Consider the following 57,671-nt stretch of genomic DNA (forward strand, 5'->3'; position numbering starts at 1 on the left):
AATTAAGCCGTATTTGCCGTCTTTCCGTCTATAGACAATATTTGTGCTGTTTGTTTCGGCATCTGTGTAAATATAGAAGTCATGTCCGAGCAAGTTCATTTGGAGGATGGCCTCGTCTTCGTCCATAGGTTTCAAATCGAATTGTTTTGTACGGACAATTTCGAATTCTTCTTCCTTGCCGTTTTCATTGTTGTTTGGCACTGTATTTGCAAAGTACACACCGACACCTTCACGTTCACGAAGTTTGCGGTTGACTTTTGTTTTATGTTTACGGATTTGGCGTTCCAATTTATCGACAATCAAGTCAATCGCTGCATACATATCATCATGACGTTCTTCAGCACGGAGAGTCAAGTTTTTCAATGGAATCGTTACTTCCACTTTTGTCTTTTTGTCATTGTACACTTTCAAGTTTACGTTTGCTGTTGCGTTAACTCCTTGGTTGAAATATTTTTCAATTTTTTGAACTTTGTTTTCCACATAGTCCCGAAGAGCCGGAGTTACCTCAATGTTTTCACCGCGAATGTTAAAGTTTAGCATAGTGAACTCCTCCTTTACTTACCCTATGGTAACTATATTCTACATAAGTTTGTAAAATCCTTCTACAATCTATGTAATGATTTAATGAATTCGACAAATTTTCAAAATTGTCAAAATTATATATATTTTTCTGCAAAAACTTCTTTTCTCCGCCGGCTTTTCATTTCACGGATAATCAATTCTTCTATCCCCGGCTGATTTGCAAAATGCAGCCCAAAATGGATGCCGGGTTCCAAATTTTTGATCCAGCGGACTTGCCCGATGGCCCGGATTTTCGTAATATCGAGCACAAAATGCATTTCCAGCTGCAGCATGCCGATGGAATGTTTAAACACATCGTATACATCCAAATCGGTGAACACTTTCATGCCGCGGGGGCTGATATCGACAATTTTGCAGGAATGCAGCCCATGATCAATCCGCCGGCCATTCATCAGCACGGAAAATTGGGCATCCAGCGGCGGATTGAAAACAAACCGAAACCCCTCTTTGCGTTTATATTTCTTTTTCATAGATCCAATTCCTCCAAAACGCCCATACACTAGCTCGTCTTATTCTTTATATCGATTATACAAGGCAAATGTCCACAAAAAAAACATTTTTTCACAACTTCTTCATAATTAAAAACACCTTGCATCCAAAATCAAGGATGCAAGGTGAATGAAGAGGGTAGACATGTATAGCAGGAGAGAAAACAAGGGAAATACACAAATAAATATCAATTATTACACTTGTTGCACGTTTTGGTATTGCTGGCTGCGGTTGATCCGGATGACTTCTTTCCAAGTATCGCGGAACTCCGTCACAAGCCCGATCACTTCATCCACAATGCCAGCATCATTTTTCATGTTCGCCTCAATCAGACGGCGGTTCATGTATTCATATAATGAATACATCTGCTTGGAAATCTCATAATCCATATTGAGGGTGACCATGAGCTCGGTAATGATATTTTGCGCTTTTTGGAGGTTTTTATTTTTTTCTTCGTAATCTTTTTCGTCGATGGCTTTCTTCGCCACGTTTAAAAATTTGATGCAGCCGTTGTACAGCATCAGGGTGAGCTCGCCGGGCGAAGCGGTGTTGATGCTGTTCTGTTTGTAGGCGTTGTACGCTGTGTTGGCTAAAGTCATAAGGGACACTCCTTTTTTCATAGTAGAGGCAAGCAATCAATTCGTCCATTGAACATCAGCTTTTTCTGTCGTAATACTTGCCGTCCATCACTTGAACGCTTGCGTAAGGGTTGATGTACCGCTTTTCATGTTTTTTTGTTTTTTGAAGATTTTTCATGTCCAGCTTGATCGCTTCCATAACCTGTTCCAACCGCTGTTTGATGCCTTCATCCAACTTTTTGAGCAAGACGTGGTCCTTATTATGGGAATCCAATTGGATGTTGTTTTGGACAAGCGATTCGATAAGCCGTCCACGTTCATTCAACAATCGGTCAACATCTTGTAGGAATGCGTCCCGCTGTTCCCCATGCGGAACCGATTCAAGCACTTGATAGAGCTTCGCGGAAACTTGAAGCAATTGTTGCTGTGTGTCCATTTGTTATGAACCCCAATCAATAATTAAAATATTGCCCCAACAACATGCTGGATTGGCTGTTGGCTTCGTTGATCATCTTTTCCATTCGGGTGAATTGATTCCAATATCGTGTTTCAATGGTGATCAATTTATTTTTCCATTCTTCAATACGCTTATTGATATCGCGCAAATAACTTCCCAACGTGTATTGGGTTTCGTTCATCGAAGCTCTGCCGGCACGTTTTTCGATCTTCAGCTCAATTTTGTTAATCTCATCGCGGATTTTCCGCAAATAGCCCCGGGTATCGGCCGCTTTCGTTTCACCATTGACCGTGACAGTGGCGTTCTTATCTCCGGTCATTGTTAATAATTGCGCTACCGCCTCCGGATCTTCTTCCAATGCCTTGCGCAATTTGTCTTCGTCGATTTCCAATGTACCGCCGGAGAGATAATTTTTCGATGTCATAATGCCAATGCTGAATAAAGTATTGTATTTCGGATTGGACACGGCAGGATTCGATTCGTAAATCAATGAACGGAGGGAAGCCAATCCTTCCCGGATAATGTCATCGTTACGCAATAAACCGCTTTTCGCCTTTTGTTCCCATAATTCAATTTCTTTGTCTTCCATCTCTTCTCTTTGCAAGGAAGTCAAAGGCGGATAACCGCGATATTTTTGCTCGGTGATTTTGGAGTTCAAATCTTTGATCAATTCATTGTAGGTTTTAACAAAGTCTTTAATCCGGTTGATGATTTCATCGACATTCGTTGAAGAAGAAATGGAGACTTCCGTATTGAATGTTTCTTTTAAAGTGAGGGTATAACCGGCAATACTGAATGTATTCGTTGAACGTTCCGTTTCAATGCCGTTGACCGTAAATATGGCATTCGTTCCTCTTTGGGTCACAATATCATTTGGATTATCAAAATTGAAAGCTGCGAACAAATCCGATCCGGAATCAATGACGATTTCGCTATCTCCATCTGTCACCCTGCCGGTATGGTTAGCTGTAATGGACAGCTTCCCGTTTTCAAAGATGGCAGTAACACCCGCGTTGCTGCTGTTGAGCTTTTTCACGAAATCATTGATGGTCATGTCGCTCGAATATTCAATTTTGACAGCTTCCGCCGCCAAAGTGCCGTCTTTTTGAATCGCCCGAATTTCAATATATTGCTGGCCGCCTGGAGGCAGCGCCACGCCGGAAGCGGCGAAAAGCTCTGCGATTGTGCTCGTTCCCGTAACGCCATCGACTTTGTTGCTGATGGCGCGGGCAGCTTTTGCCAATTGGGATACATTTTCAATCGTCAATGTCCCGCTGGCGGCATTCGTGGCAACAGCAGACACATATTGCTCATTGGAGGAAGTTGCCGTTTTGGTATTTAAACTTTTCAGAAAAAAATTATCTGCCAAATATGTATCAAAAGTCGTCAGTTTTGTATTGATTTCCCGGTAGGCGTCCCGCTGCCATTCATAAATTTGCTTTTTCTGCTCCAATTTATCCAACGGCGCCCGTTCAGCTACCATCAATTTTTCGACGATGCTGTCAATATCCATGCCGGAAGCCAGTCCGCCGATTCTCATTGTAGACATGATCCAACCACTCCAATGCAATTAAATTTTTTCATCGACAAGGATACCCATCAATTTTTGCATTTCATAGTAAGCATCCAGAAATTTTTTCGGAGGGATTTCCCTCACGACCTCCTGCGTGTCCACATCGATCAACTGGACATAATACTCCCCAAGTTCTTCGTGGTATACAAATTTTAATTGTCTATAATCGATTTTTATAAACTCATTGATGGAATCAATGGCGTTCCGGATTTGCTCCTCTGAAATTTTGATTGGTGCATTCGCATCGAACGCCTCGTTTTCCACGTTGTTTTTAGACGCTTGTGAATCAGTTGAATTGAATGAAAACATTTTGTCGATTGCACCTTTAAAATCAACGCGCATATGTATTCCTCCAAAATATGATTCCTAATAGTTTTATCGGACGGAGACGGAAATAGTTTAGAGGAATGAAGCGCTGGATGAATTATTTTTCCGAAAAAACGGATTCGGATTTCAATAAAAGACGGTATAACAGGAATATATGTTCTGTTTTTTGAGGAAACATTCAACATCGAATTTAGCATTGGGAAGAGAAAAGACGGGCACGGCGCGATTCTGAGGTTCACCAGAGTGGAGAGGACGTTTCAGTTTCTCGATCTGATTTCTCCTTGTGTACAGGATTGCGGCAGCATGAAATATAAAGGGGATTGGAATTGGCGCTTCGAAAGAGAAAAAGAAATATATCGGCAGCAGTTTCCCGATTATGAATTGCTGACGTCCAGTTCAGATAGACACAAAAACTATTCGCCTCAGGAAACCGAAATCCTTATGGCATTATATAAAGAAGGAAAAACGTATCGGGAAATTGCGGAAGAGTTGGGAAGGTCATACTGGTCGGTGGCATATAAGCTCGCCGAAATGAGAAAGGAAAAGAGACTCCGGCAAGGCCAGAGTCTCTTGTTTTAGAAATATTAGCGCAACAATTGAAGAACGCCCTGAGGCATTTGGTTGGATTGGGCCAACATTGCCTGAGCCGCCTGAGCCAAGATGGAAGCTTTTGTTTGTTCCATCATTTCTTTCGCCATATCTACATCACGGATACGGGATTCTGCAGCTGTTAAGTTTTCAGCGGCGTTGTCCAAGTTAGCGATTGTATGCTCTAAACGGTTTTGAGTAGCACCTAACAGGGAACGTCCTGCAGAAACTGATTTGATTTGATCGTTGATTGTTTCAATCAGAGCAGTTGCAGTTGCGCTATCAGCTACATCAGTAGCACCTAATCCACCAACTGCTGTTTCAATATCAGTAAGATTGATTCCGGCAGTTGTAAAATCAACAGTCATAATTTGGCCATTATTTGCGCCAACTTGGAATGTAACTGTACCAGCGCCATCTCCAGCTGTTCCATCTAAAAGGTTTTGTTCGTTGAACTGAGTTGTATCTTTAATTCTTGTAATTTCTTTTCCTAATTCTGTCAATTCTTGTGCGATTGCTTGGCGGTCAACTTCAACGTTTGTATCGTTTGCAGCTTGCACTGCTAATTCACGCATACGTTGAAGAATAGAATGTACTTCGTTTAAAGCACCTTCAGCAGTTTGAATCATAGAAATGCCATCTTGCGCATTCTTAGACGCCATTTGTAAACCGCGGATTTGGCCGCGCATTTTTTCGGAAATGGAAAGACCTGCAGCATCGTCTCCGGCACGGTTGATGCGAAGGCCGGAAGATAATTTTTCCATTGATTTGGATTGGGCATTCACTGCCGCGCTTAATTGACGATGTGTGTTAAGAGCTGCGATATTGTGGTTGATTCTCATTTGAAATTCCTCCTTGAATATTGTTTTTGTCCACTTCCTTGTGAACGTTTTTGATTATGTATTCCTAAATTCCTATGCAGAAGAGAAACAAGCCGGCCGGAACTTGTTTCCCTTGCTTACACCATTAATATCGGTGAACATTCAAAATGTTTAAGCCCTTTTTTAAAAAATTTCTCATTTCTCATTTAAAAATTAAAACCGCTCAGCAACTTTTGTCGCCGAGCGGGGTGGTTCATTTCAAATTCTTTTTTAACACATCCAAACTTTTCACGACGGCTTCCGTATTGGATTCCAGGACTGCCTGCCTCAATTCCCCGCGAACGATGTCCACATGTTTCGGGGCCCGGATGCCGATCTTTACTTGATCACCTTTCACTTCCGTAATGACAATTTCGATATCGTCTCCAATCCAAATCGTTTCGCCCGGTTTTCTTGTCAGTACCAGCATATGCTCACCCCTTCTCACTTTGCAGATCCAGTTTGTGGCGGATGGCATATGCCTCATCATTCAAGATGACTTGCTTCGCTTTTTTGTTCCGCGTATTCACGACAAGCGGCGCCCTCAAATTGGCCGTTGATTCGGCCAATGTGTCTTTCAATGTCACAATCACAAATACGGCCACTTCCTCTTCGCTCCGGATGTCCAGCGCATGAACCGTTGCCTCGTCGATTTCAAAGTCATAGTTTTCCTTAATGATATACGGGCTCGTGATGATAAAGGCCAAGTCTTTTGTTTTCACTGATTGAAGGATTTGAAAGGCGCCGTTTTCCCCGAGGGGAAGCTGAATGAATTGCTTTTCCCCTTCAAATCCCGGAATGCCGTGTTCAAAATTCAAAATCATCGTCGGATCGATGGTCATTTCACCCATATACGCTGTTTGAATGTTCATCATTTAACGACTCCTTACTGGTTTATACAAGCCAATCAATTCTTACTGATGGATAGTATACCATGCCGATGTTGACTTTTCCCGGTATATACTCATGAACCGGTTTATTGATTTTGGTATTGTTGATCACTTTTTGCGGTTCGATACGGATATCCACTTTGGCAGGCTCATAATGGATTTTCAAACTGCCGGGCTGCGGAATAAATTTGATATTTAAACTTGTATATGGCTGCCAATCTCTTAATTTTGCCTGTTCCGCAATAGGATTCCCGCCGTCTTCGATACGCATTAATTGCTGTCCTTCCTGCGCCCTTCTTGCAATGCCTTCCAAAACATCTTGCCTTCCCTGCCAGGCCATTTCCGCAATTCGTGACCGTGCGTTTTGATAACCCATACTTTCCCTTGCTTCATAAGCATCGATGAATAATTCGGACGGCGTTGTTTCAATGGTCATCTTTGCTTTCGGTTGTTGGAGATCGAGTTCGGCTTTTGGCTGCACGATTGTTTGGACCGGTTTCGTCGTGGTAATGCCAATCAGCGCATCGGTTGTCTCGATTCGGATTTTTGGGATATTCATCAAATTCCCCCTTGAAAGAAAGCGTTTGGATGGTCTCCAAACGCTTCGTAATGTTCATTGATAAATTATCTCATGAAATCCACCAAAGTCGGCTGGATGATGCGGGAGCCCACCGAAAGTGCGGCGCGGTGAATGGATTCCTGGGTAATTAAATCCGTAATGGATTTTTCATAATCAATATCTTCATTTTCGGACATTTGTTTTGTAGCAATGATTTCCTGGGATTGCAATCGATCATCCATCAGTTCAATGCGGTTTTGGCGTGCGCCGACATCCGCCCGGGTTGACAATAGTTCATCCATTACGCTGTCGATATCATTCAAATATGAAGATAATTCATCCGCGCTCTTAAAATCGATTGTCGCATCAATATCCGCAAACATGGAATCGATTTTTTTGAACAACTCAATCGGAGTTGTATTGATTTGGATGCTGATACCGTTGAAAACTTCGATTTCAATCGGTTTAGTGAATGCCGCTTTTTCGTCATCAGCCGCTGTATCAATGGAAAATTGGCCGTTCTCAAAAGGCGGAGTCGTTGTTTTGGTTCCGCTGAATATGTATCGATTTCCGATTTTCGTATTGGCCAAATTCTGAATATGTTCCCGCAATTGTTGCAGCTCGCTGTTGATTTGCAGACGTTCTTCCGGTGTCACCGTGTCAGTAGATGCCTGGACCATCAATTCCCTCGCGCGCTGCAGAGCCGAACCGATCTTGTCCAGCGCATCATCGGTTGTATTCAGCCAGTTGTAAGCTTCACCGATGTTGCGGGAATATTGTTGGACTTTGTTTAATTCGGCGCGATACCCGATCCCTTTCATGACAATGACCGGGTCATCGGAAGGACGGTTCACTTTTTTTCCCGTTGTGATCTGGTCCTGATATTTCCCCAATTTCGAGTAACTTGCAGAAAGATTTTTCAACAAATTATTAGAAAGCATTGACTGTGTCACGCGCATGGCGGTCACCTCCTACCTATAGTCCAACACGGCCCATTCCGTTAATGATTTTGTCCAATGTTTCATCAATTACCGTAATCATTCGGGCGTTTGCATTGTAAGCTTGTTGGAATGCAATCATATTCGTCATTTCTTCGTCGAGGGAAACGGAACTGATGGATGCCCTTCTTTCGGAAACGGATTGCTGCAATGTCAAGGCGTTATAAGTCAAACGCTGGGCTTGTTGACCATCGACGCCCAATTGGCCGACAATTCCTTCAAAGCAGCTTTGAACGCTTATGTTTCCAAGGCCCGCAATGGGATTGAACTTCAAATTGGCAAGGGCCAATGCATTTTTTCCGTTTCCCGGCTCGGCCTGATGTTCCGGTGAGTTTGATGCCGCAATCTTATTTGGATCATTGACGATTTCATTCGAAACATAAATATTTCCTGCAGTGATGTTTACAACATCAGCGGTCTCTTTATTAACAAAAAAGTTGACGCCTTTAGCCCCATCCAAATCGGTTCCGGATGTGTGAATGTTGTTGAATGCCTCCGCGAATTCCTTTGCCAATGTATTGATCTTCTCAAGCATTTCAGGGAAAAGGCCTTTTTCGGTACCATCTGCCGCCACATAGCCAAATGAATCCACCAGGGATTTTAATTTACCTAAATTGCTGAAGCTGTCGATACTGAATGGCCCTCCATCCCAGTCATTTCCTGATGGGATATCGTTTCCTTGGCTGTCTACCAATTTGAACCCTTGTACACTGTTTTCTGGCGTCAGGCCATCGCTTGTGTCTCCATCTATTCGGAACTGAACGAAGTCTTTGCCATCAATCAATTTCACTTTTGTTCCATCTTTCAGCTTCAAATACACTTTGACAGGGCCTTCCGCAATTGGAAGGGCATTACCGCCGGATTTGCCATACTCCAATTCAATCGGAAAATAGGTGGACAATTGGTCAAGCAACTTATCCCTTTCATCATACAAATCATTTGGCATGTAGCCGTTCGGTTCCACCGTTTGAATCTGATGGTTGAGCTGTGCAATTTGCTGCAACACGGAGTTGGCATCTCTCAACAGAATGCCGATTTCATTGCCGGCATTTTCTTTCAACTGCTGAATTGAATTATGTATGTAATGAAAAGAATCAGCAACCGCAATCGCCCGCTGTACGACTACCGCCCGGGCGCCTCCGTCTTCCGGCTGTACGTGCAAGTCCTGCAAGGCATTCCAAAACTCATCCAATGCTTTTGCCAAACCGTAATCGGATGGTTCATTCAAAACGTCTTCCAATTGGCTGATGGCCTTGGATCTTGCCTCCCAATACCCCAATTTGTTCGTTTCTTGACGATATTGCTGGTCAACAAAGGCATCCCATATCCGCTGTACCGATCCTGCTTCTACACCCGTCCCGATATGTCCCGCCGTTTTGGGAGCGTTCAAGCCGGAGCCGGGATAGCCGAGGGTCGGCTGCATGTTGACCCGCTGCCGGGAGTAGCCTTCCGTATTGGCGTTGGCGATGTTGTGTCCCGTTGTATATAAAGCGCTTTGCTGCGTGAACAGGCCGCGCTTGCTTGTTTCCAGTCCCATGAATGTGGAGCGCATAAGGTCTCCTCCTTGCAAAAAATTTCTTTCGCGGAAAGGTCGTCTTCCGCTGCCTATATTAATATGGAAGGAAATCGCAAATCCTTCCGAAGTTAGAAAGAAGAAGGGGGCTTCAAATCAAGCCGAATTCTATAGGCAAAGCCAGAGAGGGGTTCAGGTTCCGAATCGGCCAGAGATTCCGCTTTTGCTTCAAATGTATTTCCGAATCCTGCAATATGTATCGAAAGGGTCCATGAAAGTCCCTTCCGGCGTGAAAAATATGTATGGTTGCTTGCGAAAGGATCGGAATTTAAGATTCCCCTTTCGCGAAGATTTCCCGATTCCCGCGGAATGAGGAATGCTCCTCCTGATGGTCCCAAGGAATCTTCCAAAACCCCCTCCTTAAAGGGGCGCCAACCATTCTGCCATCTGTACATTGGGATTCAAAGAGCCGCTCCAACCTGAATGCCAATGTTTGCGAATTGCCCATCCGCGAAATTCTGCCGTCTGCCGTAAATCTGGAATCGCGGATTACCCCAAATCAGTCCCTAAACCTACACCTGCGAATCGAACAGCGACTGCCGGGAAGCGCCGCCTCCTTGCGACATCCTGCCGGAATAATTGATCGGCTCAGCCTGCGGACGCAACATGTTCAATGTGACATTCACAAACTGCAATGAGTTCAAAATCAACTGTTGGTTCAACTCATTTTGCCGTTTCAACGCTTCAATCACATTCATCAACCGGCTTCGCACGTCAGCCAGCCGTCTCCGTTCCTCCTCATCTTCCACCGCTTCCATCAGCTCCGCAACGGTCGGCGGGCCGGACACTTTCAATCCTTTCGCCCGGAAATATTCCTTCACCTTCTCCTGCCGCTGCGCCTCCAGCTGCTCGATGGCCGCCACGTGGGATTGCTCGATTTTCAGTATGTTGTTCAATTCATCCACGTCGTTGTGTTTCACAAGTTCTGTTTTTTGATGGGCGTAATCAAGCAGGCTCTTATGCATTTTCTCAAGTTTTTCCAAAATTGAAAGAATCGGTTGAATGGACATGGTTCGGTACTCCTTTATATCCTTTTAAGAAACCTTTTCATCGGGCTTTCGCCATTGGCAAGCTCCTTGAAAAAATTTTTCCGCAATGGACAGAAGCTTTTTCAAAGTTGCGTCATTTCCGGTAAAATCTCAGCAGATCCTCCGCCAATTTGTGCGCATCCACCTGATATTGGCCGGATTGGATTTGCTGTTTAATGCGCTGGATTTTCTCCGCGCGCTCTTTCTTATAATCGGACGCAATGTGCAATTCTTTCGCCGCATCCGAAATTTCGATTTTATCTACATAATGGGCAGATTTTTCTTTCGGCGCAGCCACATTGCGGATCTGTTTGCTATACGGATTCACTGAATTTGTTTGAACTGGATGAATTTCCACAAGTTAGCCCCCTTCCTTTAACCTGTCTAATTCTTATTTCGGTTTGTTCACGAAAATGTTAAATAAAAAATAAAAAAACTCACATTCCCGTTATAATGATTAAGTATATCAACAATGGGGATGTGAGCAAGGTTATGTATGATTTAATCCTTGTTAATTTTTTCGCGGTCTGCCAAGTATGTATTTCTTTCATGTTTTTTTATGTTTTCCCGGAATTCCTTTGCCGCTTCAAAAGCGCGCAAATCCGATTTCAATTCTTCCGTGCAGCGTTCGCATAATCTCCCTTTTTTTGTCAACCGTCCGCAATTGTCGCAGGGGTAGCCCAGGTTCGGGAATACAGCCGGATGCAGGCGTCCTTTCCGCACCCATTTAAATAACAATTCCCTGTCGACGCCGGTCGCTTCAACGATCCGATCCACCGTCGCCGCGCGGTTCTCCCGTTTTCTCAAGAAACGATAGACGATTTGATACAGTTCTTCTTCTTCTTTGGCACACTTATAACAGACATCATTGAAGCCGGTATAGTTGAAAAACTCCCCGCATCTGGGACAATTCCGGATTTCTGCCACGACAATCCCTCCTATCCAAAAAATCTGTATTTGCCATTTATTATACATCAATGAATGCGGTTGCATAAGGAGATTTTCCATTCGTGCAAGTTCTTATGTGATCAAGGGGAGTATCCTTATGGCCAAGGGGATTCCTATGTGCCCAAGGGGTGTTTTCATGCTACCAAGATGAATGCCCTTCTGCCCAAGGTCATTCTCTATCTGCCCAAGATAGCTCTCCATCTATCCGAGGGGATTCCCTATGTGCCCAAGATGAAATCCCATATGCCCAAGGTGTTTTTCCATGTGCCCAAGATGAAATCCCATATGCCCAAGGTGTTTTTCCATGTGCCCAAGATGGATTCTTTTATGCCCAAGGGAGATTTCCATAGTGCAAAATGAATTCTCATATGCCAAAGCCCATTCCCTATATGACCAAGCTGATTTTACATCCGCCCCAGCACATCTCGCATAAACCCCACCCGCACAAGTTTGCTCTCCATCCGTACAAAAAACCGACTTCCCTGACCGCTCCCCAAAGAAATAAAAAAAACGAGCGGGTTGGAAAAGACATCCTTTTTCCAAATCCGCTCTTTTGGGCTTTTTGGACAGCCCTTCGCCAAATCCCGGCCATCCGCCAGAATCAGACGAGGAAAGGGAGACAGAAATGAGAAGATACAATCGCTGGATTACACTCCAGCAAGCAAAAAACCGAAGAAGAAAAGGACTGCAAAACAGCCTTTGCCCTTCATTCAAAGGAGCAAATATAATACTCACCGCTCAAATTATTGCATAAATCGCCCCGCACAATTTTTGTAGAATTTGTTTCAATTTTATGACAACTTAAAACATCAATGGGGATGCTTTTATGGCTTCCTGACCTCCTTTCGCCCTGATCAAAGTAAAAGCTTTGACCGATTTGGCTCCCCCCTCCATCAGCACCTGTGTGGCATGGCGGATGGTCGTGCCTGTGGTATAGATATCATCCACAAGGAGAAGATCCTTTCCCTCCACTTGCGCATCTTCCCTTAACACAAAAAGTTGGGGCGTTTTCATCCGTTCCTCCCTCGATTTCCCGGCCTGCGCTTCCGTTGTCGTTTTTTCCAGCACATGAACAAAGGGGATGCGCGCCTGCCTGAGCAATTCATCCACGTGGCTGAACGTGCGTTCCTTCCATTTCTCCGGATGCATTGGAATCGGAACGATCAGTTCTTTCCGGTTTTTCAAATGCCGATGAATTTCCCCGGCGAACACTTTGGCAAGGAGCACATCACGCATGAACTTGTAGCGGTGCAAATAATCTTGCATCGCTTCGTTATAGTAATAAAGGGAATCAACTTCTTCGTTCCCCTCATGACGATACCGCTCAAATTTCCCTTCGCATTCTTGGCATATCGCCTGGGGGAACCGGTTGACAAACAGCCTTTTCCAATCCATCCGAATCGTGAGCGGTGCATTGCAAAGAAGGCAATGGTCGATTTCGCGCCGGTTCATCCAATCCCCCTTTTTTCCGGAATTCGCCATTTTCATTTGCCGCTCGTACTCAGCTAATGGAACAACCGTCTTTCATGTTCGAAATCCTTCCTTATTTAACCGAAGAATTTCATTTCTTGCCGCGTCCATTTCGACGGAGATGCCGTGGTGAAAAAAGACGATGTCCCCATTTGGAAAATCCGCATGCCGCCCCGCCCTGCCGCTGATTTGAATCAGCGCGCCGGACGTGAAAATCTTGGATTCCGCCCCGACCACCGCCACTTGCACATTTTTGATCGTCACCCCCCTCTCCAGAATCGTTGTGGTCAATAATCCGGGGATCTCCCCATTCCGGAGTTTCATCACCTTCTCCTTCCGTTCCGAATCTTTTGCGTGAACGCCGCAAATGTCCGGATGGATCTCCTGAAACAAAGGGATCGCCTTTTCCATCAACGGAATCGCCGGAAAGAAAATAAAAAACGGTTCCTCTCGCCCAAGTCTCCTCTTTGTCCAATGCATCAGCTTCTTCGGCAGTTTCCCTTTATCGATTTGCCTGTCATAAAACCAAAGGGGCTCAAACCTCGGCACCGGAAGCGGGTGGCCATGGTACCTTCGCGGAATAAAAGAACAGCCCCATCTTTCTTTTTTCACTTTCGTCAACAGCTCCGAGGTTGGCGTTGCCGTGACAAATGCAACGGGCGCACCCTCTTTCCTTGCTTTCCAAACCGCCTTTTGCAAAGACCGGTCATAGGTGTATGGAAAAGCATCCGCTTCATCCACAATGACAACATCGAAGGCCTTTTCAAAACGGTAAAGCTGATGGGTCGTGGCAATCACAAGCTGCGCAAGGCCCTTTTGCTCCGGGGCATCGCCATAATAGGCATGCATAATCGTATTTGGAAAAGCCTTTTGGAAACGGGGAAATAATTCCAATACGACATCCGTCCTCGGGGTGGCGATGCAGATTCTCCATCCTTTCCGCAAACAATGGAACACGGCCGGGAACAATATCTCCGTCTTCCCCGCACCGCAGACCGCATGCAATAAATGGTTCCTTTTCCGCCCAATGCTCTCCCTTAGTTCTTCGGCCGCTTGTTGCTGCAGGACGGTAAAAGAGCCGTTCCAATCAAAAACATGCCGTTTCGGGAATATGCCGGAAGGGCCGTTCCAAACCAACAGTTCCGTGCAGCAGCTCATCCTCCCCATATTGATGCAATGCCTGCAGTAAACACACGCTTTCCCGCATCGGGCGCAGTCGAATTCCACAAATTCGCGCTGATTGTCGTTATGGCAGCGGTTGCAAAAATATCTTTTTCCGAAAAGAGACGGGGAGGATGGTTTGATTGATATTGCCGGTTTGATTTTGAAAAAACTTCTTGAAATATAGCAATCCAGCTTTTCTTTTGAAAAAGGGGCGTGTTCCCTGGACCAGATTTTCCCCAGAAAGAAATCCCGGATTTCCGGCTCCGCAATGATTCCCTTGTACCGCTTCGACTCCCGGTTTCTCCGCAAAATGTACTTCATGGTTTCCTCCTTTCTGGACTTCATGCATCCGTCCTTTTCTGAATGACAGAACAATTTACTCCCTTTTTCATGGATTCCACCTTCCAACCCCAATAAAAATAGCCCCTACATTCCGTAGAGGCTACACTCCCTGTTCTTCTTCGCTTACCGGCACCCAGCCGAGCCCCAAAGAACCTTCGCCCAGATGCGTGCCGATGACCGGTCCGAAATAGCTCAATGAAAATGCCACATTCGGAAACTTTTCCTGCAGTTTCGCCATCCATTCGCGGGCTTCCCGCTCGCGATTGGCATGAATCACCATGGAGTAAAGCCGGTCATATTTTGCCGCATCTTGCGCCAGAAGCTCTTCCACCCGGTTCAGCGCTTTTTTCTTCGTGCGGATCTTTTCAAAAGGCACAATGACTTTATTTTCAAAATGAAGCACCGGCTTGATTTGCAACAATCCTCCGACAAGGGCCGCGGCCGAGGAAAGCCTTCCTCCCCGTTGCAAGTGGGACAAATCATCGACAATAAAGTAGGCACGCATTTGGCGTTTTATTTCTTCCAGTTTCTCCAAAATCTCGGAGGAAGATTTCCCTTCTTGCGCCATTTTCGCAGCCTGGATCGCATAATACCCTTGCGGCGCGCAGGAAATCTCGCTGTCGAAACCATGCACTACAATGCCTTCCACCATGCTTCCCGCCTGCAGCGCGCTCTGGAACGTGCCGCTGATGCCGCTGGACAAATGAATGCAAATCACTTCATCATAGTCTTTTGCCAATGTTTCGAACAACTCCACAAATTTTCCGATCGGCGGCTGGGAAGTCTTCGGAAACACTTTGGAATTACGGACTTTATCGTAAAACTCCTGTGCCTGGATTTCAATTTCCTCTTCATAAACGCCGTCTTCCAGCGTGACGCTCAAAGGGATCATGAAAATATTGTATTTCTTCCGCTCTTCGGGCGATAAATAGGCAGTACTATCGGTTACGACTGCAATGCTCATTTTCCACACTCCTATGAAACCTATCATACAGTAATATTGCGTTCTTGAAAATATCCTTCAGTACTTTCCTGAAAAGCCGAACAATCATAGAATACCTTCAAATTGCGCCATAGGCTAGAGGAAACAGAAAATTTTTTCTCCCTCCGGCTTTCGTGGAAATGGAGGACCTTCCTTGATGGAATTATATTGGAAAGCATCATCCCCATTGGAACAATATATTCGCAAAACTTGATATGACAATTGCCGGCAGATGAAATTGAGAACATCGCCAACTTTAAATTTATTATCGCCGCTTCAGGCCATTTTATCGTCGAAATCCACTAAATAATCGCCATGAGACAAAAATCCTCTTCCGGCCATCGGATAATCGCCAATTCCGAAAACATAATCGCCATTCTAGGTCATTTTATCTCCATTTTCCGGAAAATCATCGCCAAGCCGAATGAAATCCTCTTCCCGAACCTTGATAATCGCCAATTCCATCGCCAAGTTGATAAAATTCTTCTTGCCATCTCCACTTCCGATGACAATAAAAAAGGAGGGCTTGCTTTTCGCCCTCTTTCTTCATCCGTCATTCATCCAATTTTTCCATGCCGACAATCCGGGTAATTTTCCAATCGCCATCTTCTTTGACAAAGATGGTGACTTGTCTCACCGTCCGGTTGAGCGTGGCATCGGTGCCGTGTTCTTTTACATGATAATCGATGTTGGCAACCACTTGCGCTTCATCGTCGCTGTATTTCACAATAGTCGCATCCGAATCGACAAGCTTCACATCATGATTTTTAAACGTTTCCTTGACCACTTCGATTTCTTCGTCATAATTGAATCCGCTGGCGTTTTTGGAAAGAACTTTTCCATATCGCCCGATATCTTTGTCGTTGAAGGCATCAATATATTCGTTAAAGGCAGCCATAATTTTTGCTTTTTCCGCCGCCGGAACATTTTCGGCTTCCACGAATGCTTCGCCGATCATTTCAAAGCCGACGGAATCCTCCGGCTGCCCGTTGGATTTCTCATGGTTGGCCGTTGCATTATAAGCTTCTTCGGATGTTCCGTTGGATTCTGATTTTGTATTGCCGCATGCAGATAACAGGAAAACTGCCGCCACTGCAAACATCAGCCATTTCTTCATGTACCTTTACCTCCCCTGCGCACTATTGTAGCATAAGTACCATTTCCATTTCTATCGGCACAAATTTTTCTTCGGCCTTTCAATTCCTTCCCATACCCTTTGGCTCAAACCTCATTTTCATATGCTTATGGAATTAGCACCACACCCTTTTCGGCAAATCCGGTGGAAAGGCAGTTTGCCTTCCATGCGAAAGACATTCTTATGACGAAATCACTATGAACATTGTTGCATGTGGAAAGCAAAAACATATCATCGGAGACGCGGTTCCTTTCCGACGCTTCCATTGCTCACCAAAATCCCCCATTGTGCCGCTTTCAGCCAAAAAATAAAAATCCAATTAACGGTTTACCGTTAATTGGATTTTGCAGATAGAAATATGTAATCTCTATTTCTAAATGTCTATGTGTGAATTACCTTACTTCCACCCAGCCGTTCTTAATGGCAGTCACCACTGCTTGAGTGCGGTCGTTGACATTCATTTTTTGCAAAATGCTGGATACATGGTTTTTCACCGTTTTTTCGGAGATGAACAATGTTTCGCCGATTGCACGGTTGGACTGTCCATCCGTCAATAACTGCAACACTTCGCATTCACGTTTTGTCAACAAGTGGAATGGGCGTCGTACTTCTGTTTGATGGAAGCTTCCTTTATTTTCGTTTTCGCTTAATCGGCGGAATTCTGCCACCAAGTTTTTCGTCACTTTCGGATGCAGGTAAGAACCGCCGTTTGCCACCACTTTGATGGCTTCCACAATTTCATCCGCATCCATTTCTTTCAGCATGTAGCCCAATGCGCCGGATTTCAATGCATGCGTCACATAAGATTCATCATCATGGATGGAAAGCATAATCACTTTGGCATCCGGGAATTCTTTGATGAGTTCCGCTGTCGCTTCCACGCCATTTTTTCCCGGCATGTTGATATCCATCAGCACGACATCCGGGAAATGCTCACGGTACATGCTGACGATATCGGTGCCGTCATCGCCTTCCGCCACCACTTCAAAAGTCTCTTCAAACTCCAAAATGCGTTTTACCCCTTCACGGAATAGTTGATGATCATCGATGATAATGATTTTTGTCACAAAACATTCCCCCTCTAAACAAATCTCATTTGTCAGATTTCAGTTGTTGGTCTGGATATGGTATTTTAAACATCACTATCGTTCCGCAGCCCACTTTTGACTTGATTTCCATTGAACCTTTTAAGATTTCCACTCTTTCTTTCATTCCGATGATACCAAAGGATTGGTCCCTTTTCTTGCCAGGGTCGAAACCATTTCCGTTATCTTTCACAATGACGTTCAAACTGTTGGGATTCCATTCGAGCTTGACCCAAATATCTTTCGGTTTTCCATGTTTGACGGAGTTATTCACGCATTCCTGGACAAGCCGGAAAATGGCGACTTCGTAGTTTGAAGGCAACCGGATTTCACTGTTATAGGATTGAAAATGTATGTCAATTCCTTTGTTATAGTCCATGATAGTACATAAATATTTTTTTAAAGTCGGAACAATGCCTAAATCGTCCAAGGCCATTGGGCGCAAATCGTAAATGATTCTTCTGACTTCGGACAACGCTTCCCTTACGGCCGCTTTGAGGGCGGAAATTTCCCGCATGGCTTCTTCCACGCCTTTTTCGCGGTAAATTCTTTCGATCAAATCCGTGCGCATCAAAACGTTGGCCATCATTTGCGCAGGGCCGTCATGGATATCCCGGGACAATTTTTTCCTTTCTTCTTCCTGAGCCGCAATGATATTGATGCCGAATTCATGCTTCAATTTGGCTTCTTCCAGAGCAGCACCCACACTTTTTAAATCGGATGTCAAATAATTTAGCACGACATTCACTTGGTTTACTATATGATCGGCCCGTTGTATTGTATCATATAGTACTTTCAGCCGGCGTTCAAGGTCATCCCGCTTCTCCCTCAAGCTCCGTTCTTCCGCTTCGGAAAGGGACAGGCGGATTTGCAAATCCTGGGCAATTTCGTATACCTCCTTGATTTGCTGTTCGGAATATCTATCAAAATTTCTGCTGACCTCAACGAGCCTTTGTTTCGCCAATCGTGTTTGTCGTGCCAACGTATCGCTGTTTTGGATAACAACCTTCAATTTTTGCTTGATCATTTCCAATTCGATTTTCATTTCTTCAAAGCTTCTGCGGCTTTGTTCGCTGATGGCGAAAATATCGTTTTTCGAATTGGTTATGTTTTCAATCATCCGATTAAAAATAAAATCGATGGACTGTATATCAATTTTGCTTTTTTCATCTAAATGCATGATTTGTCCCCAACCCATAAGGTGTAATATAATATAAAAAAGTTCATAGTAGTAAATAAGGTTATGATTTTAACATTATTATACCATTTTCAAAGGAAGATTTAAGAAAAAATTTTATTACAATTGTTACAAAATACATTGGTCTTTTGGAAGATAAAGGAGTATCAATAATGCGAAAAGACTACAAAACGGTAAAGGGCTACGGAGAAAAAGAAATTGTCATTTCCAAATCCCGCTTCATTGCTTACGTCAACAGAGCGGAAACGGAAGAGGAAGCGATAAATTTTATCAATAAAATAAAAAAACTTCATTATAATGCGACCCATAATTGTTCATGCTATTTGATTGGGGAACATAATCAAATCCAGAAAGCCAATGATGATGGGGAACCCGGCGGGACGGCAGGCGTTCCCATGTTAGAAGTGCTGAAAAAGCAGGGCCTCCAGGATACGGTGGTGGTTGTGACGCGATACTTCGGAGGCATCAAGCTTGGAGCGGGAGGGCTTGTCCGCGCTTACAGCAAGGCGACATCGGAAGGGCTTGCAGCGGCGCAGATCGTGGAAAGAAGGCTTCACCATGTCATGAAAGTGACCATTGATTATACATGGCTTGGAAAAGTGGAAAATGAAATCCGCAATTCGCAATATACGCTGGCTGACATACAATATTCCGATCACGTGGAAATCTTCGTCCATGTATTGAAAGACGAAGAACAGGCCTTTACGGAATGGATGACGGAATTGACGAACGGTCAGGCAAAAATCGATTGCGTCGACAAAATTTTTGTTGAGAAAGTGGTAAGTTGAGTTTTGTTTGGATTTTCCTAGCAAAAATATTGAAGATTTTTGTCAAAAATGCTTTGTCATATTTTTTTAATTTACTGTTTTTCGACATCGTAGTATAATTAAGCAGATTTAACAATTTGTTTTTCGCATAAGATTTACCTGTGATGAATCTTATCATGAAAGCCAATAATAAACCTAACAAAACATTATTCCTACGCACGTTAGAGGAGAGTTTTCCAAATGAAACGAACTGAAAAAAGAAATAAAAGGACCAAATTATCATTGATGCTTAAAGTATTTGCAATTTTTGCTGCATCATTCCTGATTTGTGCAACCGCCTACGGAATCTATTTAACGAAAAAAGCCGAGCACGCGGCAAATCAGTCTTATGAAGAATTAGACCGACAATCCTCTTCCAAACGGGATACTAAAGCTGAAGCGTTGAGCGACAATATCTCCATTTTATTCATCGGAGTGGACGACAGCGAAGTGCGCGCCCAAGGTTCAGACCATTCCCGCTCAGACGCATTGATGCTGATGACCTTAAACCGCAAAGAAAAATCCGTGAAATTGTTGAGCATTCCCCGAGATTCTTACGTATATATTCCAGATGTAGGTTATGAAGATAAAATTACACACGCCCATGCCTTTGGAGGTACACAGGCCACAATCGAAACAGTGGAAGAGCTGCTGGACGTTCCGGTGGATTACTATGTACGGATGAACTTCAATGCATTTATTGAAGTGGTCGATGCCCTCGGCGGAATTGATTTGGATGTCAATATCCCATACGCTTTCTATGAAAAGGACGAAAACGATCAATATTCCATCTATTTGGAACCCGGATATCATCATTTGAATGGACGCGAAGCATTGGCATTGGCAAGAACGCGGAAACATGATACAGATATTGCCCGCGGAGTACGCCAGCAGGACATTTTGAAAGCCATCGCCAAAAAAGCTTTATCGGTTTCCTCCATTTCCAAATATGATGACGTGATTGTGGCAATCGGCGACAACATGAAAACAAACTTGACCTTTGATGACATGAAAGCATTGCTTGCTTATTTCTCCGGCGGCATGCCGCAAATCGACACCCTCACGTTGCAAGGGGAAGGCGACATGTCTACAGGCATTTACTACTACAAGCTGGATGAAGAATCTTTGGAAGAAACAAAACAAATTTTACAAACCCATTTGGGCATCATCCCGGGTAAATCAAGTTCAAACATCTCCGAAATCGGCAGTGAAGACGAAGAATATAATGATTCTTATTCGTATTCTCCCGCATCCAACTGGAATCAATAAATCGGTCAGGAACATTGATGATGGATCGTCAACATTTTTCGGGAACAATACACTCTCAAGAAATTTGAGAGTGTATTTTTTTATGGAAAGGGTAGCAGTTATTACAATTTCAAGTTTGAACGTGTTTTTGGAAAATTAACCTCGGAAAATTATGGATGATTTTTGGAGGATAATTACTTGTGCAGAACTTGGACAAATGAGCCGGCTTCTTGGGGTTGGGAGCTCAGTTTGCGCACCCGGGCAGGTTTCTCGGACACTTAGGAATTTCAACCTGCGGATCAGTAGTGTTTACCTGGGCTGATTAGAAAATGAACTTGAACCGATGGAATCCAGCTTGGGCACTTAGGAGGACAACTTGTGCAAAAAATGTTCTTTCTTGGGCGGATAAAGGCTCCTCTTGGGCAAATATCGTACCTTCTTGGGTGGATAAAGGTTCTGCTTGGGCATATATTGTACCTTCTTGGGCGGACAAAGGTTCTGCTTGGGCACTTAAGACTTAAACTAGGGCGCTTGCACTCCCCTCTTGGGCGCTTACTGCCTCAACTCGGGCGCTTAGCTCACAACCTTGGGCGCTTACTGCTTCAACTCGGGTTCTTAACACACAACCTTGGGCCCTTACTATCTCAACTCGGGCGCTTCACACACAACCTTAGTCACTTACTATCCCATCTCGGGCGCTTCACACACAACCTTGGGCACTTACTATCCCATCTCGGGCGCTTAGCTGCCAATCTTGGGCATTTAATACAACAGCTCGGGCACTTACCTTCCAATCTGAGCATTAATCTCCAACCTTGGGCGCTTAAGACCCGATCCCGCGCACTTGCATTCCACTTCTCCCCTAATCTCTCGCACTTAAAATCCTTCCGAATCGTGAACTCATAACCCCTTCCCGCAAAACAAAAACCGCCGCTTCAAAAGAAGCAGCGGTAATTCACAATTCATTCATATAAAATTCAAAATGCCATACGCACAAACCATCCACATTCTGCATATAACAAACATATGTAGCGCAATTATCTCCTCCGCCCTTGCAACCGCGAAGGAAATTCCCGCAAACAAAGCTCTGTCCCGTCATAGCGCTTTATACAAACAAACGGCTTTAATCGATCCGCCCTATCGGCTTACCAGCATCTTCACCAGATTAAGCAACGGACGGTAGTTTTTGCCCGCCAGTCCGATCACTTCGACAAACAGCTCGAGGGCGATCAAAATCACCGTAATCAATAAAATGGCTCCCCAGAGTTTCGCCATGGAGAAGATGATGGCTGCAACGCCGAACATCGCGGCAATTCCATAAATGATCAATACCGTTTGGCGATGGGAGAATCCCATTTTCATTAAACAGTGATGCAAATGGGATTTGTCCGGGTCGGACCATTTTTGCTTATTGCGCACGCGGCGCACAATCGCAAAGAATGTATCGGAAATAGGCACTCCCAATAAAATAACCGGAATGATGAACGATACCAACGTCAAGTTTTTGAAACCTAACAACGAAAGCACCGCAATCATAAACCCTAAAAACAAGGCGCCTGTATCGCCCATGAAAATTTTTGCGGGATGAAAGTTAAAGAATAAAAATCCAATCGTACTGCATGCTAATATTGCGGCAACGGCCAAAACGAACGTATTCCCCATGATGAAGGCCATCGTTGCAAGGGTGATCAACGCAATCGTCGACACGCCCGCCGCCAATCCGTCAAGACCGTCAATCAAGTTTACCGCATTCGTAATTCCGACAATCCAAAGCAATGTAAATGGCACACTCAAAAATCCGAACGTCATTATGCCATTGTCAAAAGGCAAGTTGATGAAATCAATTTGCACGCCGCCCACAAAAATCACGATCAAAGCGGCAATAATTTGGCCAAGCATCTTTTTCTTGGCACTGATTTGATATTTGTCGTCCAAAATGCCGGTGATCACGATCACCAAGGCGCCCAACACGATGGACAAAGGCATCAGGGCACTTTCATATGAAGGTCTTTCAGGTCTGAGGATTGCTAGTCCTATCAAAAATGAAATAAATATTGCTAAACCACCTAAACGTGGCATTATTTTCTGATGCACTTTCCGGTAATTTGGCGCGTCCACTGCACCTATTTTGAAAGCCAGGCGCCGGACAAGCGGAGTCAGTACGATGGACGCAATCAGCGCCGCTGCCAAAGACACGTAAACCATGTCTATCCTCCTTAAAAATTTTGCATACGTCTGTACCATCCAAACCCAAAAAATTCTGCATACATCTAAACCCATGTTATTATAGCACGAATCAATTGGAAAACATAGTCTTTGCTATCAAATGTAATGAAAAATACATTAATTCCGCATCGAAAATAAAACTTCGCTTTTCGCGGAAAATTACCGTTTTTCGGGCAATTGTCTTCAAATTTATTTTCCCCGTTATCGAAGTAGTCATACCTTTTAAAGTTTGATAGAATTACATAGATATCCATAACTTTCATGAGACTGTCCAGAGGAGCGTCAAATCTATGTTCTCCATCTTCAAACACAAAGAAAAAACGGGCAAACGCGAATTAAGGCAATATTATCAAATCGTGGAAAAAATCAATCAACTTGAAAATAAATACTCATCCATGCCGGATGATGAACTTCGAAAGATGACGGGCCGCTTTAAAGAACTTCTGGCAAATGGCGCGCCGCTGTCAAGCATCATCCCTGACGCCTTCGCGGTCGTAAGGGAAGCTTCACGGCGGGTAATCGGCATGCGCCATTACGATGTGCAATTAATCGGCGGCCTCGTGCTGGCGGAAGGAAACATCGCCGAAATGGCGACCGGCGAAGGGAAAACCCTGGTCGCTTCCCTTCCGTCCTATGTCAGGGCCTTGGAAGGAAAAGGCGTGCACGTCATTACGGTTAACGACTACTTGGCAAAACGGGACTTCGAATTAATCGGGCAAATCCACCAATTTTTAGGATTAACCGTCGGATTGAATTTGCCTTCCATGGATACCGGGCAGAAGAAAAAAGCTTATCAGGCGGATATTACATACGGCATCGGCACCGAATTCGGTTTTGACTACCTGCGCGACAACATGGTTTACCAATTGGAAGATAAAGTGCAACGCCCTTATCACTTCGCCATCATTGACGAAGTGGATTCCGTACTGATCGACGAAGCGAAAACGCCGCTCATCATAGCCGGCAAAACACCTCCCCGGGAAGAACTGATCCGGACGGCTGCGGCGCTTGTCAAAACCTTTCAAAAGGACAAAGATTACGAATATGATCCGGAAACAAAGGCGGCCTCTTTGACCGAGCAAGGAATCGACAAAACGGAAGCGGCATTCGGCATCGATAATTTATACGACGTGGAAAATCAAGTCTTGTTCCACTATGTCATCCAGGCGGTCCGCGCCAAAGTCATGTTTCAACGGGACGTCGACTACATTGTGAAAGATGGGCAAATCAAGCTCATCGATATGTTTACGGGCCGCATCCTGGAAGGACGGGCCTTGTCCGACGGATTGCACCAGGCCATCGAAGCGAAAGAAGGGATGCCGCTCACCGACGAAAACAAAGTACAGGCCCATATCACCATCCAAAACTATTTCCGCATGTACCCCATCCTTTCCGGAATGACCGGCACCGCGAAAACACAGGAAAAGGAATTCCTAGAAGTGTACAACATGCGCGTTGTCCAAATCCCGACCAACCGACCGGTCATCCGGATCGACCATCCGGACATCGTTTTCGAAACGCGGGAGGCAAAATACGAATATGTCGCCCAGGAAGCGAAAAGATGCCAAACAAAGGGGCAACCCGTCCTGATCGGCACAACTTCCATTCTACAATCCGAAGAATTGGCAAAATATCTTGATAAACACCACATCGGCTATCAATTGCTGAACGCCAAAAACGCCGAGCAGGAAGCGGAACTAATTGCCCGGGCCGGCCAAAAAGGGCAAGTTACGGTTGCCACCAATATGGCCGGCCGGGGGACGGACATCAAGCTGGGCGAAGGTGTGGCGGAATTGGGCGGACTGTACGTCATCGGCACCGAAAAACATGAAAGCCGCCGGATCGATCTTCAACTTCGGGGCCGTTCCGGACGCCAAGGCGACCCCGGGGAATCCCGGTTCATTCTCTCGCTCGAGGACGAGATGCTGCAGCGCTTTGCGGCAGAAGACGTGGAAAAATTTATAAAAAAAATGGTGACCGACGAGAAACGGCAAATTCTGAACAAAGAGGTGCGGGAACTGGTCGGCCGCACCCAACAAATCGTCGAAGGCCTGCAATTCACCATCCGCCAATATAACCTGCAGCTGGACAACGTCATCAATGAGCATCGAAACCTCATCTATGCTCTAAGGGATCGGGTGCTGCAAAAAGAATCCCTTGTCGGCGCATTGCTCAAAATGCTTTCTGATACAATCGAATTCGCGGTGCGCGAACATTGCGCCGATGAAATGGACCGCGCTGAATGGAGATTTGACGAAATCGAACACACCTTAAACGCTTTCTTCCTGGAAAACATCGCGCTTGATCGCTCAGCGTCAAAAACAAAACAAATTTTTGACCAGGTGGAATCCGGACGTTTACAATTGCAAAACTGGATCCAATCCTTTGAACGGGATGAAGAATTCCTGAACATCTCCCAGCCCGTCATCCTGAGATTGATCGATGACATGTGGACCAATCACCTGACCCAAATGACATATCTGAAGGAAGGAATCGGGCTGCGCAGCTACCAGGGAGAAGATCCGATGCAAGTCTATCAGCAAGAAGGAATTAAATTATTCGCAAAAAATTTACAAAGGCTTCGGCGTCAAATTTTGGAAGAATCGGTATCGTTGATGAAAACCCTCCGAAATGAAGGACAAAAGGCAAATCCTGTCCAATAAACGGAAACTCCGCACAGATCAAGAATGGTTTCTGTGCGGAGTTTTATTTTGGCGAATGGACAAGCGTCCGGTATAAATTGTTTTCATCCGGAGAAAATACCACTGCCGGAGCGCAAAATTTCCGGGAACTATAAAACCTTCCAATTGGTGATGACGTTCCTATTTATAAATCTAAAAAAATTATTTGTTTTTTGCGACAATATATGATAGAATTCGACAATGTTGGCGTTCGAATTATTAATTTTTTTTGAAATTTTTCTCTATTTTAAAAACACTGAAGGAGAACAGTCATCATGGAAAATTTGGGAAGTTTTGTGAAGGACAATATAGCGGTCGGGTTTATGTTGTTCGCTCTGTTTTTAGGAGCCGGTAATATAATTTTTCCTCCCCTGTTAGGACAACAGGCGGGTGAACACATTGTTCCCGCCATGCTCGGATTCCTGATTACGGGTGTGGGCCTGCCGCTTACCGGCATTGTTGCAGTGGCGAAAAACGGCGGGGACTTCCAGCAAATCGCAAGCCGCATTCACCCGTTGTTCGGAGTAATTTTTACATCCATCGTGTATTTATCCATCGGACCGCTATTTGCGATTCCCCGTACAGGAGCGGTTACATATGAAATCGGGATTGCCCCATTCTTGTCGAAAGAAGCGGTGGAAAGCTGGGTTCCTTTATTTATCAGTTCTTTTGTCTTTTTTGCCATCAGCTTATATTTGGCATTAAATCCAACAAAACTGGTGGACCGCATCGGGAAAATATTGACACCTGCATTGCTGATTGTCATCGTACTGCTCGCGGTAAAAAGCATCATTACACCGATGGGTTCCGTTCAGGAAGCACAAGGGGATTACATTTCAAATGCCTTTTCGAGAGGATTCGTGGAAGGCTACTTGACAATGGACATGCTCGCTTCCCTGGTGTTCGGCATCGTCGTGTTGCAGTCCATCCAGGCAAAAGGCATCATGAATCTCGCAAAACAAGTGACCATCACGATTTTCGCGGGAATTGTCGCGGCGCTCGGACTTGCTTTCGTCTACATTTCTCTATCCTGGATCGGCGCCTCCAGCCCGGCGGCAATCGGGTATTTTGAAGAGGGCGGAAGCGTCATCTCGGCCGCGGCTAATGCATTGTACGGCAGCGCGGGCAGCATCATCCTGTCACTCATTATTATTCTTGCCTGCATCACGACTTCCGTAGGTTTGATTACGGCAAACGCTACGTATTTCGCGAAATTATTCCCGAAACTTTCTTATAAAATGTTGGTCGCGGTTTTTACGGTATTCTCTTTCATCATTTCCAATTTCGGATTGGCGAAATTAATCAGCATCACATTGCCGGTTTTATTAATCATTTATCCCATTGCCATCGTCCTGATGTTTATGATCATGTTCGATAAAGCGTGGAACCGGGAACCGATTGTTTATGTCTTCCCATTAATCGCCACCGCTTTCGTCAGCCTGTACGATGGATTGAAACAGGCGGGATTGGAAATCGGCTGGTATCAAAAGATAGTAAGCTCCCTTCCGCTTGCGGAACAGAGCCTGGGTTGGGTCATCCCCGCCCTTGCCGCACTGGCGATCGGATGGATCATTCAATTGCTGATAAAACCGGCGAAAAAAACTGCCGATTAAAATGAATGGGCTCAACGGAAAAGTTTTCTTTTCCGTTGAGCCCTTTTTGTGCAAACAGGAACAAGGACAGATAGATTCCCTCTTGGGCACTTACACTTTCCTCTTGGGCGTATAGGATTCCTCCTTGGGTACTTCCATTCTCCTTTTGGGCAGTTGGGGTTCCAACTTGGGCAAATATGCCCCTCTCTTGGGCAGATACGGTTCCAACTCGGGCGCTTGCTGTTTTCCCTTGGGCGGTTAGGGCCGATCTTGGGCTCCTATGCCAAGCTCTTGGGCAGATACGGTTCCAACTTGGGCGCTTGTAGTTTTCCCTTGGGCGGTTAGAGGCCAATCTTGGGCTCCTACGCCTCTCTCTTGGGCAGATACGGTTCCAACTTGGGCGCTTGCTGTTTTCCCTTGGGCGGTTAGAGGCCAATCTTGGGCTCCTATGCCTCTCTCTTGGGCAGATACGGTTCCAACTCGGGCGCTTGTAGTTTTCCCTTGGGCGGTTAGAGGCCAATCTTGGGCTCCTACGCCAAGCTCTTGGGCGGATACGATCCCAACTTAGGCAATTAGGATTTTCCCTTGGCCAGATAGGCTCCGCTCTTGGGCATTTGAGCCGGCTTCTTGGGCACTGAAGATTCCTCTTTGGCTTTCCCGCTTTCTGTTTTCGCACCAACCCCTTGGGCAAATAATGTCCCCCATATCGTCTTCCCGCGCTATTTCCGGCAGATGGCGGACTTCTCCGCAATGAACCGAATTTTCCGGGAAAATAAAGGATTGATTATTTTATCGGGGGACGGTTTTTTTCGTTTTAATCCGGCTGACTTGTACATATGTTGTACAAAGATGAAAATCTTCTTAGGCATTTCTGTACATATTCTTCCATTCCCTTCCTTTTCTCCGTTGACGACGTTGAAAGCACTTTGCAGATCCGCTCGCTGTTGTGAAGGGCAAATCCTGTTTCCCCACAGACATTCCCCTTCACCTTTCGGAACATAAAACCGGCAATTTCATAAAAACAATCAATGCTACTATCTTCCCATCTTGCCAATAATTATCCATTTCAGAAAGAAGAGGTGTATCTGATGAAAAAAGCGCTTCCTTTCGTTTCCCTGCTATTATTTTTATTATTCATTCCGCATCGAGCAGAGGCTGCCGCCATTTTGCAGGAAATTAAAGACATCATCAAAACCGAATATATCGGAGAAATCAGAGGAAATCCCGATCAGGCAGCGAGCATCGAGGAAGTCATGAACATGCTGGATCCGTATTCCAACTATTACAGCGCCGAAACGTTTAATTACTACTTTAACCTTCTGGACATGAAGCAAATCGGGATTGGGGTCGTCATCGAGCAGCATGATCAAGGCTTATTGGTTACCAACGTATTTGAACACGGAAGCGCCTTTGAACAGGGGCTGGAAGCGGGGGACATCATCACCAAAGTGGATTCGGTCCCGCTCAGAGGAAAATCCCTTGAAGAGGGACATGCATTATTGTTGGGCGATGAAAATACCATGGTCACTCTCGAAATTTTGAAAGCCAATGGTACAACCCTTGTCAAAACGTTGACCCGCAAACCGTTTTATTTGCCGAACGCGACAGGCCGCCTCCTTTACGGCAATATCGGTTACATACAGCTTCAGTCCTTTTCAGCGGATGCGGCTGATCTGATCAGAAAACAATATGAAAAATTGAAAAGGCTGGGGGCTTCCTCCTTCATTCTGGATCTGCAAAATAACGGGGGCGGCTACGTCCAATCCGCGGAAGAAGTGATCGCTTTATTCCGGGATGCAAAACACGCCTATCGGGTAAAATACAGCGAAGCCAATACGGAATACTATTTGCACTACGGCCCCGAAAAATCCAAATACCAGCTCCATCCCGACGGTACGCTTCTTGTAAACTTGCCCGACACGGTGCAGCCGATATTCGACCGATCCACCAAAATCCTTGTCAACCGGTATAGCGCGAGCGCCTCCGAAATGACAGCCGCCGCCGCAAAAGACTATGACGCGGCAGTAATCTATGGAGAAAACACCTTCGGAAAAAGCACAATGCAGGGGTTCTACCCATTATCCGATGGCAGCTATTTAAAATTGACGATCGGCGAATTCTTCGGACCAAAAGGGACAATGATCCGCGCTTCGGGGGTCACGCCGGATATCCAAACCGGTTCCAATCCAATCTATCAGGCCCATTACGATGCCATCGCCGAACAGCTCGTCGCCTACAGGGAAATGCGGGCTTTAACGGGCGTTCCGACGAACAATACCTTTAAAATCACGTTGAACCGCCCGCCCGGAACACTCAATGAAAATGACGTCGAATTGGTGGCGTTGGGAGGCAAAAAAGTGGACGTCGCCTTGTCGAAGAACGGCAACCAATTGTTCGTCACGCCAAAGCGTCCATTAAATCCGGGAAGCGAGTACATGCTGATCATCCATCCGACATTGAAGGACCGACAAAACCGTCCATTGGAAAAGGGGGCCTATATGCGCGTCACGGTGAAAAATCAATAATAAAAAATAGAGTCATATTTATTTCTTCTGAACATTTTAGAAGAAAATAAATAATGACTCTTTTTATTTAGAAAAATCCATGCAAGTTCTTCCCGTACTTTTTTCACCGGACCGATATATTAATCTTTTCACCATATGAATAGTATTAACTTGCTAAAATCATGATTTGCAGACGGCGGTTTTGGGGAAATACACGTTGATGATTTCGGAAGCCAGCTGCTCAGGCTCTTTTTCTTTTGTAAACAACAACATCAATGTGACACGTTCAATGGCGCCGACAAGGCTGTGGGCAAAAATGCGGGGATCATGCTCCGAAAATTCGATCCGCTCCGCCAACAATTCTTCGAGCACTTTTGAAAACTTGGCTTTCAATTCTTCCGATTCTTCCGCCTGATAAAAACCGATTTTCGTCAAATAGGGGTTGCTTGCAAAGTATTGAAAAAGGACGGTTAAATGTCTATGTAAAAGATCAATCAAATTGCCGCCTTTCGCTTCCTCTTTCAAACGGTCGAGATTTTCCAAAAAGCTGTTTTTAAATTGCAAGATTAAATCCCGATAAAGCGATTCTTTATTCTCAAAATACAGATAAAATGTAGGTTGTGTTAAATTCGCAGCCTTCACGATGTCGCTGATTTTCGTCTTATGGTATCCATATTTTGAAAATAATTCAGTGGCGATATCCAACAGCAGCTTCTTGCTTTTTTCGCCGCTGGAATTGACTCTTCTACCTCTAGGCAATATGCTTCCCTCCATTCCTTAGTCATCCTGTCAAAGTATTTTCATTATATAGTAAAAATTGTTTGAACTAAAGGAGATTATCATAATAATACAAATTTCTCTCAAAAAAGTAGGCTGAACTGTATAAAATAGATTTTTTTACAGTAAATAATTCGGAAAAAAGGAAAAAGAAGTTATTAGGTGAAAAGTTTTACACATACGGAATAATTTCTTGTTGCTCATTGCATAAATTTGATATTTTTGATTTATATATTAGTCGCCCGTCAATTTGATTTTTTTCATTTACTACTCTGGGCTCTTTTTTTATATCGGCATTGCCGGCCAATCCTCCATTATTCCAATAGTATTTTTTTGATATATTTTTATTTTACAGAAAAATATTACAATATCTATTAATTTAATAGGGGTATTTATTGAATCAAATTGACAGAGCCCATTTCCGATAAAAAAAATCACCCAATTAGGTCCAATTGGGTGATTTTTTCTTTCCGCTTATTTCTTTTTGGAGAGGGAGACGATTATCGTACTATATTACTTATTTCCAACTACTTTTGTTTTTATCCGTTTAAAATATTCTTCCGCCTCTTTTATTCCGAACAATAAGTACAGGCCGATCGTACTTGCGCCGAAGACGGCGGCGCCAGCGCCAAATGTGATCCACTTGTATCCGAAAACCAGATATTGATTCGCCAAATAAGTAATGACCCCGATCAGGATGATGGAAATGAAAAGCTTGGCCGAATCCAGCAATTTTTGGCCTTTGCCGACTTTCAACCCGTATTTGAAATGGGCGTAAACCATCAATAACAACGTGTTGCAGCCGGAGCTGATCAAAGTTCCCCAGGCAATGGAGGAAACTCCGGCGGAATCGGCAAGCAAGTACATAACGGCAATATTGATAATAAAAACATTGATAATGCTGAAAATGACCGGCGCGTAAGAATCCCCTTTCGCATAATAAAAGCGGGTGATGTAGGAATTGGCCGCAAGGAAAAACATCGACAAAACGAAGATTTTCAATACCGGCGCGGTCAATTTTGTGCCTTCTGCCGTAAAGTTTCCATACTCAAAGATCACCTGGATAATGTTTTCCGCATAAAAAAACGAAAAGAGGGAAACGGGCACCATCAGCATCAGCAAGTAGCGCAATCCCCTGCTGTATAAGCTTGTTATGGATTCGACATCATTTTCCGCTTCTTTCCTGCTCAAAATCGGATAAATGACCGTCGACACCGCCGTAATTAAAATGGTCTGCGGAAATTGGGTCAATCTCGATGCATAGTTTACGACGGAAATCGCGCTTTCCCCGAATCCCAAATACTGCGCGAAAATCCGCTGCAACACCGCATAGATTTGAACCGTTCCGCCGCCAATCATGATTGGCAGCACCATGATCCATAAATCCTTCGTGGCCGCATTCCGCTTAAAAGAAAGGCCGACGGGATGCGAACCCAGCTTGCGGTAGCCGTCGACAAGGAAATAGATCATGATGGCGGCGCTGGCCATCGCGCTGATTCCGTAAGCAATCGGTCCGAAGACAAACGAAAGGGCGACCGCAATCGCCAAAAACGCGATATTGTAGATTAAAATCGAAACGCTGGATAAATGAAACTTATTATGGATGTTTAATAAGCTGCTGTAGTAGGATGCGAGAATCAAGAAAATCGATGAAGGCATCATCCAATAAAACAAATGTTTCGTCAATTGAATCGCTGACGGGTTAACATTTTCATCGTTCTCAAATAACTTGTTCACAATCGGATCGGTGAATAAAAGCATGATTGCCGTCATCAGCATGGCGGTTGACAAAACAATGGTAAACGACTGTTTTACAAACTCCGCTTTATCGGTCGTTCTTCTGCTATAAATCGAAATGACCGCCGTCGCAAACGCGCCGCCGACGACCAAATATAAAAAGTTCGGCACCATATAGGCCATGAAGATGCTGTCTGCCGCATACGAAAATCCGTACTGGTAGCCGACGACCATTTCCCGCAAAAATCCGAAAATCCGGGCGGCGATATTGATGATCGCCACCGCTCCGACGACTTTTAAAAATTTATTCATCAGACCGCCCCCCGTCCGCCGCGGATTCATACAGCCTGATCACGCGTTTTGTAATTTCCTCCGCATCGTGAAGGTGCAGCACCTTTTCGCGGGCTTCCTGATTCATATATTGTTCTTTTGGGGTCGTCAGCGCTTTCATCATTTCTCCCGCCAGAGCGTTCGGATTTTTCGGTTCCACCAAATGGCCGGCTCCGTCCCGCAACAAATACGTCAACCCGCCCACATCGGATGCGATGACGGGCTTGCCGGCCGCGATGGCTTCCAGCGCAACCAGCCCGAATCCTTCCAAATGGGAAGGCAATACGAACACATCGCATGCCTGATACCATTTCACCAATTCGCTTTGCTCCATAGGTCCGCGCATGATCACATCTTCGTCCACCAACGGTTTCAGACTGTCGACGAAATTCACATCCCGCTGGGAACCGATAATGACAAGCTTCACGTCCTGATCGGACTGCTTTTTCACTTGCTGGAACGCAAGGAGCAGCTCTTCCACCCCTTTTTGCCGGATGACATTTCCGACAAACAAATAAATAAAGGCATGTTCATCAAGCTGCAGTTCCCGTCTTGCCCGCATCTTGTCCCCGGGTCTGAATCGCTTGCAATCGACCCCCATGCTGCAAACCAGAATCCGCTCCCGCGGAATGCGGTATTCCTTTTCAATTTGTTCGGCAAGCACCGGACCGACCGCAATGACATGGCTGCTCTCCTGCAAAATTTTCTCCGTCCAATTGCGGATGATGTTGTTTTTCTTCGCCATCCGCTCGATATCGCCCCCATGGGCCGTCACTACATATGGAATATGGAACATTTTCTTCATGAGCAATGAAAAAACGCCCGATGGGAATACGTAGTGCGCATGGGAAACGGAAATGGATTTCCGGTATTTCCATGCTTTTTTCAAGACTTCGTTGGCCCATTTGCCGTATTTCAAAATGGTATTTTTCTTGCCCGTCCTTGGATCGGCATTCGCTGCCACAATTACGTCGATATTTTTGCTGCGCAGTGCTTCCACTTGATTTTTGACAAAAATTCCGAATGATGGATGTTCCTTTGAAGGATACATGTTGCTAATCACGAATACTTTTTCCATTTTCCTCCACTGCCTTCATCAACAATTCTCTTCCTTTGTTTGTTGCTTCTTCACAAACCTTTTGAGCGATGCTTTTTGTATCATGAACAATGTCTTTCCAATTTTTCCGAAGGTGGCTGAAAGTGCGGGCCAATGCCATTTCATCCTCCTGGATATCCCCAATCGTAAGGCACCGGTCTTCAACGCCGATCAGTTTCATAAAATTGGCCACTTTCGGGTGATACGCGATGCCGACGATTGGCGTCGCCGAGCATGTGGCGACAATCAGCGAATGCAGCCGGGTTCCGATGATCGTGTCAAACCGGCTTTCAAATTCCAGTAATTTCTGAGGTTGCAAGTTTTCATCGATAATCTTCGTCCGCTCCCGGTGCCTCATTTTCTCTTGGATATCTTTTGTCACGCAGACATCTTGGGGATATTTCGTGGCAAAAAAGGTGATGTTGACATCTTCCTTTTCAATCAGCCGATCCAAATTCCTTGCCATCCCCGATACGTATTCTTCGTATTTATCGACGTCCCCGTAAGGCCAATAGTTCTTGTTGTACATCGGAACACAGGATACGGCGACTTCCTTTGGCGACTCATTATATTCTTCCCTCGGTTGATATAAAGCCAAAGCCGGATCGCCAATCACATGGATTTCCTTCTTGACCCCTATGTCGTTCAACAGCTTCTTGGATTCCGGATCCCTTACCGATACATTGGAAGCATGCCTGCACATGCGCCGGATCAAAAACCGTCCGATGACCGTATTGATGGGGCCGGCACCGCAACCATAAATAATAAACGGCACCTTTGAAAGCTTGGCCATCATGGCATAGCTGCCGTACAGATGGGCTTCGCGCCGGTAGAAGTCCATGAGGATGCCGCCGCCGCCGATGATGAGCAAATCCAGCCGGGCAACACGTTTTTTATTCTTTTGAAATGTATGATAGAAGGTTCTATAGATATTGTTGGATTTATAGTATAACGGATAGCTATGAACCCCATATCTCGCGCTCGTTTGTCCGGGATTGTTGCTGAATACTGAGATGTCCTCACGGGAAATATTGAACGTCCGCTCCAGCTGCAGGATGATGCTGAAGAGGATTGCCTCGTCCCCGTTATTATCATTCCCGTAATTCCCCACGATTCCGATCTTCATGTATCTACTAATCTTTAATTATGACCAATCAATTATATCATATAAAAACTCTCCTCCATATAAAAGGCAAGGACCAAGTTTTTAACAATAAATGGGCCTTTTTTCAGCTCTTCCTCCCCCGGATCCTCCCAAAGAAAACCCTTGCGAGGAATCGAAAATGCTACAATTTTCGCCGCTTTTTTCACAATATTTCTATTTCATTCAAATCAAATCGCCTCTTAAGAATCTATTTCATTTAAATTCAATAACCCCTTAATAAATTAGTAAAATTTTGATAGTATTGAAGTTATGAAAGGAGGGAATCCATGAAAAGATTTTTAGGATTGGCTGCCTGTTTTTTCCTGGTGTTCTCGTTCTGCTTTACCCACAAGGCGGAAGCGGCAGACGATGTGACCGGCAACTATCATGAGCGGGGGCTGCGCTATCTGATCATGAAAGGGGCCCTGACTCCCGACTCCAAGGGAAACTACAACCCAAGCGCGAAAGTTACGCGCGGCCAATTTGCGGCTTTTCTATCAAAAGCGATCGGTTTGCCGAATGCATCCAAAAAAACCAATTTCAAAGATGTGCCGACAAATAACAAATATTATCAGGACATTCAAAACGCCGCCGCCGCGGGAATCATTACAGGGTATCCGGACGGCACATTCAAACCGAACGACCCGATTTTGCGCCAACATATGGCCGTCATGATTTACCGCACATTGAACCATTTAAAAGTTCCGACAAACACAACTGCCCCATTGAATTTCAAGGATAAGAACCAAATTTACAAAGACTACCAAACAGCGGTGGCAGTCGGTGTGCAAAAAGGAATCATCAAAGGTTCGACAATGCCGGATGGCGTCTATTTCTATCCGCTGAACCACACGACTGTGGCCCAGGCGGCAACATTCGTCATCAGGCTGATGGAATCCATCGGAGACCAGGAAGCCATCAATTTCGGAATTTATGAGCTCAAGCAGATCCTCCAAAACGGAACACTTGGTGCAACCAAAAAAACCTCTTATACATATGAAGATGTATTGAAAAGTGTTTCGTCAAACAAAGACGTGATTGTCAAAGACGGCGACATCATCTATATGGCGCCCGGCACCGGTTTTGCGGTAACCAAAGCCTACGCGGTGCTGGAATCCACGATGGTTAACGACAACATCAGCGTAGCCGCGGGTTCGGAAATGCAATTTATTAAAGCGGAAGGAAAACGCATCAAAGTAAACTTCGGCGGCCATGAAGGATATGTGGACCAAAACAGCGTGCGGTTGGTTCCTTTTGATTTGGCAAAGGGCCGAAATTATTATGAAAGAACAGGCGAAGGAGAAATCAAGCACGTCTTGGTGGACCAGCTGACGGGAAATGCGAAAGGAAGCTATATTTTCGGAAAAGCGCCGAGCCAAATGAAAGCCGGCAAGAAATATTACAGCTGGGACGGCATCAACTTCTTCTCCGGTTCCGAAAAGTTTACTTACTATAACTACTATCAATTCCTCCCTGTTCATACAAAAACGCAATATACGGCCCAGCAGCTCGAAAATTACATCCAGTATATCCTAAAAGAACGGGAAAAACAGGGCGGCCGCTACAAAGACGCGACAAAGAAAAGCAAACTGATTGGCCTCGGAAGCAAACTGAAGGCCATCGAAGCGGAATACGGTGTCAATGCGATGATGATTCTGGCGCTCGCGATGCATGAAAGCGATTTCGGCATGAGCGATTATGCGCAAAACTATAACAACCTCTTCGGCTTATATGTCTATGACACCAATCCGTTGAAAATGAAATTTGCGTCACCTGAAGCCAGCATCCGTGAATTGATGGATCAATTCTGGTGGAAAAAATATATCCCGGCCAACGCATCATTCGGTTACGGTACCGTGTATGGGACAAAAACCATCGGCTTCAATGTGAAATACGCATCCGACCCTTATTGGGGCTCAAAGGCTGCCGGCCATTATTACCGCGCGGACAAATCCATGGGATTCAAAGATGCAAACAAAGCATATAAAGTCGGCCTCACGACGACATCCGGCTTGAATGTCCGCACAGGGCCCGGCACAAGCTATACGGCCATTTACAAATATAACCGCTCCAATATACCGGTATTGATTACAAATGAAAATGTGAATGGCTGGTACGAAATCGTTCCCGACAGCAAAGATTACAAAAAAGCTTACGTGTCAAAAGATTACGTGAAAATTTTGAATACAACCAAATAAAAGAAAAAACAGCTGCCAGAAAAGAATTTCTTCTGGCAGCTGTTTTTTTTGTCGAATTATTGGTATAATGCACGGTGGGTGGTTGGACGAAAAGTTCAGGCATTACAACGGATTGTGCCGACGGAATCTTGAACCGGATTTGCAAACAATTGGATTGTATGGAATGAAGAAGAGCTGAAAAAATAAAGATAATGTCCGAAAAGAATAATGAATCTTCTTATACAGCAACTTAACATTATCGTAATGGAAAATTAAAAAGCACATGTTATAATAGGTGTCTGATAGAAAATTGATAGAATGAAATACTATGTCGAAAGGAATTTATTTATGCAGCGAACAAAGGATACGGTATTTTCAAAAGAATATCTTCCATTGTTAATACTCGTATTATTCACTTTTCTGTCCCTTGCTTTGCCTTCCAAAATCGCGTTGGTCCTAACGGCTGCCGTATTCGCGGTCTATGCCTTTCTCAAACCTTTTGATAGCATTTTATATTTGGCCGTATACGTGGCAATCAGGCCTTTCCTGACAGAAATCAATCCCGGCCTCAAGTTGATCGGCGATATCATCACGGTTGTGCTCCTCGTCAAACTGATCATCGCCAGCAAGTTTGATCTCAAAGGATTATTGAAATTCAAGTTTTTCGAATGGGCCTTTTTCGTCTTTTTGCTGCTCGGATCCATCGTGGGATACATAAATGGTGTAAGTCTTGGGGCAATCATTTTCCAAATCCGCACTTTCATCATTATGTATTTGATCTATTATTTCTTATCCCGTACAAAACTTCCGGAAAACTGGCCCGTCAAACTTGCATGGACGGGGGTCGGGCTTGGCTGGCTGCTGTCCTTGCACGGATTAGTGGAAAAATTATCAATCCGTCAATTATTGCTTCCAACCACATGGAAATACATGCCGCTTTCCGAGGAAAATTTCGCGCGGATCTACAGTCTGCCCGGCAATCCCAACTCTTTGGCATTAATATTAATGTTCTGCATTATAGGTATATTCTATTTAAAGCATGTTTATGATACAGCCAATACGAAACAATATAAAATTTTCCTCAATATCAGTTACGTGTTATTCTTCGGAATATTCTTCCTGACATATTCCCGCGGAACATTGATTTCTGCCACAATTCTCGCGATCGTGTACATCATCATGACGAAAAACTATCGGCTTATCAAGCAATTGGTGCTTGGCGCAATTGCCGGACTAATATTGGTATTCTATCCGGTCAACAGCGGGGTTATGTTGGTGAAAAACTTGGGCGTGGAAGCTCCGGATGCCAGTGTCGTAGACTTATCCGAACGTTTCGGCCAATTGTTCCAGGAAAAAAACGTCAACCGAATGCAATCCACAGGACGGATTTTCTATATCAAAAAAGGTTTTGAAATTTTCTCCGATTATCCGATCACCGGTTCAGGTTTTGGAACATTCGGCGGAGCCGCCACTATATCTTACGGTTCTCCGATTTATGAAAAATACGGCATCGATTTATCCATTTATTATAAAAACAAAATCTATTCGGATAACCAATACATCCAGATCATCGCAGAAACCGGAATATTGGGGGTCATCGCATTCTCCCTCTATCTTCTCGGAATGCTCGCCTTATTCTGGAAGCGGAGAGATACGAAATTCGGCGCATTCATGGCGGCCCTTTGGCTGTCTACTTGCGCATCGGGAGCCTACTATAACATTTGGGAATTGAAAATCTATACATTGATCTTCTTCATCATCTTGGCACTGTTCGCCTTGGAAAACAAATTCTATAAGCAATATGAACTGCGGTAAAAAACCCTGCATCGGATTGTCCGATGCAGGGTTTTCATTATTTGCTGTAGTAATTCACGATTCCTTGGTAAATCGCGTTCCCAAAAATCTGCTGATAATTGCTGTCGATCAATTTGGAAAGGTCCTCGCCATTGGAGATGAACCCCAACTCCACCAATACGGACGGGAACACGGAATGGCGGATGACATAAAAGTCCGCCCGTTTCACACCGCGATTCACCATTTTGGCCTGTTTCACAATCTCGTTGTTGATGCTCGTTGCCAGCGCATAATCTTCCAATTCATTGTCATTCGCGGTAATACTGTAATAGGTTTCCGTTCCTTTGGCGCTGGAACTTGTCGAAGAATTCGCATGAATGCTCACGAAAACCTCCGCATAATGCTCGTGGGCGAAATCCACCCTGTCCTGCAATGAGGGATATGTATCTCCCGTGCGGGTCATATACACAGTCGCCCCATCTTTCTCCAGTTTTTGTTTGACCACATTCGCGACCGCAAGAGCAATTTGTTTTTCCTGGTAGCTTCCTTTCGTTGCGCCCGGATCGGTTCCTCCATGGCCGGGATCAAGAACGATAATCCGGTTCTTTACTTTAGATCCGCTTTGGTTCAGCAGTTTCAAATATGATTTATGGGTATAGCCGACGGATCCTTTGTAGTTGATTTTCGCCCACCAGCCATTTATGGAAATGACATATACCTGATCTCCCCGGTTCAATTTGCCGATTGTAGGCGCCGAGCCGCTCGCGGCGCTCCGGACATGCAGATTGTTCACTGTGGCCCGTCCGATTGTATCCGTCTTTTCGGGAACGCATGCATTCTGATTGACCGGTTTTACATCCAAACGGAACTGGCTGTTCATGGTCCGCGCCACTAACAGGGCGAATTGGGTTCTTGTCAAATGGCTGTCCGGATTGAACTTTCCGTTGCTGCCTTGGGCAATCCCGTTGTAATAGAGGGCATTAATGTATTTAAAATATGGATGATCCGCCGGTATATCGCAAAACGGCGAAGGGTGGGACGCATATTGCTCAATATCCAATTTGAACGCTTTGGCAATGACTTTGCTCATTTCCCCGCGGGTAAGATTGGTGTACGGTTTAAAGCGGTTATCCGTTATATTGTCAAAAAGGCCGAGGCTTGCCGCCCTTTCCACATAACCGGACAACTCCGGATTCTTTGCGGGATCGACATCCACAAACGAAGAACGGGACACTTTCAGGGGCTCATACCCCGCTCCGATGACGACCATTTTGGCAGCCTGTCCGCGCGTCACGGGATCAGCCAATCTGAAAATGCGCCGTCCATTTTCCGTATACCCTTTGATCACTCCCATGCTTTCTAAATAATTGATGTATTCATAAGCTTCATGGGTGGGCGGCACATCATCGAATACTTGGCCTGCAAGCGCTTTCGACGGAAACCCGCAAAAGGACGCCAAAAGCAAAAGCCCCAGTATAATGATCCATTTTTTCAAAAACATTTTCTTTTTATATCTCCCTTCCAATCGATTTCATATTCGGCCATTTCCATAAATAACATTTTTTTTGCGGCAATTGAAGGCTTTTTCCGATTTGTAACCCTCCCATCATCGAAACTTAATCTTGTTGTAAAGCAAATGCCAAATGTTAGGAAAACTCATTCCCGATTCATTTTTTTATCGGATGATGTTTACGATTGTGATGCGGAAAAATTTTCTTCAAAAATAAAACATTGCCTGAGGGGCATCCAACCGAAGATTCCCCCAGGCAATGCAAAAGTGGAATCGAATGATGAGGCGCATGGTTTCCGCGCAGATTCCGAGATTGGTTGAGTGAAGTGATTTAGATTGGTTTTTGTGGTTTTTGCTCATGCCATTCATAAAGCAAAGGATGGAAAAGTAATGGCAGCAGCTCCTTATATGATGCCGACCGGATGAGAAATTCCGCCAATGTTTCGTTTGGAAGGAAGGTGGCAGTGTTATCCCTGCGCTACTTGCTCATCGCGCGGCTTAAGAACGTTTCCAGCTGCTTGATCGTGACATAATCGTTCGGCCCGTATTGTCCGTTTCCCTTTCCGACGGTGATGCCGTTCTGCGCCAATATGGAGATGTAGCCGGCCGCCCAATGGTCCGGATCGACATCGCTGAATCGGACCGGCTGGCTGCCCGTCGGTTTCAGATCGAAGGCCGCCACAAGCACTTTCGCCATCTGGGCGCGGGTAATCGGCGAATTCGGATTGAATTTTCCAGATTCATTTCCTTCGAAGACTTTTAATTTGTTCAAAGCCGTGACGGCCCCCGCCACTTTGTCTGTCGGCTTCACATCGGCAAAAGGCGATCGGGTGTCGGAAGTGTCAAGCCCCAATGCTTCGGCCAGGCGGAAAGCCGCTTTCTCGCGGGACGCATAGACGCTGAAATCGACCGATGCCGGTTTTACTTGGGAGGACGAGGAAAAGTCCGCGATGCGTCTTGCTCCGACATAGCGGCTGTTCCAATAGCTGCTGTCCAATGAAGCAATGCTGACCCCTTTGCTGGAAGAAGAATTGATGAATTCATTGTTTCCTATATAAATGCCTACGTGGGAAACGCCGCTTCCGGAGGTGTTAAAGAACACAAGGTCGCCGATTTGCAAGTTTTGTCTTGAGACCGGAACCCCCTGTGTATACTGTGCCGCGGAAGTGCGGTTCAGCTCAATGCCCAAATCCGCGAACACCCTTTGCACATATCCGGAGCAGTCGAATCCTTTCGCCGTGGTTCCTCCCCAAAGATATGGAACGCCTATGTATTGTTTTGCTGTTGTGATTAATTGCTGCGTTGTTGCCGCTTCCGCATCAACGACCGGGGAGGCCGCAATCATGAAAGATGCAAATACCGGGATGAGCCAGCGCTTTTTCACTGTTAATCCCCCTTTAATTTCCTTTCCATTTCGAGCCTACCATAAATTTTGCGCCCGTTATTTTTCAATTATGTAACGGATTGTTTAACCGAATTGAAGAAAAATAAGGAATATGGCTCAAAAAATTAACGCTGAAGAGAAAAAATTATCCGAAAAGTAAAATTCGTAATGTGTTTGTAATGAATATTGTTAATTATTTGATATTAACCCATTGTTTAATGTTCGAATCATTGTATTTTTAACAAAAATAAAGGTAATTGAACGGACATTTCCGGACGGTGCCTGTGAAAAAAACAATGCCGCTAAATTTATTGAAATTTTTGTAAAATGAATTTACAATAAATGAATAATTGTTCATTTCCAGGGGATATTGGAAAAGGGGTGCAACAATGGAGAATAGACGATACAAATGGAACAATCAACAATTAAGAAACCATGTAAAAGTGCTCGACGGGGAAAAACAGCCAAGCATCATTTTGAAAAACGCCACCTATCTGAACTCCTATTTGAGCCGATGGGACACGGCGAATATCTGGATAGACGGGGATCGCATCGTTTATGTCGGGGACGATTTGCCGGCAAATGTTCGGGAAACGGAAATCATCGACTGCGAAGGGAAATACCTCGTACCGGGCTATATTGAGCCCCACGCCCATCCATACCAGGAATACAATCCTCTGGCCTTTGCCAAATACGCCGCGCAGTTCGGAACGACAACCCTCATCAACGACAACCTGGTTCTATTTGTGCTTTTGAATCCCGAAAAAGCGTTTGACTTGTTGGAGGAATTGGACAAAACGCCTTACAACATGTACTGGTGGTGCCGTTTCGACCCGCAGACGGAACTGTCCAACCACGGGGAAATCTTCCATACAACAGATATCCTCCAATGGCTCCGGCACGAATCGGTGGTGCAGGGCGGCGAGCTTACGGCCTGGCCGAAACTGCTCGAAGGGGACGACCACCTCCTGTCCTGGATCCAGGAGGCGAAACGGCTCAATAAAAGAATCGAAGGGCATTTCCCCGGGGCGTCCGAGCGAACGCTCGCTAAATTAAAATTGCTCGGCGCCGATTGCGACCATGAAGCGATGACCGGCCGGGAAGCCCTTGCCCGGCTGAAGCAGGGCTATTATGTTTCATTGAGAGATTCATCCATCCGTCCCGACCTGGACATTTTGATCAAAGAGTTGCTGGAGCTCGGCGTCCAAAAGTTTGACCGCTTTTTTGTCACAACGGACGGCTCCCATCCTTACTTCTATGAAAACGGCATGACCGATGCCCTGATCAAAAAGCTGATCAACCACGGCGTCCCTGTCATCGACGCCTATCAAATGGCCAGCTATAATATCGCGAACTATTACAATTTGGAGCACCTGCACGGCTCCATCGCGACGGGCCGGATCGCCAATATCAATATTCTGGGCGACCCGAAAAACCCAGCTCCGGAAAGCGTCCTGGCAAAAGGAAAATGGGTGAAGCGGAATGGCGGAGCGCTGCATGATGCATCCCGCATTGATTGGGCGGCGTACCGCTTTTCCCCTCTCTCTTTGAAATGGTCTTTGACCGGAGAGGATTTCCATTTTGCCAATCCGTTGGGCATCCATTTGATCAACAACGTCATAACAAAACCTTATGAAACGGATCTGGATCTCGATTGCGACGGGTTGCCGCCCGATCACGACGAATGCTTCCTGATGATGGTGGCAAAGGACGGATCATGGCGAATCAATACGGTCGTCAAAGGATTCGCGGAGAATCTCGGCGGATTGGCAAGCTCCTATTCCGGTCCGGAAGATCTTCTGCTCATCGGGAAAAACAAACAAGACATGCGGCTTGCCTTTGAGCGGATGAAAGAAATCGGCGGCGGCATCGTTCTGGCGGAAGACGGGCAAATTATCCACGAAATCCCTCTGCCGTTAATCGGAAGAATGTCCGATTTGGAAATGGAGGCATTGATTCCCCTTGAGAAAAAGATGATCCGGCTGCTGAAAGAGCGCGGCTTCCGCCATGAAGACCCGGCCTTCACGCTGTCGTTCTTCTCCGCGACCCATCTGCCGTTTATCCGCCTCACGCCGCACGGATTGTATGATGTGAAAAACAGAAAGGTGCTCGTGCCTCCCGAAAAAAGGCAAATTACGCTGATTTAATTGTTGCTCATAAATATCACATATATGTTATATTTTAAGTCTGAAGCGGGAAATTGAATTCTACCGGAAAGAAAACGGGGAAGTTCCTGTTGAAGGGTTTCCAGATCCGTTATCACCAAAAGAAGAAGCAAAAGTAATGCGAACCATTCAATTATTGCTTAATTTCTGATGAGTCGTCCAATCACGGACCTTCCAAAAATGAATTGGCCGCAACCTCCATTTAAATCCATTCGCGCCAATGAAAGATTGATTTTCTGTAACTTGAAAAGGATAGACCGGCAAGGCATGTCCCTTCCGATCTATCCTTTTTCGTATGGCGAAGCGCCAATCCTTTTTATTTTTGATAGTACTCGACAATCCCTTTATAAATGGAATCGCCGAAAATGTTGATGTATTGGCTGCTTGTCAATTTCGAGCGGTCTTCCGAATTTGTAATAAAGCCTAATTCCACCAACACGGAAGGCAGGATCATGCTTCGAATCACATAAAAATCCGCCTGTTTGATTCCGCGGTCTTTCATGTTCGCATTTTTCACTATTTGACTGTTGATGCATTTGGCCAACAGCTGATCTTCCTCAACATTCACATTGCCTTCGATACTATAGTACGTTTCCGTACCAGAGGCGCTCGTAGTCGTTGCCGAGTTGACGTGAATGCTGACAAAGATTTCCGCATAATTGTTCAGCGCGATTTGCACCCGGTCTTCCAATGTCGGATACGTATCGCCCGTTCTCGTCATGATGACTTTCGCGCCGTCCGCCTGCAATTTATTTTTCACCACGTTCGCGACTTTCAGCGTGATTTCTTTTTCCACCGCCCCGTTGCTGGAAGCGCCGGGGTCTTTTCCGCCGTGGCCCGCGTCAATGACGATGATGCGGTCTTTTACAGGGCTTCCGGCCTGGTTTAATAATTTCAAATAAGATTTATGCACATAGCCTTTCTTGCCGTTTGATGTCGTCACATTCGCCCAGAAACCGCTGATCGAATGAACGGTTACAATATCCCCTTTATTGAGGGTTCCGAGGGATTTGGAAGAAGCGCTTGCCTGTTCCCGGAGATTTAACCCGTTCGTTGTCACGCGGCCGATCGTTTTGGCGGTTGCAGGCGGTGTGGACGTCGTCTGCTCTTTTGTCGCCGAAATTTGGACATATCCCGGAACCCCGCCTTTTTCCGTCAAATACCAATTGCCGACGGTTTTATATACCGGTATCTGATCGTTGGCATTATAGGTGCCGATTACTTTTGAGCTTGTATTGGCCGTTTTGTAGACATTGACCGCTTTGGTCGCAATCACTTTCTTTTGTACGCTTCCGAGCGGTTGTCCGGTATCGTCGACAATTTGCGAATAGCTGCTGGAAATATAGGCGAATTGTCCTTTATACATCACTTTATACCAGCCGGTATGAATTTCGAATAAAGGCAGGATGGTTCCCTTATTGATTTGGCCGATGCGGTTGGCATTGGAAGAGGTATCTTTGGAAGTGCGCACATTCAGGCCATCGACAGTGGATTTGACCCACCCAATGGCATCTTTTTCATTTGGCGCTTGCACCCCTTGCACCGGCAAAGGCAAGCGGAAACGGCTCTCTTTGGCGCGGGCGATAAACAGTGCAAATTGTCCGCGGGTTACAGATGTTCCCGGCTTAAACACCCGGCTGTTGCCCGAAGGACTGCCTTGCGTGATGCCATTGTAGTAAATGGCGGCAATGTACTTATAGTAAGGATGGCTTTTGGTGATGTCCGTGAAAGGCACGGATAGGTTCGCGTACTTGTTGACATCCAATTGGAAGGCATTCGACAAGATTTTTGCCATCTCTTGGCGGGTTAAATTGACATTCGGAGCAAATTCTCCTTTACTATTATAAGCCTCAAAATACCCTGCGCTCACCGCTCTTTCCACATATCCGGAAAGTTCAGTGCCCACTTTTACATCCTTGAAGGAAGACTTGGACACTTTCAGCGGGCTCAATCCCTTTGAGACCACGACAATTTTGGCCGCTTGCCCCCTTGTGACGGGATTATTCGGCTTATAATATCTTCCGCCCTTCTCTTCATAACCTTTTATGGCTCCCAACCCTACCAAGTACTGGATTTCTTCATAAGCTTCGTGGGTTGCCGGGACGTCCACAAAGGTCGCTTTCGCGCTGGCACTATGTACATTCAGTACATAAGAAAAACAAAAAACAACCGCAAATAAAATGAAAAACGGCTTCTTCTTAAACAGTGGGTTCCCCTCCTTTCTTGGAAATAAAAAGCACAATTTCATTCTATCAAAAGAAATATTTGCAAACATCCGTCTTTTCTACCTGTTTCTCCTACTTTTTCCTTAGAAACGGTTGCGACTTATAGTAATAATCTCGGATAAAAAAGGGAGAGGCTTTTGTCGCCTCTCCCTTTTCCCGTTCAACTTATTTGACATTTGTACGAATCCGTTCGATGAAAGTATCCAAATGAGTAAAAGTTGTATAATCATTTACGCCGAATGTTCCGTCTGGTCGGCCAATGGTGATTCCGTTCGATGCCAAAATTTGAATATATTCATATGCCCAGTGTGATTTTGGAACATCTTTGAAAGTCTTAGCCGATCCTTTCATTTTCAAATCAAAGGATAGCACTAACACTTTCGCCATTTGGGCACGCGTGATTGGCGAATTTGGATTGAATTTTCCGCTGCCGTCGCCTGTAAAGATTTGCAATTTATTTAATGCTGTTACGGCGCCGGCATATTTTGAATCAGATTTCACATCCGTAAATGGAGAATTTTTATCGGATGTATCCAAGTTCAATTCGCTTGCCAATCGAAGGGCCACTTCGCCGCGGGAAGCGTAGATGCTGAGGTCAACCGTTGAAGACTTAACTTCTTCCTGCGCTTTTTTGGCCGTTTCTTGCACCTGCTTCGCCTGTTCGTTTGTAAAGTTTGCTACGCGTCTTGCCCCTACGTAGCGGGAACCCCAGTAGTATGGATCATTGATGTTGTCGATCCGAACGCCTGAAGATGTCGTAGAAGAAATGAACTGGTTGTTCCCCAGATAGATGCCGACATGGGAAACACCTTTGCCGGATGTATTGAAGAACACGAGATCCCCAACTTTTAAATTGCTTTTGGAAACCGCCGTCCCTTGTGTATATTGTTCGGCGGAAGTGCGTTTCAACGAAATGCCCAATTTGGAAAAAACAAATTGCGTAAATCCGGAACAATCGAAACCGCTTGTCGTCGTTCCGCCGTATTTATACGGAACTCCGATATATTTTTTCGCCGTCGCAACCAAGTCGTTCACTGTTGCGGCTTCTGCAGTGGCAGGCTGGCTGACACTTACTCCGGATACAAGCATGAATGAAATAAAAATCGGCGCTAACCATCTCTTTTTCACGAACACAGGCCCCTTTCGAATTTCTGTCTTTAATGAATCCGTTCCTCTATTAAACACTCACTGCTAATAGACTACCATAGATTAAACTCCCGAAACTTTTCATTTGTGTAACGTTTTCATGAAAATACAAAAAGTGCCGAATCCCTTAATTTTCAAGGAAATTCGGCACTTTTCACAAAAAACGGATGCAATATTTTTGTAGAATCTTGTAATATTACTGTAATATTGTAATATTATCGGTTGAAATATTACAGGCTATTTACTGGATAACAACAGGACCCAGTAATAGTTTCCTTTGGCATCGGCTTTGATGCCGACCCCGATATGCGTGTAGACCGGCTTCAGCATATTGTCCTTGTGGGATGGAGAGGCCATCCATGCATCCACGGCATCTTTCGGGCGCGTAAAATAGCGGCCCAGGTTTTCGCCGAGTCTCGTGAATCCGTAATCAAAAACGTTTGCCATATCCCATGGATAACCGTAGTACGGGGAATAGTGATCGAAATATTTCCACTGGATCATGTCCTGCGCTTTAATGATCGCCAGCTGGGTGAGGGCCGGATCCTCTTTTACCTGAGGAATCCCCGCTTTTTTCCGCTGCTCATTCACCAGCCGGATCGTTTCATTCGTCCAATTCACGGCCGTATTGACGGTGGAAATATAATGTTTCGATAAATAGTCATAAATTAATTGGTGAGATTTGACTTTACCCTTAAATTCGATGCCCCTCCAGACGAGAGCGGCCAATTGGGCTCTCGTGACAGACTGGTTCGGGGAAAATTTGGTCGGGCTTGTTCCCTTGATGATGCCGACATCCGCAAGGGACTCCACATAATCTTTTGCCCAAAAATCTTTTGGATAGTCCTTAAAAACGGTTTTATTGACCGAATCGACTTTGACTCCGTAAGCAAGGGCGATCATTTTGGCGACCTGCGCTCTTGAGAGCGGCTCTTCCGGACGGAAATATTCATTGTTTTGAACAACGCCCAATTCGGCCAGCTTCCGGATTTCTTTATAGTATTTATGGCTTGTCGGAACATCTTTCGCCTTTAATTTGAAATTGGATTCCAGAGAGATTCCCAATGACTTCGCTATGACTCCGGCGGTTTCACCCCGGGTAATCGGCTGATTCGGCCGAAATGTGCCGTCGGGAAAACCGCTGAGATATCCTTTATTCGTTAATGACACGATAAATTCCGCTGCCCAAAAGTTGCTGTCGATATCCTTATACGGCAGTTTGGAACCGCCTGCCGCGGCTGCCTCCCCGTTCAGAAAAATGCCGGATAGCAAAAAAATGTATGCGGCAATAATGATGATTTTTCGTTTCATAGGCTCTCTCTCCAATTCACTTAAAAAATATCCAATGCTAATATATTATTCATTCTTTATTTTTATTGCAATAACCTTTATTTTTATGAGATAAAATTATTGTCAAATTGCAATCTGTGATAATTTTGTAATATTTCACGATGGACTCTTAGGAAAATCCGTGCATCGGAGGGCAGATTCCATTGAAATGGATCAGGGGAGGCTGCGGAACCGTTGGCGTAAAAAAAAGCATTATCCGGGATTGGCGGCAATCCCCGGATAATGCTGGATATTCCAGCCCCGTTCCGGATTGATTATTCCACTTTCACGATATGGAAGCCCGGCCCGCCGGTAGCGTCGAGGGAGCGTGCCCAAGATGTTTCCTCATCCGCCCGAAGTTGCCTCGCTTGTGCCCAAGAGGAATCTCCATCCGCCCAAGGGCACTTCACATGTGCCCGTGTTGTTTTCTTATCTGCCCAATCATGCCTCACATCCGCCCAAGGGCACTCCACCTCTGCCCATGATGAACCCCATCCGTTCAAATGCATCCTTTATCTGCCCAGGTTATACCGCCATCCGCCCAAGGTTCCCTATTTTCTCAAGTAATCCGTCCAAGTTGAATCCCCCATCCGCGCCGGCACACGCAGCAATTCATCAACAAAAAAAGAGCGAATGTTTTCCATTCGCTCTTTGCAGGCTCAAACCCGTCAAATTTTTGCAAGAAGCAAAAATAAAATAGAACATTCGATTGATTGCCAATTGAAAAAAATATTGTAAAATCGTTAAAGTGGTTTGACAATCAAAATCCTGGCAAGCAAAAAATTCAAAACGGAAAAGGCTATGACATTCCGTCATAGCCTGGGCTTGTTTACTTGATTTGGATGCGTCTGGATGAGCTGTCATCATCCGGTTTGAGTTTTGGAAGAGTGATTTTCAATACGCCGTTATCCAATTCCGCTTCGATTTTGTCTTGATCGACATTGTCGATATAGAAAGAGCGGTAGAATTCGCCGAAATGGCGTTCTTTGCGGATGATGCGGTCATTTTCATCGCGTTCTTCCGTTCTGTCATCGCGTTTTGCGCGGATTGTCAAGTAATTGTTATCTATGTCAATTTCGATGTCATCTTTGTTGAATCCTGGCAAGTCGGCTTGTACAATGTATGCATCTTTTGTTTCTGTAATATCTGTGCGGAGTGATTTGAAATCGCTACCCAATGCTGGCAAGAAATCATCATCGAATACATCTTCGAATGCTTTTCTGAATTTTTCAAAAATGTCGTCATTTTTTCTTCTGAATGGTCTTAGTTCAAACATTTCAAATTCCTCCTTTGCTATTTTGATAGCTTGTACTTTTTACATCTTTATTATACACCATTTTTTGTATTTTATTTTGAAGGTTTTGTAAATTGATGTAAAATTATCATGTTTTTATCATATTTTGGACAATCTTTTATTATCTTTTCATCAAATTTTCTCCACATTTTTGTAATAATCCCCTTTTTTCCGACAACCGCTGACACGAAATTTATACCCCCAAAAACTGGGCATTAAACCATTTTAGTCGAATTTCCCTATTCGTTGACTTCCGGTGCCTCCACAATAGCGGCCGGATGGCTTGTTTTCATAAAAAAATATTCTATAAGAACGATTTTCTTTGGCCCCTTCAGTCATTTCTTTAAAAAACGTTCATATAATGACAATGATTTTTCCCGGGAAAAAATCGCCTTATCAATGGAAAGGAGGAGCCGGATGTATCAATACTTTGAAGACTATGCGGTTGTCGGCCTGATAGGAGGATTTTTTGTATTAATCGCTCTTATACTCATTCACTATATTCTGACTGCCATCATTTACTATTATACAGCCAAAACAAATGGTCCAACCGATCTGGCATTTTTGGCTTGGATTCCAATCATCAATTATTATCTGCTCTTTGCCTTCGGATCCAAGAAAACGGAACCGGCGGAAGTAAAAAAGGATGCGCTGATCTGGGCTGTCATCTACGCCATCCTGGTCGTTGTTTCGCTCATTCCGATCATCGGATGGCTGGCCTACATCGCCGTTCTGATCATTTCCATTTACTATTCGTACCGGCTATTCTACCGCTGGACAGGGGAAACAGGAAAATCCGTATTATTTGTCATTCTCACCATCATCACGGCAAGCATCTTCTTCTATATTTACGGCCTCATCAAAATGAAAAAAGAATTCGCGGCTGCATAACCCTTGGGCCATAACGGCGAGTTGCCCCCCTCAAAACGGAAAAGGTGACGCGGCAACATCGTCATCCATCACGGAATGGAAAAAGTTTGCAGCTGCATTCATCAAAATTGAATAACGGTGCGCAAATGGGCTGGGAAAGATCCGCGCGATGCTTCCCAGCCTCTTTTTGCGGTGGTGAAGAATAAAGATACATTGACAATTCCGTCAATTTTCCCCTCTCATCGAAATGGTACAATAAAAGTAAGAAAAGCAAGGGAGGGTGTCCAAATGGAAGAAAAAATGAAAGAAACAACATCTGGACAAGCAGTGGATGACATTGCAGAAGAGCTTTCAGACGTGCAAATGACCGAGGCTGCCGGGGCCGGACCGGTGGGAGATGAACCCGGGGATGAGGCAGCAGGAAATGACGGTGCCCTATTTGACGGACAGGAGGTTGATGAGCAAACGGCAAAGGCTTCCGGCGAAAAACGGAATCGGGAACAAGTGCTCATCAAACATAAGGAAGTGCAAACCGTTCAGGAATTTGCGGAAACCCTTGAAAAAATCGCCCAAAAACTGAAGCAGGAAGGAAAATTCACCTTCGTCCAGGGCGCGGAACAAGTGGAAGTGGCGCCAAGCGATCAAGTGAAAGTGGATGTGAAATATAAGGTGAAAGGCGACAAACACGAATTTGAAATCGAATTCGAATGGTCTCCCGCCCTCAAAAAATCGGGCAAAATGTCAATTGAATAAATTTTCGCACAAAACGCTTTGAAAGCGGTTTCAAATCTGTTATAATATAGTTAAATCATTCACATGCGATTGTAAGATGAATCATTCGATTCTCCTCTCTGACATTGGAATCAAAGCAAGTCGGTTGGGATGCGGCGGCTGCCATGCCCCGCAAGACTTGCGGGTACCGTAACGGACTGAGCAGTATTTTAAGCAAGTGCAATAAGCAATCTGTTTTTCTCTTGAACAATCGCAGGTGAAAGGCTAATTGTTCATCCAGGAACAATGGCCGGTGAAAATTGGATTCGTGCATGCAATTGTCCCCTTATGCCAATTGTCGCATTTGAATGAATCCATATTTTCTCGTCCCCTAACCTTATAATGATTCTTTCAGCTCATTGGGAATTCCGTTCGCGGGATTCCCGCTTTTTTTTGTGGGAAAACAGGTATGGGGATTGGGCTGCGGAAAGGGGGCACGTCGGCAAAATGCTTTTTCATTGCGGTGACAGAGTCCAAATCTTTTGGCGCCTGATCCCCTGCAACAGAATCGCCCTTTATCCGGCCAGCCTTTCAGCGGCGAGGGGCAAGGTGAAAATGTTTGGCGTTATGACAACGCAAACACTCCCGTGGCTAGCTTTTCAGCAGCGCTTTCCCCATTTGGAGCATGTCCTGGTCAATGACGGCGATGTATACGTCCATTTCATTCTCTTTCAAAAATTCCTGGATGGCCGTGATGGCGACTTCCAGCGCTTCCCTTCTGGGGTATCCGAAAATGCCCGAGGAAATGACCGGAAACGCAATCGAGCGGCAGCCGTGTTCTTTGGCCAGTTTCAGCGATTCCTGGTAACAGGAGGCCAGCAATTCCGCTTCCTGTTGATGCCCGCCTTGCCAAACCGGACCGACCGTATGGATGATAAACTTGGCCGGCAAGCGGAAACCATCCGTGATGACCGCTTCCCCGACAGGGCAATGGCCGATCTTGTCGCACGCCTCTTGCAGCTCCTTCGCACCGGCCGCACGGAAAATCGCCCCGCACACCCCTCCGCCCATCTGCAAGCGTGAATTGGCCGCGTTGACAATCGCGTCCACCGCCATGGTTGTAATATCTTTCTGCACGATTTGTAATGTCACAGAAATTCCTCCTTATGGTAAATGGATGGATTGTGGCTATAGCGCCTGCATTTTGTGAGATGCGAATCATTCGCGCGAATTTGAAAACATTCTTTAGAAAGAAAGATTCTATCCGGGTCAACGGGATTCCTTCTGGAGAGTTCATCTCATTTATGCCCAAGATGCTTCTCCATCCGCCCATGTTCACTTCGTATATGCCCAAGATGAATCTCCATCTGCCCAAGCTATGTATCTATACGCCCAAGATGCTTCTCCATCTGCCCATGTTCACTTCGTATATGCCCAAGATGAAACTCCATCTGCCCATGTTCACTTCGTATATGCCCAAGATGAAACCTCATCCGCCCATGTTCATCTCATTTATGCCCAAGATGAAACTCCATCTGCCCATGTTCACTTCGTATATGCCCAAGATGAATCCTCATCCGCCCATGTTCATCTCATTTATGCCCAAGATACATCTCCATCCGCCCATGTTCATCTCATTTATGCCCAAGATGCATCTCCATCCGCCCAAGTCCATCTCATTTATGCCCAAGATGCATCTCCATCCGCCCATGTTCACCGCTCATCCGCACATGCTAACCCCTCGAGGTCACAAAAGAAATTTCCATTTGCACATGTTATCCGCTTATAAGCCAGTTAAATCTTCATCTGCGCCGTTTCTCCTGGTCAGCGCGCCCAATTCCGCCCCAGCCCTGCGAAAGAACGTCAATCCGTCTGCAACAAAAACGCCAGGCACATCAAAAGTGCCTGGCACCTGCCGCCTTACGACAAAATCCGTTTTTCGCCTTCCAATGCCCGGATGCCGGAAATGTTTTGGGTGAATTCAAGGGTTCCCATATATTTGCCTTCTTCATCCCGCACCGCAAAATAGCGAATATACACAAACTTGTCCTTGAACGGAATCCAGAAATCTTCCACATCTTTCTTCCCTGATTTGAAATCCTCGAGCAGCTGCTCCACCACATGCACGCTTTGCGGAGGATGGCAGTTTTGCACCGTGCGTCCAATGACCGCCTTCGTTCTTGTAAAAATCCGTTCTTTTCCGTGGGAGAAGTATCGCACAATATCGTTTTCATCAATAAACGTAATATCCACCGGCAGATGGTTGAAGATGGCTTCGATTTGCTTGACGGATAAAACACCCGTTTCGAAGCGGACATACCCTTCTTCCGGATGAATGTTTTCCTTTTTCTCAATCGGCAGCGGATGGCGGACAGGTTTCCATTCTTCCACGGAATCGATCAGGCAGTATCCGATTTTATCACTTTCCTGGGCAATTTTTAGCCATTCATCTTCCGTCAGCTTTTGCAAAGCCATCGGGAACAGGATGTTTTCCTCTTTAAAAATCATTTCCGACACTTCGCGCATCACAAATTCCAAAACTTCCAATACATCCTCCTTTTGGCCATCGTAGTCCAACAATTTGCGCTTCGCGTCCTTGATGCCTGCGCGAATATAATCATCGACGCCCCACATCACTTTGGTCGGGCCGTAAATCCCGTATTTCTCAAGATACGGGAATAACAAATTTTCTTTTCTGGAATAATGCTTATCCACATCCCATAAAAGATTCAAGTCTTCAATCAATTTGAACCGGTTTTCGTCGGAATCGTCTTTCATAAAGCGCCCGGTATGCAGCTTCATTTTGAAATTTACCAGGTAATCCAATTCTTTATTTTCCAGTTTCCACGTATGCACCGGATGGCCGGGCTGTTCTTCCGGTTTATCGGATCTATGGATGTCTTGTATGGATCCCTTAAACACTTCGGTGTGCACCGAACAGAGCCGGCGCACTTCGTCCACCGGAATTCCTTCCTCTTCCATCAATGCTTGTTCCATTTGGGAGATTTCGTCAACCGTCACATCCCCCACCGCCCCCTGGAACTTGGCTTTCACTTCCTCGACAGATTTTCCTTCGTGGAGCTCTTTAATGATGTCCTTCAGCATTTTCTGCCGTTCATTTTTATGCAAAATCCCTTTTTCGCGGTTGTTGATGAGTTCGCTCATGGGAATCCTCCTTACTTTTTTACGTTATAGCCATGCCTTTCAAAGGTTTCGACAATTTCATCCAGATCGATTTTCCGCATCCGCGCCCCTTTCGGAATGGTCATGATCCTGCCCGCGCTCTGAAGCATCCCCTGCTTGGTGATTTGTTCAAAGCCCAATTCTTTCATGATGCCGATGATGCGAGGGTCTTCGGTGCACAGTTCGTAAACCGTCTTGGATAAATCAATGGTTTTCAAATGCGATCACCCCGAATGAAATTTTATTATGAAAAGAAAATTATATTTTTAAATAAATAGGAATGTGTGAGGCTAAGCTGCATTTCGCTGAAAACAATTCTCACTGGTATTATAATCCGTCGTTTCTTGCGGCATTGTGATGTAAATCACTTATGAGGATTTTTTTGTGGTGGCGAATCAACAAAAGAAAACCATGCCGGCACCGAATTATATTTGCGGCGAAAAAAATTTGTATAATGCTCAAAAAAGCCTTGGCGGCGACAATCGCGTTTGCGGCGGAAAAATTGTGAATCCACAAAAAATAGCCATGTCCGGTTCGACTGGACATGGCTTCCGCACGATTGATGATTTCTTAAAAGAAAAGCAGCTTCCAATTGATTGCTTGTTGATTCCATTCAAAATCTATCATCATGCACTTTTCATCAACTATTCTCTTTTCTCAGCTTTTCCGCCTGCTCGACCCATTCATCGATTTTCCGCTCGATTTGCCGGATGCATTCTTCGACTTCATCTCTTTTCCGTTTCTCCAATTCCTTTGCCGATGCATAGAGAAGTTCTTTATAATCTTCGGCCAATCCAGCCACTTTTTTCCCTTGCTCATCGGTGATCCAATCATGGGTTATATATACGTAACCACACTATGAATTAAACAGCGATTGAAAACTTCCTATATAATATTCAATTGTTGCCATTGGATTGGCGCATGGTTGTGAGCGGTTTCCGCCAAAGGCATGGGGGAGCCGAAAATGACAAGCCCCCCGCAGGAGCCCGGTTTTGTACGATGTTCACCGGATTGCGTGCGGTTTCCAGCAATTTTTTGGGAATTTTCCCAATTATGCGCGCTTTCGAAGATTTATGCGCGAATGGACGCACCGCTAAGCACCCGGCTGCCGAAAATCCTACGAAATCCGTTTCAACACTTCCCCAATCACTTCTTCGGTCGTCGATGTTCCGCCGATGTCCGGGGTTTTCACGCCGGATGCCGTCGTTTCTTCGATGGCCTTCAACAAATGCGCGCCCAGTTCATCGTAGCCCATATGGTCCAGCATCATCTTCGCGGTCCACAATTGTCCGATCGGGTTCGCGATGCCCTTTCCGACAATGTCCGGAGCGGAACCATGGACCGGCTCGAACATGGAAGGGTATTTCCCGTTCAAATTGATGTTGGCGGCCGGCGCCACGCCGATGCTTCCCATGATGGCCGCGCCGATGTCCGTCAAAATGTCGCCGAACAGATTGCTCGCCACAATCACATCAAACTGCTCCGGCTTCAGCACAAAAAAGGCCGCCAGCGCATCGATATGGTTGGATTCCGTCACCACTTCCGGATAATCCTTGCTCACTTCGCGGAACACCTTGTCCCAGAAAGGCATGCTGTAGACGATGCCATTGGATTTCGTGGCGCTCGTCACCTTTTTATTGCGCTTCATCGCCAAATCAAAGGCGAACCGCATCGCCCGTTCCGTCGCTTTCCGGGTGAATACCGCATTTTGGATGACGATTTCATCCTCCCCGTGGTGGACGCTTCCGCCCGCCTCGCTGTATTCGCCTTCGCTGTTTTCCCGCACCACAATAAAATCGAAAGGCTCCGCATCCGCCAATTTGGACGGCACGCCCCTGAGGCTTTTCACCGGCCGCAAGTTGATGACCTGCTCGCATTCCCGGCGAATCCGGATCAACAACCCCCACAAGGAAATATGGTCCGGCACAAGCCGCGGATCGCCCACCGCCCCCAAAAAAATCTGCTCGAAATTCTTCAGCGTCCCGATCCCGTCTTCCGGCATCATCTCGCCATGTTCCAAATAATACTCGCAGCTCCACGGAAACTCCGTAAATTGAAATTTGATCCCGCCATGAAGCTCCGCCAGCCGTTCCAGCACCCTCAACGAAGCGGGCACGACTTCCCTTCCGATTCCGTCCCCCGGAATCACCGCAATCTCATGTACGTTCATGCAATCCCCTCATTTTCATAAATTTTACAGAACTATTATAACAAATTAATTTGAAGGGAAATGGCATTTCCAATTTTGAACAGGATTAATAAAAATGATGAAAAGCAAAAATAATTGGAAATTGGATGATAGATCATCTTGGGCAGATGGAGAATTCCCTTGAGCAGATAATCATTCCTCTCGGGCAGATGGCGGTTCCCCTTGGGCGGATAGAGTTCTCCCTTGGGCGGATAGGAATCCCTCTTGGGCGGATAGAGTTCTCCCTTGGGCGGATAGAGTTCTCCCTTGGGCGGATGGCCTTTCCTCTCGGGCAGATGAGAGGTCATCTTGGGCGAATAGGGATTTTTCTTGGGCGGATAACATTTCCTCTCGGGCAGATAAAACTTCCCCTTGGGCGGATAGAGTTCTCCCTTGGGCGGATAGGAATCCCTCTTGGGCAGATATGGATTCTTCTTGGGCGGATGGCCTTTCCTCTCGGGCAGATAAAACTTCCCCTTGGGCAGATGGAGTTCTCTCTTGGGCAGATAGGAATCCCTCTTGGGCTGATAAAGTTCTCCCTTGGGCGGATAGCAATTCCTCTTCGGCATTTGCAATTTCATCTTGCGAAAATAAAAGAGAATCTTGTTCACTTAAGGCCCTGCCTTGCATTTAAAAAATTACCTTATGCAAATAAAAATCCATCATATGCGCATAACCCCAAAACCACACAATAAAAACGGCGCAAGACAACTCCTGCGCCGTTTTAT

General features: G+C 45.3%; 52 protein-coding genes (1 of these 52 cut by a window edge). 12 read left to right on the plus strand and 40 right to left on the minus strand.

The features are described from left to right. The 6 genes from hpf to flaG all read right to left on the minus strand — a co-directional run. Positions 1–540 carry the 5' portion of a ribosome hibernation-promoting factor, HPF/YfiA family gene (hpf, locus tag FKZ59_RS05380; RefSeq protein WP_141601724.1) on the minus strand. The gene continues 12 nt to the left of window position 1, outside the view, so only the first 540 of its 552 coding nucleotides appear in the window; the start codon lies at positions 538–540; its stop codon lies off the left edge, out of view. 116 nt (positions 541–656) lie between these two features. Beyond that, on the minus strand, positions 657–1,052 hold the full coding sequence (locus tag FKZ59_RS05385) for a PilZ domain-containing protein (RefSeq protein WP_141601725.1): 396 nt from the start codon (positions 1,050–1,052) through the stop codon (positions 657–659). A 213-nt stretch (positions 1,053–1,265) separates the two neighbouring features. Continuing rightward, a complete protein-coding gene (gene fliS / locus FKZ59_RS05390) occupies positions 1,266–1,670 on the minus strand; it encodes a flagellar export chaperone FliS (protein WP_141601726.1) in 405 nt (134 codons plus the stop codon). A 55-nt stretch (positions 1,671–1,725) separates the two neighbouring features. Then, positions 1,726–2,085, minus strand: coding sequence for a DUF2478 domain-containing protein (locus tag FKZ59_RS05395; protein WP_141601727.1), 360 nt, complete (start codon positions 2,083–2,085; stop codon positions 1,726–1,728). Positions 2,086–2,101: 16 nt separating this feature from the next. Next, positions 2,102–3,655, minus strand: coding sequence for a flagellar hook-associated protein 2 (locus FKZ59_RS05400; RefSeq protein WP_141601728.1), 1,554 nt, complete (start codon positions 3,653–3,655; stop codon positions 2,102–2,104). A 21-nt stretch (positions 3,656–3,676) separates the two neighbouring features. Then, positions 3,677–4,021, minus strand: a complete 345-nt coding sequence (gene flaG / locus FKZ59_RS05405) for a flagellar protein FlaG (protein ID WP_141601729.1) — start codon at positions 4,019–4,021, stop codon at positions 3,677–3,679. 288 nt (positions 4,022–4,309) lie between these two features. Here flaG and FKZ59_RS05410 point away from each other — a divergent pair, with 288 nt between their 5' ends. Next, positions 4,310–4,585: a helix-turn-helix transcriptional regulator gene (locus tag FKZ59_RS05410; protein ID WP_141601730.1), complete on the plus strand. Its 276-nt coding sequence runs from the start codon at positions 4,310–4,312 to the stop codon at positions 4,583–4,585. Between the two features lie 5 nt (positions 4,586–4,590). On the opposite strand, the gene FKZ59_RS05415 is transcribed toward FKZ59_RS05410, so the two are convergent. The 15 genes from FKZ59_RS05415 to FKZ59_RS05485 all read right to left on the minus strand — a co-directional run bounded on the left by FKZ59_RS05415 (position 4,591) and on the right by FKZ59_RS05485 (position 18,808). Beyond that, positions 4,591–5,436, minus strand: coding sequence for a flagellin N-terminal helical domain-containing protein (locus FKZ59_RS05415; protein ID WP_141601731.1), 846 nt, complete (start codon positions 5,434–5,436; stop codon positions 4,591–4,593). Between the two features lie 232 nt (positions 5,437–5,668). Further along, the gene (gene csrA, locus FKZ59_RS05420; protein ID WP_141601732.1) at positions 5,669–5,884 is read right to left on the minus strand and encodes a carbon storage regulator CsrA; all 216 of its coding nucleotides are present in this window, start codon (positions 5,882–5,884) and stop codon (positions 5,669–5,671) included. A gap of 4 nt (positions 5,885–5,888) precedes the next feature. Continuing rightward, entirely contained in the window at positions 5,889–6,329 is a 441-nt protein-coding gene (gene fliW, locus FKZ59_RS05425; RefSeq protein WP_246045826.1) for a flagellar assembly protein FliW, read from the minus strand. A gap of 19 nt (positions 6,330–6,348) precedes the next feature. Next, entirely contained in the window at positions 6,349–6,903 is a 555-nt protein-coding gene (locus tag FKZ59_RS05430) for a DUF6470 family protein (RefSeq protein ID WP_141601733.1), read from the minus strand. Positions 6,904–6,968: 65 nt separating this feature from the next. Further along, positions 6,969–7,862, minus strand: coding sequence for a flagellar hook-associated protein FlgL (gene flgL, locus FKZ59_RS05435; RefSeq protein WP_141601734.1), 894 nt, complete (start codon positions 7,860–7,862; stop codon positions 6,969–6,971). A gap of 16 nt (positions 7,863–7,878) precedes the next feature. Next, positions 7,879–9,453: a flagellar hook-associated protein FlgK gene (gene flgK / locus FKZ59_RS05440; protein ID WP_141601735.1), complete on the minus strand. Its 1,575-nt coding sequence runs from the start codon at positions 9,451–9,453 to the stop codon at positions 7,879–7,881. 533 nt (positions 9,454–9,986) lie between these two features. Further along, positions 9,987–10,484: a flagellar protein FlgN gene (locus FKZ59_RS05445; protein WP_141601736.1), complete on the minus strand. Its 498-nt coding sequence runs from the start codon at positions 10,482–10,484 to the stop codon at positions 9,987–9,989. 112 nt (positions 10,485–10,596) lie between these two features. Continuing rightward, positions 10,597–10,860 carry a flagellar biosynthesis anti-sigma factor FlgM gene (gene flgM, locus FKZ59_RS05450; protein ID WP_141601737.1) on the minus strand — a complete coding sequence of 88 codons (264 nt, stop codon included), beginning with the start codon at positions 10,858–10,860 and terminating at the stop codon, positions 10,597–10,599. Positions 10,861–11,003: 143 nt separating this feature from the next. Continuing rightward, a complete protein-coding gene (locus FKZ59_RS05455) occupies positions 11,004–11,429 on the minus strand; it encodes a TIGR03826 family flagellar region protein (protein WP_141601738.1) in 426 nt (141 codons plus the stop codon). Between the two features lie 822 nt (positions 11,430–12,251). Beyond that, complete coding sequence (locus tag FKZ59_RS05460; protein WP_141601739.1) at positions 12,252–12,902, minus strand: ComF family protein; 651 nt, start codon at positions 12,900–12,902, stop codon at positions 12,252–12,254. Between the two features lie 72 nt (positions 12,903–12,974). Beyond that, entirely contained in the window at positions 12,975–14,405 is a 1,431-nt protein-coding gene (locus tag FKZ59_RS05465) for a DEAD/DEAH box helicase (protein ID WP_141601740.1), read from the minus strand. Between the two features lie 121 nt (positions 14,406–14,526). Then, entirely contained in the window at positions 14,527–15,390 is an 864-nt protein-coding gene (locus FKZ59_RS05470; protein WP_141601741.1) for a DegV family protein, read from the minus strand. A 571-nt stretch (positions 15,391–15,961) separates the two neighbouring features. Beyond that, positions 15,962–16,525 (minus strand): nuclear transport factor 2 family protein, encoded by a 564-nt coding sequence (locus FKZ59_RS05475; protein ID WP_141601742.1) that lies wholly within the window; start codon positions 16,523–16,525, stop codon positions 15,962–15,964. A 410-nt stretch (positions 16,526–16,935) separates the two neighbouring features. Next, positions 16,936–17,610, minus strand: a complete 675-nt coding sequence (locus FKZ59_RS05480; protein WP_141601743.1) for a response regulator — start codon at positions 17,608–17,610, stop codon at positions 16,936–16,938. A 25-nt stretch (positions 17,611–17,635) separates the two neighbouring features. Then, positions 17,636–18,808: a sensor histidine kinase gene (locus FKZ59_RS05485; protein WP_141601744.1), complete on the minus strand. Its 1,173-nt coding sequence runs from the start codon at positions 18,806–18,808 to the stop codon at positions 17,636–17,638. Positions 18,809–18,978: 170 nt separating this feature from the next. Here FKZ59_RS05485 and FKZ59_RS05490 point away from each other — a divergent pair, with 170 nt between their 5' ends. After that, positions 18,979–19,614 carry a YigZ family protein gene (locus tag FKZ59_RS05490; RefSeq protein ID WP_141601745.1) on the plus strand — a complete coding sequence of 212 codons (636 nt, stop codon included), beginning with the start codon at positions 18,979–18,981 and terminating at the stop codon, positions 19,612–19,614. 219 nt (positions 19,615–19,833) lie between these two features. Next, on the plus strand, positions 19,834–20,901 hold the full coding sequence (locus FKZ59_RS05495) for an LCP family protein (protein ID WP_141601746.1): 1,068 nt from the start codon (positions 19,834–19,836) through the stop codon (positions 20,899–20,901). Between the two features lie 1,116 nt (positions 20,902–22,017). On the opposite strand, the gene FKZ59_RS05500 is transcribed toward FKZ59_RS05495, so the two are convergent. Further along, on the minus strand, positions 22,018–23,085 hold the full coding sequence (locus FKZ59_RS05500; protein WP_141601747.1) for a glycosyltransferase family 4 protein: 1,068 nt from the start codon (positions 23,083–23,085) through the stop codon (positions 22,018–22,020). A 311-nt stretch (positions 23,086–23,396) separates the two neighbouring features. On the opposite strand from FKZ59_RS05500, the gene secA2 reads away from it, so the two are divergent. From secA2 to FKZ59_RS05515, 3 genes are all read left to right on the plus strand, one after another. Beyond that, a complete protein-coding gene (gene secA2 / locus FKZ59_RS05505; RefSeq protein ID WP_141601748.1) occupies positions 23,397–25,769 on the plus strand; it encodes an accessory Sec system translocase SecA2 in 2,373 nt (790 codons plus the stop codon). Positions 25,770–26,062: 293 nt separating this feature from the next. Further along, positions 26,063–27,400: a branched-chain amino acid transport system II carrier protein gene (gene brnQ, locus FKZ59_RS05510; protein WP_141601749.1), complete on the plus strand. Its 1,338-nt coding sequence runs from the start codon at positions 26,063–26,065 to the stop codon at positions 27,398–27,400. 1,067 nt (positions 27,401–28,467) lie between these two features. After that, on the plus strand, positions 28,468–29,904 hold the full coding sequence (locus FKZ59_RS05515) for a S41 family peptidase (protein ID WP_181733186.1): 1,437 nt from the start codon (positions 28,468–28,470) through the stop codon (positions 29,902–29,904). Between the two features lie 159 nt (positions 29,905–30,063). Here FKZ59_RS05515 and FKZ59_RS05520 read toward each other — a convergent pair whose 3' ends face one another. The 4 genes from FKZ59_RS05520 to FKZ59_RS05535 form a co-directional block, all read right to left on the minus strand. Next, positions 30,064–30,642, minus strand: a complete 579-nt coding sequence (locus FKZ59_RS05520) for a TetR/AcrR family transcriptional regulator (protein WP_141601751.1) — start codon at positions 30,640–30,642, stop codon at positions 30,064–30,066. Positions 30,643–31,173: 531 nt separating this feature from the next. Then, positions 31,174–32,709, minus strand: coding sequence for a murein biosynthesis integral membrane protein MurJ (gene murJ, locus FKZ59_RS05525; protein ID WP_141601752.1), 1,536 nt, complete (start codon positions 32,707–32,709; stop codon positions 31,174–31,176). Next, positions 32,702–33,805: a glycosyltransferase gene (locus FKZ59_RS05530; protein WP_141601753.1), complete on the minus strand. Its 1,104-nt coding sequence runs from the start codon at positions 33,803–33,805 to the stop codon at positions 32,702–32,704. Before FKZ59_RS05530 ends, murJ begins: the two co-directional genes overlap by 8 nt. Continuing rightward, positions 33,783–34,949 (minus strand): polysaccharide pyruvyl transferase family protein, encoded by a 1,167-nt coding sequence (locus tag FKZ59_RS05535; RefSeq protein ID WP_141601754.1) that lies wholly within the window; start codon positions 34,947–34,949, stop codon positions 33,783–33,785. Before FKZ59_RS05535 ends, FKZ59_RS05530 begins: the two co-directional genes overlap by 23 nt. A 305-nt stretch (positions 34,950–35,254) precedes the next feature. Between FKZ59_RS05535 and FKZ59_RS05540 the strand changes: the two genes are divergently transcribed. Together FKZ59_RS05540 and FKZ59_RS05545 are read left to right on the plus strand one after the other, a co-directional pair. Further along, a complete protein-coding gene (locus tag FKZ59_RS05540) occupies positions 35,255–37,165 on the plus strand; it encodes an S-layer homology domain-containing protein (RefSeq protein ID WP_141601755.1) in 1,911 nt (636 codons plus the stop codon). A gap of 327 nt (positions 37,166–37,492) precedes the next feature. Continuing rightward, positions 37,493–38,959 (plus strand): O-antigen ligase family protein, encoded by a 1,467-nt coding sequence (locus FKZ59_RS05545; protein ID WP_181733187.1) that lies wholly within the window; start codon positions 37,493–37,495, stop codon positions 38,957–38,959. A gap of 37 nt (positions 38,960–38,996) precedes the next feature. Here FKZ59_RS05545 and FKZ59_RS05550 read toward each other — a convergent pair whose 3' ends face one another. Both FKZ59_RS05550 and FKZ59_RS05555 read right to left on the minus strand, forming a co-directional pair. Further along, positions 38,997–40,439 (minus strand): N-acetylmuramoyl-L-alanine amidase, encoded by a 1,443-nt coding sequence (locus FKZ59_RS05550; RefSeq protein WP_141601757.1) that lies wholly within the window; start codon positions 40,437–40,439, stop codon positions 38,997–38,999. A 487-nt stretch (positions 40,440–40,926) separates the two neighbouring features. Continuing rightward, a complete protein-coding gene (locus tag FKZ59_RS05555; protein WP_141601758.1) occupies positions 40,927–41,832 on the minus strand; it encodes a C40 family peptidase in 906 nt (301 codons plus the stop codon). A gap of 389 nt (positions 41,833–42,221) precedes the next feature. Between FKZ59_RS05555 and FKZ59_RS05560 the strand changes: the two genes are divergently transcribed. After that, on the plus strand, positions 42,222–43,979 hold the full coding sequence (locus tag FKZ59_RS05560; RefSeq protein WP_141601759.1) for an adenine deaminase C-terminal domain-containing protein: 1,758 nt from the start codon (positions 42,222–42,224) through the stop codon (positions 43,977–43,979). Between the two features lie 334 nt (positions 43,980–44,313). Here FKZ59_RS05560 and FKZ59_RS05565 read toward each other — a convergent pair whose 3' ends face one another. The 6 genes from FKZ59_RS05565 to FKZ59_RS15080 form a co-directional block, all read right to left on the minus strand. Further along, positions 44,314–46,245, minus strand: coding sequence for an N-acetylmuramoyl-L-alanine amidase (locus tag FKZ59_RS05565; protein ID WP_141601792.1), 1,932 nt, complete (start codon positions 46,243–46,245; stop codon positions 44,314–44,316). Positions 46,246–46,387: 142 nt separating this feature from the next. Next, entirely contained in the window at positions 46,388–47,350 is a 963-nt protein-coding gene (locus FKZ59_RS05570; protein WP_141601760.1) for a C40 family peptidase, read from the minus strand. Positions 47,351–47,605: 255 nt separating this feature from the next. Next, positions 47,606–48,679: a CAP and S-layer homology domain-containing protein gene (locus FKZ59_RS05575; protein ID WP_141601761.1), complete on the minus strand. Its 1,074-nt coding sequence runs from the start codon at positions 48,677–48,679 to the stop codon at positions 47,606–47,608. 293 nt (positions 48,680–48,972) lie between these two features. Next, complete coding sequence (locus FKZ59_RS05580) at positions 48,973–49,206, minus strand: hypothetical protein (protein ID WP_141601762.1); 234 nt, start codon at positions 49,204–49,206, stop codon at positions 48,973–48,975. A gap of 320 nt (positions 49,207–49,526) precedes the next feature. After that, positions 49,527–49,973 (minus strand): Hsp20/alpha crystallin family protein, encoded by a 447-nt coding sequence (locus tag FKZ59_RS05585; RefSeq protein WP_141601763.1) that lies wholly within the window; start codon positions 49,971–49,973, stop codon positions 49,527–49,529. 71 nt (positions 49,974–50,044) lie between these two features. Then, a complete protein-coding gene (locus tag FKZ59_RS15080; RefSeq protein WP_281279191.1) occupies positions 50,045–50,179 on the minus strand; it encodes a hypothetical protein in 135 nt (44 codons plus the stop codon). A gap of 229 nt (positions 50,180–50,408) precedes the next feature. Between FKZ59_RS15080 and FKZ59_RS05590 the strand changes: the two genes are divergently transcribed. Both FKZ59_RS05590 and FKZ59_RS05595 read left to right on the plus strand, forming a co-directional pair. Beyond that, positions 50,409–50,882 (plus strand): hypothetical protein, encoded by a 474-nt coding sequence (locus FKZ59_RS05590; protein ID WP_141601764.1) that lies wholly within the window; start codon positions 50,409–50,411, stop codon positions 50,880–50,882. A 267-nt stretch (positions 50,883–51,149) separates the two neighbouring features. After that, positions 51,150–51,614 (plus strand): amphi-Trp domain-containing protein, encoded by a 465-nt coding sequence (locus FKZ59_RS05595; protein ID WP_246045829.1) that lies wholly within the window; start codon positions 51,150–51,152, stop codon positions 51,612–51,614. Positions 51,615–52,223: 609 nt separating this feature from the next. On the opposite strand, the gene FKZ59_RS05600 is transcribed toward FKZ59_RS05595, so the two are convergent. Continuing rightward, the gene (locus FKZ59_RS05600; protein WP_141601765.1) at positions 52,224–52,724 is read right to left on the minus strand and encodes a macro domain-containing protein; all 501 of its coding nucleotides are present in this window, start codon (positions 52,722–52,724) and stop codon (positions 52,224–52,226) included. A 226-nt stretch (positions 52,725–52,950) separates the two neighbouring features. Between FKZ59_RS05600 and FKZ59_RS05605 the strand changes: the two genes are divergently transcribed. Beyond that, the gene (locus FKZ59_RS05605; protein WP_141601766.1) at positions 52,951–53,361 is read left to right on the plus strand and encodes a hypothetical protein; all 411 of its coding nucleotides are present in this window, start codon (positions 52,951–52,953) and stop codon (positions 53,359–53,361) included. Between the two features lie 131 nt (positions 53,362–53,492). Here the strand turns inward: FKZ59_RS05605 and FKZ59_RS05610 are convergent, their stop codons facing one another. From FKZ59_RS05610 to FKZ59_RS05625, 5 genes are all read right to left on the minus strand, one after another. Further along, positions 53,493–54,737 carry a DUF438 domain-containing protein gene (locus tag FKZ59_RS05610; RefSeq protein ID WP_141601767.1) on the minus strand — a complete coding sequence of 415 codons (1,245 nt, stop codon included), beginning with the start codon at positions 54,735–54,737 and terminating at the stop codon, positions 53,493–53,495. Positions 54,738–54,748: 11 nt separating this feature from the next. Further along, the gene (locus FKZ59_RS05615; RefSeq protein WP_141601768.1) at positions 54,749–54,973 is read right to left on the minus strand and encodes a DUF1858 domain-containing protein; all 225 of its coding nucleotides are present in this window, start codon (positions 54,971–54,973) and stop codon (positions 54,749–54,751) included. A gap of 422 nt (positions 54,974–55,395) precedes the next feature. Beyond that, a complete protein-coding gene (locus FKZ59_RS14675) occupies positions 55,396–55,557 on the minus strand; it encodes a hypothetical protein (protein ID WP_181733188.1) in 162 nt (53 codons plus the stop codon). Between the two features lie 315 nt (positions 55,558–55,872). Further along, positions 55,873–56,925, minus strand: a complete 1,053-nt coding sequence (locus FKZ59_RS05620) for a tartrate dehydrogenase (protein WP_141601769.1) — start codon at positions 56,923–56,925, stop codon at positions 55,873–55,875. Between the two features lie 35 nt (positions 56,926–56,960). Beyond that, positions 56,961–57,554 (minus strand): ribosomal eL19 family protein, encoded by a 594-nt coding sequence (locus FKZ59_RS05625; protein WP_141601770.1) that lies wholly within the window; start codon positions 57,552–57,554, stop codon positions 56,961–56,963. Positions 57,555–57,671 lie beyond the last annotated feature (117 nt).

It is taken from the genome of Ureibacillus terrenus (assembly GCF_006569205.1).
Lineage (GTDB): Bacteria > Bacillota > Bacilli > Bacillales_A > Planococcaceae > Ureibacillus > Ureibacillus terrenus.

What these genes read in the sequence shown, in the direction of transcription:
- FKZ59_RS05620 (WP_141601769.1), bottom strand. Translation starts at nt 56,925, where the DNA reads ATGAACGTACATGAGATTGCGGTGATTCCGGGGGACGGAATCGGAAGG.
- brnQ (WP_141601749.1), top strand. Translation starts at nt 26,063, where the DNA reads ATGGAAAATTTGGGAAGTTTTGTGAAGGACAATATAGCGGTCGGGTTT.
- FKZ59_RS05565 (WP_141601792.1), bottom strand. Translation starts at nt 46,245, where the DNA reads ATGAAATTGTGCTTTTTATTTCCAAGAAAGGAGGGGAACCCACTGTTT.
- FKZ59_RS05550 (WP_141601757.1), bottom strand. Translation starts at nt 40,439, where the DNA reads ATGTTTTTGAAAAAATGGATCATTATACTGGGGCTTTTGCTTTTGGCG.
- FKZ59_RS05430 (WP_141601733.1), bottom strand. Translation starts at nt 6,903, where the DNA reads ATGAATATCCCAAAAATCCGAATCGAGACAACCGATGCGCTGATTGGC.
- FKZ59_RS05500 (WP_141601747.1), bottom strand. Translation starts at nt 23,085, where the DNA reads ATGGTTTACGTGTCTTTGGCAGCGGCGCTGATTGCGTCCATCGTACTG.
- FKZ59_RS05470 (WP_141601741.1), bottom strand. Translation starts at nt 15,390, where the DNA reads ATGAGCATTGCAGTCGTAACCGATAGTACTGCCTATTTATCGCCCGAA.
- csrA (WP_141601732.1), bottom strand. Translation starts at nt 5,884, where the DNA reads ATGCTGGTACTGACAAGAAAACCGGGCGAAACGATTTGGATTGGAGAC.
- flgL (WP_141601734.1), bottom strand. Translation starts at nt 7,862, where the DNA reads ATGCGCGTGACACAGTCAATGCTTTCTAATAATTTGTTGAAAAATCTT.
- FKZ59_RS05410 (WP_141601730.1), top strand. Translation starts at nt 4,310, where the DNA reads ATGAAATATAAAGGGGATTGGAATTGGCGCTTCGAAAGAGAAAAAGAA.
- FKZ59_RS05545 (WP_181733187.1), top strand. Translation starts at nt 37,493, where the DNA reads ATGCAGCGAACAAAGGATACGGTATTTTCAAAAGAATATCTTCCATTG.
- murJ (WP_141601752.1), bottom strand. Translation starts at nt 32,709, where the DNA reads ATGAATAAATTTTTAAAAGTCGTCGGAGCGGTGGCGATCATCAATATC.
- FKZ59_RS05610 (WP_141601767.1), bottom strand. Translation starts at nt 54,737, where the DNA reads ATGAGCGAACTCATCAACAACCGCGAAAAAGGGATTTTGCATAAAAAT.
- FKZ59_RS05485 (WP_141601744.1), bottom strand. Translation starts at nt 18,808, where the DNA reads ATGCATTTAGATGAAAAAAGCAAAATTGATATACAGTCCATCGATTTT.
- flgK (WP_141601735.1), bottom strand. Translation starts at nt 9,453, where the DNA reads ATGCGCTCCACATTCATGGGACTGGAAACAAGCAAGCGCGGCCTGTTC.
- fliW (WP_246045826.1), bottom strand. Translation starts at nt 6,329, where the DNA reads ATGATGAACATTCAAACAGCGTATATGGGTGAAATGACCATCGATCCG.
- secA2 (WP_141601748.1), top strand. Translation starts at nt 23,397, where the DNA reads ATGTTCTCCATCTTCAAACACAAAGAAAAAACGGGCAAACGCGAATTA.
- FKZ59_RS05595 (WP_246045829.1), top strand. Translation starts at nt 51,150, where the DNA reads ATGGAAGAAAAAATGAAAGAAACAACATCTGGACAAGCAGTGGATGAC.
- FKZ59_RS05445 (WP_141601736.1), bottom strand. Translation starts at nt 10,484, where the DNA reads ATGTCCATTCAACCGATTCTTTCAATTTTGGAAAAACTTGAGAAAATG.
- FKZ59_RS05580 (WP_141601762.1), bottom strand. Translation starts at nt 49,206, where the DNA reads ATGCATTTGAACGGATGGGGTTCATCATGGGCAGAGGTGGAGTGCCCT.
- FKZ59_RS05560 (WP_141601759.1), top strand. Translation starts at nt 42,222, where the DNA reads ATGGAGAATAGACGATACAAATGGAACAATCAACAATTAAGAAACCAT.
- FKZ59_RS05475 (WP_141601742.1), bottom strand. Translation starts at nt 16,525, where the DNA reads ATGAAGAAATGGCTGATGTTTGCAGTGGCGGCAGTTTTCCTGTTATCT.
- FKZ59_RS05465 (WP_141601740.1), bottom strand. Translation starts at nt 14,405, where the DNA reads ATGAAGTACATTTTGCGGAGAAACCGGGAGTCGAAGCGGTACAAGGGA.
- FKZ59_RS05495 (WP_141601746.1), top strand. Translation starts at nt 19,834, where the DNA reads ATGAAACGAACTGAAAAAAGAAATAAAAGGACCAAATTATCATTGATG.
- FKZ59_RS05515 (WP_181733186.1), top strand. Translation starts at nt 28,468, where the DNA reads ATGAAAAAAGCGCTTCCTTTCGTTTCCCTGCTATTATTTTTATTATTC.
- FKZ59_RS05395 (WP_141601727.1), bottom strand. Translation starts at nt 2,085, where the DNA reads ATGGACACACAGCAACAATTGCTTCAAGTTTCCGCGAAGCTCTATCAA.
- flaG (WP_141601729.1), bottom strand. Translation starts at nt 4,021, where the DNA reads ATGCGCGTTGATTTTAAAGGTGCAATCGACAAAATGTTTTCATTCAAT.
- FKZ59_RS05590 (WP_141601764.1), top strand. Translation starts at nt 50,409, where the DNA reads ATGTATCAATACTTTGAAGACTATGCGGTTGTCGGCCTGATAGGAGGA.
- FKZ59_RS05530 (WP_141601753.1), bottom strand. Translation starts at nt 33,805, where the DNA reads ATGGAAAAAGTATTCGTGATTAGCAACATGTATCCTTCAAAGGAACAT.
- FKZ59_RS05385 (WP_141601725.1), bottom strand. Translation starts at nt 1,052, where the DNA reads ATGAAAAAGAAATATAAACGCAAAGAGGGGTTTCGGTTTGTTTTCAAT.
- FKZ59_RS05460 (WP_141601739.1), bottom strand. Translation starts at nt 12,902, where the DNA reads ATGAACCGGCGCGAAATCGACCATTGCCTTCTTTGCAATGCACCGCTC.
- FKZ59_RS05535 (WP_141601754.1), bottom strand. Translation starts at nt 34,949, where the DNA reads ATGAAGATCGGAATCGTGGGGAATTACGGGAATGATAATAACGGGGAC.
- FKZ59_RS05575 (WP_141601761.1), bottom strand. Translation starts at nt 48,679, where the DNA reads ATGAAACGAAAAATCATCATTATTGCCGCATACATTTTTTTGCTATCC.
- FKZ59_RS05540 (WP_141601755.1), top strand. Translation starts at nt 35,255, where the DNA reads ATGAAAAGATTTTTAGGATTGGCTGCCTGTTTTTTCCTGGTGTTCTCG.
- FKZ59_RS05605 (WP_141601766.1), top strand. Translation starts at nt 52,951, where the DNA reads ATGTATCTATACGCCCAAGATGCTTCTCCATCTGCCCATGTTCACTTC.
- FKZ59_RS05585 (WP_141601763.1), bottom strand. Translation starts at nt 49,973, where the DNA reads ATGTTTGAACTAAGACCATTCAGAAGAAAAAATGACGACATTTTTGAA.
- FKZ59_RS05400 (WP_141601728.1), bottom strand. Translation starts at nt 3,655, where the DNA reads ATGTCTACAATGAGAATCGGCGGACTGGCTTCCGGCATGGATATTGAC.
- fliS (WP_141601726.1), bottom strand. Translation starts at nt 1,670, where the DNA reads ATGACTTTAGCCAACACAGCGTACAACGCCTACAAACAGAACAGCATC.
- FKZ59_RS05415 (WP_141601731.1), bottom strand. Translation starts at nt 5,436, where the DNA reads ATGAGAATCAACCACAATATCGCAGCTCTTAACACACATCGTCAATTA.
- FKZ59_RS05490 (WP_141601745.1), top strand. Translation starts at nt 18,979, where the DNA reads ATGCGAAAAGACTACAAAACGGTAAAGGGCTACGGAGAAAAAGAAATT.